The sequence below is a fragment of the Malikia granosa genome (assembly GCF_002980595.1).
Classification (GTDB): domain Bacteria; phylum Pseudomonadota; class Gammaproteobacteria; order Burkholderiales; family Burkholderiaceae_C; genus Malikia; species Malikia granosa.
Genome location: NZ_PVLQ01000021.1, coordinates 1 through 53,996 on the forward strand (window position 1 = coordinate 1; position 53,996 = coordinate 53,996).

The following is a 53,996-nucleotide window of genomic DNA, read 5'->3' on the forward strand; positions in this document are numbered from 1 at the left end:
ACGGCGCAGGTCAAGGCATTGACGTCGGACCAGCTGGGCACGCTGAACTCGGACGAGATCGTGGCGCTGACGACGGCACAGGTGGCGGCACTGACGACGGACCAGATCGTGGGCCTGGCGACGGCGCAGATGGGTGGGCTGACTACAGCGCAGGTCAAGGCGCTGACGACGGCCCAGATCCAGGCTCTGGAGACGGCCGATTTGGCAGCACTGTCGACCACGGCAATGGCCGCATTGACGACCGCTCAGATCTCCAGCATCACCTCGGCCCAGGTGGCAGGCCTGACGACTGCTGAAATCAGCGCCTTGTCCATGACGCAGGTGGCCGCTTTCAGTGGTGCGGCGATCGGTGCCATGTCCACCGCACAGGTCAACGCGCTGGCGGCGGTTTCGCCGATCATCCTTGACCTCAACGGCGACGGCGTCACTACGCTGTCGGTCGCTCAAGGCGTGAGCTTCGACCTGGCCGCGACCGGCACGGCGCGGCAGACCGGCTGGGTGGCGGCGACCGATGGCTTGCTGGTGCGCGACCTGAACCAGGACGGCGTCATCAACGATGGTCGCGAGCTGTTCGGCTCGGCAACCCAGGTCGATGGCCAGGCGGCCGGTGACGGTTTCAACGCGCTGAGGGCATTGGACAGCAACGCGGACGGGCGTCTGACGGCAGCTGATGCGGCGTTCGCCGAACTGGCGATCTGGAAGGATGCTGACCAGGATGGCGTGACCGACGCTGGCGAACTGTCCAGCCTGAGCGACAACGGCGTCGTGGCCTTGAACCTGTCGGCACAGTCTTCGACGGCCGTGGACAACGGCAACCTGTTGGGTCTGGTGTCGTCGTACGAATCGGCCGATGGCGGCACGCACGACATGGTGGACGTCTGGTTCCGCCAAGGCGATCCGGATGCGCTGCGTCACTCGGTGACCGAGTTGACCCAGTCGCTGGGCAGCTATCTGGAAATGGATGCTGTCGAGTCGGGCGTCACGGCTTCGCTGTCACCGGTGGCCCTGGCTAACCAGGCCAGTCCGGCCCTGGCCATGGCGGTTCAGCTGGAGTCCTACTACAGCCTGCAGGCTGCCACGGGCATCAACCCGGTGGCTCAAGGGGCGACCGCTGTCAACAGCCTGCTGTCGGGTGGCGTGAACAACTCGTCCGCCACGACGCTGCTGGCTGCCAGCGATGGCGCCAAGGCCAAGTAAGTCGGCCCCGGGTTCGCTGTGAGGCGGACCCGGTTGAAACCATGCTCCAAGCCTGTCGTATCCTTACGACACGCTTGGAGTTTTTTCATGGGCTTTCCGTTTGATGTCTGAACATGGTCTTATGAGCACCGAAGTGAGCAAGCTGTCCTTGACTGACCTGATGGCCCAGGCCGGCGTGCTGTCGCAGCAAGGACAGGTAGCAGCCGCCATCGCCCTGTACCGGACCTGGCTGGCGGCCCGCCCCGCCGACCCGCTGCGCTATGTCGCGCTGTTCAACCTGGGCGTGTTGCATGGCCTGTTGCAGCAGCCGCAGGAGGCCGAGCCCCTGTATCGCGAGGCCCTGCGCCTGCAGCCCGCGCTGATGCAGGCCCGGTTGAACCTGGGACATGCGCTGGAGAACCAGGGCCAACTCGACGCTGCCGTGGCGCAATGGCAGCAGGTGCTCGCTGAGCTGGCCGTGCTGCCGCAGCCCGACGTGACGCTGCAATTGCATGCGCTCAACAACCTGGCCCGCGCCCTTGAGTCCGCCAAGCGCTACGACGAGGCCGAGGCCTACATGGCGCGCAGCCTGCAGGTTGAGCCCGAGCAGTCGGCGGTGCTGCAGCATTACGTGCATATCCGACAGAAGCAGTGCAAATGGCCTGTGTACCAGCCGATCGGCGAGGTGACGGTGAATCGCCAGTTGCTGTCCACCTCGGCGCTGGCGATGCTGGCGGCCTACGATGATCCTGCGCTGCAACTGCTGGCCGCGCGCCAGTTCCTGCACGAGAAGGTGCAGGCACCGGCGCCGCGCAAGCCGCGCCGCGTGCGCCAACCGGGCGAGCGCATCCGCATCGGCTACCTGTCGGGTGACCTCTGCATGCACGCGGTCGGCCTGCTGACGGTCGAGCTGTTCGAGCTGCACGATCGCGAGAAGTTTGAGGTGTTCGGCTTCTGCTGGTCCAAGGATGACGGCTCGCCGCTGCGCGAGCGCATCATCAAGGCCTTCGACCACCATGTCCGCATCGGCCACCTGAGCGACGAGCAGGCCGCCCAGGTGATCGAGGCTTGCGGCATCGACATCCTGGTCGACCTGCAGGGGCTGACCTCGGGCGCGCGCCCGAACATCCTGATGCAGCGCCCGGCCGGCGCAGTGCAGATCAGCTACTTGGGTCTGCCCGGCACCTCGGCATTGCCGACGGTCGATTACATCGTCGCCGACGATTTCGTGTTCCCGCCCGAGCTCGAGCCGTTCATGACCGAGAAGCCGCTGCGCCTGCCGCGCTGCTACCAGGTCAGCGACCGAAAACGCGACGTGGGCCCGCCGCTGACCCGCGCCGCCTGCGGCCTGCCGGAAGACAGGTTCGTCTTTGCGGCCTTCAACAACAACTACAAGATCACGCCCGAGGTGTTCGCGACCTGGATGCGCATCCTGACCCAGGTGCCGGACAGCGTGCTGTGGCTGATGGCCGACAACCGTTGGTCGGAGCAGAACCTGCGTGACCAGGCCCAGTCCCATGGCGTCGACCCGGCACGCCTGATCTTCGCCGGCCGCGCATTCCCGGCCGAATACATGGCGCGGCTGGCCTTGCCCGACCTGTTCCTCGACACCTTGCCGTACAACGCCGGCACCACGGCCAACGACATCCTGTGGATGGGCACCCCGATCCTGACCTGTTCGGGCCGGACCTACATCTCGCGCATGTGCGGCAGCCTGCTGACGGCGGTGGGGCTGCCGGATCTGATCACCTTCAGCCTGGAGGCGTACGAGAGGAAGGCGGTGCAGCTAGGAAAGAATCCGAAGCGGGTTGCAAGTTACAAGCGCTATCTGGCCGAGCAGCGCCTTGGCAGCGACTTGTTCGACATGCAGCAGTTGACGCTTGAACTGGAACATGCCTTGAGCGATACCTTGCAGCGTCCATGAAGAAGGAGCGGAATTGAGCGATTATTTCATCCACCCTCTGGCTGATGTCAGCTCGGAACTGATTGGCGACGGCAGCAGGATCTGGCAGTATGTCGTGCTGCTGTCGAGGGCGACGATAGGCCGTGAGTGCAATATCTGCGCGCACTGCCTGATCGAGGGCGATGTGGTCATCGGCGACCGCGTGACCGTCAAGAGCGGTGTGCAGCTCTGGGACGGGTTGCGCGTCGGCAACGATGTTTTCATCGGACCCAATGCATCGTTTGCCAACGACAGGTTTCCGCGCAGTCGTCGCAAGCCAGAGAAATTTCTCCAGACCATTCTTGAGGATGGCGCCTCGATCGGTGCCGGGGCTGTCATTCTGCCCGGCATTACCATCGGGGCCAATGCCATGGTGGCAGCGGGTGCCGTCGTGACCCGGTCCGTGCCGCCGAATGCTGTCGTGGTCGGCAACCCGGCCAGGATCGTGGGCTATGTGGACGCTGAACAAGAAGCCTCCGGCTATCTGTCGGCCGACAGGCGGGAAACGGGGCTTGTCGAAACCCGGGTGGCCGGCGTCGGTCTGTATCAGATGCCGCGTGTTGCTGACATTCGCGGCAGTTTGACGGTCGGCGAGTTCGAGCGGACCATCCCTTTCGCGGTCAAACGGTATTTCATGGTTTTCGATGTTCCAAGCGCGGAAACCCGAGGCGAGCATGCGCACCGAGAATGCCACCAGTTCCTGATCTGTGTGCGCGGGAGTTGTTCTGTCGTTGCTGACGATGGCCACAATCGGCAGGAATTCCTGCTCGACAAGCCCGATGTCGGCATTCACTTGCCGCCCATGATCTGGGGCATCCAGTACAAGTACTCGGCGGATGCGGTGCTGCTGGTATTCGCCTCGCATTACTATGATGGTGCGGATTACATCCGTGATTATTCCGAGTTCAGGCGACTCGTGGGAGGTGGGGCATGATCCCATTTCTGGATCTGAAGGCTTCCTACACCGAACTGAAGTCTGAGATCGATGGTGCGGTCGCCCGGGTGCTGGATTCGGGTTGGTATATCGGTGGTGTTGAAGTCGATGGCTTCGAGTCTGATTACGCCGATTACTGCGGCGCAGCGCATTGTGTCGGTGTCGCCAATGGACTCGATGCCCTTTATCTGGCCCTGCGTGCCATGGAGGTCGGGCCGGGCGACGAAGTCATCGTTCCGAGCAATACCTACATCGCCACCTGGCTGGCTGTCAGCCACTGCGGTGCCACTCCCGTTCCTGTCGAGCCGGACGGTCGAACTTGCAACATCGATCCGGCCTTGATCGAGGCCGCCATTACCCCGCGCACCAAGGTCATTCTTCCCGTGCATTTGTACGGGCAGCCGGCCGACATGGACCCCATCCTGGCGCTGGCCAGAAAGCACGGACTGCTTGTGCTCGAAGATGGCGCCCAGGCTCATGGCGCGCGCTACAAGGGTCGCCGGCTGGGAGCGCATGGCGATGCCGTCGCGTGGAGCTTCTACCCCGGCAAGAACCTGGGGGCGATGGGAGACGGTGGCGCCGTGACGACCCATGACGAGCGGATCGCCGATCGCATCCGGGTGTTGCGCAACTACGGCTCGCGGGTGAAGTATGTCAACGAGGTCCAGGGCTACAACAGCCGTCTCGATCCGATCCAGGCCGCCATCTTGCGTGTCAAGCTCGCGCACCTGGATGACTGGAACGCCCGACGTGGCGCCATCGCGCGCTTGTACCAGGATGGCTTGGCTGCGACAGGCCTGACCTTGCCGCATGTGCCCGAATGGGCCGATCCGGTGTGGCATCTGTATGTGGTCCGGCACCGTGAACGCGACGCCTTGCAGCATCTTCTGACCCAGGCAGGCGTGGCGACGATGATCCACTATCCCATTCCGCCGCATCTGCAGTCGGCCTATGCCTCCCTTGGATTCGGCCGGGGCAGTTTCCCGGTTTCCGAAGCCCTGCACGATCAGGTTCTCAGCCTTCCGATCGGCCCCTCCCAGACTGCCGAGGCCACTGGGATCGTGATCGATGCCATCCGCAAGGCTGAAGATGCGCTGCGCGCTTGATGGATGAATCCCCGATGAGAATCTGTACCTTGATACCGGCATACAAGAGCAAGTATGTCGAGCCATTGCTGCTGGGACTGCAGTCGCAGACCGTGAAGCCCTACCGGATCATCTTCTCGGACGACAGCCCCGGAGGCATTTTTTCCGAGCGGCTGCTGTCGGACGAGCTGGAGCCGTTGCGCGCCGGTCTGGCCATCGAGGTCATGCCGGGCCCTCGCAATGGCGCATTCGAGAACTTCAAGCATCTGGTCAATGCCTGGAGCCGGGATTCGGAACTGTTTCACATCTTGCTCGACGACGATGTGGTCTTTCCCGAGTTCTACGAGCGCCATCTCGTGGCGCACCTGTCTGGCGACTTCTCCTGTTCGATTAGCCGGCGCTGGGAGAGCAATGAAGCGGGACAGCCGCTGCGTGGCCAGCCGGTACCGGCTGCCGTAGCCAATTCCATGAACCGTTTTCTGTCGCTGAATGCCGACGTGGCTTTCATGAGCACGGTGGCGGAGTGCAAGAACTGGTTCGGGGAGTTTTCCAATGTGGTGTTTCGTGGCGACTGCAGCGAAGTTGTCCTGAATCCGTCCATCGCGGGCGTTTCCTATGCCGGACTGTGGGATCTCGGAGCCTTCCTAGCGGCAAGCTTGCTCAGGCCGATCTGCCATATCCAGGACCATCTGGGGTATTTCAGGAAGGGGCCGGATCAGAATTCGGCGCAAACCTACAGCCCGATCATGAAGGCTGCCATGCTCGCTTACGTGGCACTTGCCGTCAGCGGTCGGCGCATCGGCAAGATCAGCGGCGAGCAGGCCACCCATTGCTTCGGAACGATCGCCAATGTCCTGAATTATTGGTATGCCACGCAAGATGATATGGTCGAATTTCGTAACAACCTGCCTAGGCTTGCACTCGACGCGCAAGGTGCCGAAGATGAGTTCCTGGCCTGCTGGCAGCAGTTTCTGGCCAAGAATGGCTACTGATGCAGGTGTCCGGTCTCATGCTTCAGAAAAGATTCGAGCTGTGTCGAAAAGCCGTTTCATCCTCCGAGCCTGGCCTGCTGGAGGGCCTGGTTCGAGGGCTGCTGATACATTACTTTTTCCATATATCGGACAAGGGACGGCTAGAAATATTTGATGCCGAACCCGACGCTCCCAGAACGATCAACGTGCTGACGCCGACGGTGTTCAGGGGCGCGGGCCGGATCCGGCTTGCTCCCCGGACGGTTTTTGGCGTGCCGCGCTCGCCTGGCAACCACTCGTGCAGCTATGTCGAAGCCAGGACAGCTGATTCGATGATGGAAATTGATGATAAAACTTTTGTCAACAACTCATCTGGTATTTTTTCTTTAAATTGGGAGCAAGTTTTTGGCTGGTGCCGGAAGTCTGTGAGCTTTCTGGCGATGGCTTCTGATTAGTGGTGATCGGCATGAATGTGTCATTTTGGAGTATTTTTTGTGCCATTCTTCTTTTGTGAAGCTACCGATTTATAGGTGTTTCATGAGGTTTGTTTGCGTTTGGTTATGAATTTGGATTTTTGAAAATGGTAAATAAAAAATATATTTCTATGACAGGGTTAAATGCGACCGAGAATTTGGGTTCTCAGATGTGGCATTTTTCGTCTCTTTATGCCATATCGCGCAGGACCGGACATCAGATATTCTTTTTTAAAGAGCTTTCTGATGTTGGTAAGGGGCTGCAGTTGCATAAAAATTTTTCAAATTTGCCGTTTAGCATCGTTTCAATAAATGATATTCCCGATGCTGAGAAGGTGCATGTTGTTTACCCAATACCATTCAATTTGGCTGTTGATTCAAATGTCTTTAGTTTGAGTGATCAGTTGAATTACAACTTTACAGGATTGTTTATTTCTTATAAATACTGGTACCCTATTAGGCAGGAGATTCGTCGGATGTATCAATTTGATCCTGCCACCTTGGCGAATGCCTATTCTTTAGTTTTTTCTGCGCGAAGACCTGGTCGTCAGATGGTGGCCGTTCATGTTCGGAGAGGGGATTATATAAATGGAATTCATGTTAATTTGACTATTGATTACTATAAGGCGGCATTTTCATTTTTTAATGATGATGAGGTGGATTATTTGATTTTTTCTGATGATATGAATTGGTGTCGGCGTGAATTTTCAGGAAAAAATAATGTTTTGTTTTTTGAGGGTGGTTCGCCAATTGTTGATATGTGCTCTATGTCGCTATGTGATCATAATATAATCGCCAATTCATCATTTAGTTTTTGGGGGGCTTTTCTTAATAAAAATCATGATAAAAGAGTGATTTGCCCTGCAAAAAATCTAAAAAACGATAACGCCATTCCTTTCGTTAATTATGCGTGGTATCCTGATGAATTTATTGGGTTGGATGCTGGGAATTTTTGATTTTTGTATTTGATGGGTTATTTATGTTTCTGTACTAGGTTGGGTTTTGTAGCCGTGGTTTTTTAGCAGCATATGCCTTCTTGCTTCATATAAATCTGATGCTATCATTTCTTTGCACATTTCCTTGGCCGTGATCTCTGGTGCCCAGCCAAGCTTTTCTTTGGCTTTGCGCGGATCGCCTAGCAGTGTTTCTACTTCGGTTGGCCGGAAGTAGCGCTGATCAATCTTGATGATGATCTGACCAGGTTTCAGTGCCGGAGCTTTGTCGCCTGTGATGCAGTCAATGATTGCAACTTCGTCCACGCCCTGACCTTCAAAGCGCAGTTGAATGCCGAGTTCTGCTGCCGACCACTCGATGAACTGACGCACGCTGTACTGAACGCCAGTAGCGATCACGAAATCCTCGGGCTTCTCCTGCTGCAGCATCATCCACTGCATGCGCACATAGTCTTTGGCGTGGCCCCAGTCGCGCAGCGCGTCCATATTGCCCATGTATAGGCATTCCTCCAAGCCTTGCGCGATGTTGGCTAGGCCGCGCGTGATCTTGCGCGTTACGAAAGTTTCGCCGCGGCGTGGGCTTTCATGATTGAACAGGATGCCATTACAGGCATAGATGCCATAGGCCTCGCGGTAGTTGACTGTAATCCAATAGGCATAGAGTTTGGCCACTGCATACGGGCTGCGCGGATAGAAAGGCGTGGTTTCCTTCTGTGGAATTTCCTGCACTAAGCCGTAGAGTTCGCTGGTGGAGGCTTGGTAGAAGCGGGTCTTCTTCTCCAAGCCTAGGATACGGATGGCTTCCAGAATGCGCAGCGTGCCGATAGCATCGACATTGGCCGTGTATTCCGGACTCTCGAAGCTCACCGCCACATGGCTCATGGCACCGAGGTTATAGATTTCGTCAGGTTGGGTTTCCTGGATAATGCGAACGAGGTTGCTGGTGTCTGACAAGTCGCCGTAGTGCAGTTTGAAACGGCTGTTTTCGATGTGCGGGTCCTGGTAAATGTGGTCGATGCGCTGGGTGTTGAATTGGCTGCCCCGGCGCTTGATACCATGCACGGTGTAGCCCTTTTCCAGAAGAAATTCCGCCAAGTAGGAGCCGTCCTGGCCTGTAATGCCAGTGATGAGCGCGACTTTGTTATTGATGGTCTGTGTCATGGTGTGGGCTACTACTGGTGAGTCGCATTTATTTGTAACGGATGTTGGTGCTGGCTAGAAAATCGGCATAAGTCAGTAACAAGCCTTTTTGCAGGCTAACCTTGGCATGCCAGCCTAGGTTGTGCAGGCGACTGCTGTCCATGAGTTTGCGGGGCGTACCGTCTGGCTTGCTGGTATCAAAGCTGATCTGACCCGTGTAACCTACGACTTGTGCGATCGTCTGTGCAACTTCGGCGATCGTGACATCGGACCCATAGCCGACATTGATGTGGCTCAACATTGGTTGCGTATGCTGCTCGTAGAGCGGCTTAGGCAAGGTCATGACATGGACGCATGCAGCAGCCATGTCGTCTACATAGAGGAACTCGCGTTTAGGCGTTCCTGTTCCCCAGATCGTGACGCTGGGAGCACTGCTGAGCTTGGCTTCATGGAAGCGGCGTATCAGCGCTGGGATCACATGAGAGTTCTCAGGATGGTAGTTGTCGTTCGGGCCATAGAGGTTGGTCGGCATGACACTGCGGTAGTCCACGCCATGGCTCGCGCCGTACTGACGGTTGTATGACTCGCACAACTTAATGCCAGCTATCTTAGCGATGGCGTAGGGTTCGTTGGTCGACTCCAGAGTTCCGGTAAGCAGGTCATCTTCGCGCATTGGTTGTGCTGCCAGTTTCGGATAAATGCAACTGGAGCCTAGAAATAACAGCTTTTTGACACCGCTGTGGAAGGCCGCATCTATTACATTGGCCTGGATCATCAGGTTGTTGTAGATGAAATTAGCTGGATAGGTATTGTTGGCCTGAATGCCACCGACCTTGGCTGCTGCGAGATAGACTTGATCGGGTTTTTCAGATTCGAAAAAAGTGCGCACGGCTGCTTGGTCGGTTAGGTCCAAATCAGCATGGTTGCGTGTGATCACTTTGTCGGTAGGATGTCCTGCCGTTTGCAACTGCCGCATGATGGCGGAGCCGACCATTCCAGAGTGACCTGCGATATAAATACTAGGGACGGACGGCATGGCTACTATTGGACTTTGATGTGCGAAATTTAGGCGATGCATTTATTTTCTGTCGATTTCCGACGTATTTTTGTGCGCATCTTGATGGTTATTCTGTTGGGTTGGGTTGGGTTGGGTTGGGAAAGCGGTGGTGTCTAAAATGGTTTTTAGCTCTGATGGGACTTGAGGAGTTTGGTTTGGTTTGATAATTGATTTGGTGTTTGGCTGATGTCAATTTTGGCCATATTTAAAATAATGACATTATTCTGTTTTAATGATTAATTGGCATTATTTTGTTTTATGTACCAATCATCAAACTGGGATATATTTTGATGTACCCTGATGTACCCGTTTTGGGTTAGTAGTTGAAATATTTTCTCTCTCATGGGGGTGTAGTTGTGTTCGCATGTAATTACTTTAAATGAGTATTGGGAAAAATCGAAATTACTGAGTATTTCGTATTCGCTTCCTTCTGTGTCTATGGAGAGGTAGTCTATTTCTCTGGGGGCATTGTATTTTTTAAGGAGATCAGTTAGGGAGATTGATTGTACATCGTATGTTTTTCCGTGATTTCGTGCCTCGCTATGTCCATCGCTGGAGCTATATTTGTTGATGGTTGAGAGTTCGGCGAAATTTACTTCGTTGAAGGATAGTGTTGAGGTTGAGTCTTTCCAGACGCAGTTATGCTCAATGTGGCAGTTTCTATTGTTTCTTAAATCTTCGTGCCAGCATTTCGCAGGCTCGGCTAGGATTCCATCCCATTCATAATCCTTTTCTAGTAGGTATGTGTTGCTTAAGTCAATTCCGTTGGTTGCGCCAAACTCAACAAAAAATCCTTTGCGTTTGTTGTTGAGTTGAAATAAGACGAATAGGTCTTGCCTTAGTTGGGATTTTGATTTTGAGAGAGTTTTTAGGTTTAGTTCGAAGAGGAATTTTGCATCACTTATATTTAGTCCTTGATCTTTGAAAACCAAGTCCTCAAGATTTTTTTGCAATTCTGGGTGTGATGTAGTTATGTGGTTAAATAGTTCCAAAATTGTGATTTTGTAATCTTTCATTGCGTGAAATTTCCTTTGGTTTGTGGATTAATTTTTGCACTTATGGTTTTTTTTGTGTGGCGGAAAAAATCTCAAAATATCATTGAAAATCTACCCATTTTCTTTGTGATTTTGCTGATTTTTTCATCACTGTAGACGGTCTGCACGATGGCTTGTAGATCAGCGGGCAGCACATCGACGAAGCGCGCGCTGTCCGACAAGTGTGCAACCGCCGTTCCAGCTTTTAGTTTTGTGCATCTCGAAGATTTTCAGAACTTTCTGTATCGTTTTGATGTGTTTACCTTTCTCGACCTAGACGGCGGTATAGATGTCGCGCTCGCGGTCTGTCTTATCCGGCTGCGGCACGGTGAAGATTGGCAGTGCTTGGGTCATTTTCGGTCAAGGCCATGCTGTTGCTGGCTCTGAATAGTTGATATTGGTCAGTTGTTCTGCAATGAAGTAGACGAATCCCTTGAAGATGCAGTCAGTTAATAGAATCATTGCTAGAGATCTGAGCTTGCCACAGCCTGCTGTCTCACTCGCTTGCCTCACGGCTCCCTCGCCGCCTCGCTCAGTCCCCGCATGATCGGGTACATCACGTAGGACATGACGGTGCGCTGGCCGACCACGATCTCGGCGCTCAGCGTCATGCCGGGAATCAGCGGCGCGTTGCGCGGCAGGTTGCGCAGTTCGTTCTGCTCCAGCCTGGTGCGTCCCAGGTAGTAGGGGGCGCCGGACTTGCCGGCTTGCTGGGTGAAGGCGTCGCGGCCGAGCTTGTCCAGCCTGCCCTTGATCAGGCCGTGCTTCTGGAACGGGAAGGCGTCGATCTTGAGTCGTACCGGGTCGTCGAGCTTGACGTAGCCGACATCCTGGGCCTCGATCTGGATCTCGGCTTCCAGCGTCTCGCCCAGCGGTACCAGTGTGACCAGCGGTTCGGCCTCGCGGATGATGGAGCCGGTCGAGCGTGCGGCGACCTCGAGCACCACGGCGTCGCTCGGCGCGACCAGCTCGATCAGGCGGCTGCGGCGCTCGGCCTTCTTGAGCTGTTCGGCTACCGCATCGCGCTCGCGCCGCACGGCGACCAGTTCCTCGGTGGTCTTCTGGCGCCATTCGCGGCTGAAGCTGGCCTTCTCGGCCTCGGCCTCGGCCAGCTGGCGCTTGAGCTCGGCGCTGCGGTTGCGCGCGTTGATCAGGTCGCGCTCGACCTCCTGGCGCCGCTCGCGGCTCTCGAGCAGCTTCATGTTGGACTGGAACTGCTGCTGCGTGAGCTTCTCGTTCATGCGCTCGATCTCGAGCAGCGACTTGACCCGTCCCTCCAGGCTCTGGATGTCGTGCTCGTTCGTCGCCATGGCGGCCTTGTTGCGCTCTATGCTTTCGTTGAGGCGCAGCAGCCTGGCCTGGTAGCTGGCGCGGCGTTCGTTCTGCAGCTGCGCCTGCAGCTGCTCGTCGCGGTTCAGGCCCTGCGGTGCGGCGGCCTTGCCGGCCAGTTCCTGCTCGACGCGTTGCACCTCGGCGTCCAGGCTTTTCAGCCGGTCCTGCGCCTGGGTCAGGTCGGCCGTGATGAAGGTCGGGTCGAGCACGGCCAGCACCTGGCCTTTCTGGACGACCTGGCCCGGCTGGACCTTGAGCGCGCTGATCTGCGCGGTCTCGAGCGGCTGCAGCACGATGTTGGGCTGTGCCGTGACCAGCTTGCCGCGCGCGGTGACGATCTGGTCGACCTCGAACCAGCTGGCCCAGGCGAGGATGGCCAGGACCAGCCCGACCAGCAGGTAGAGGGTGGCCGACAGGCCACCCGGCAGCGGCTTGCGTTCGAGCGCGTCCGCATCCGGCAGGAATTCGGTGCGCCAGAGGCCGGTCTTGCCGCGCGTTCTGGTGGGCGCGGCTGTCACAGATGGCTGGTTTGCTGGTTCCATAGGTCGGTATAGGGCTCGCAGCGGCCCAGCAGGGCGCCATGGGGGCCGGCGTCGGCCAGTCGGCCGCGCTCGAAGACGAAGATCTGGTCGGCATGGACCAGGGTGGACAGGCGGTGGCTGACGATGATGACCGTGCGGCCGGCCGCGATGCGACCGAGGTTGCGGATGAAGATGGCTTCGCTCTCGGGGTCGAGCGCGCTCGAGGCCTCGTCGAGGATCAGGATGCGCGGCGCCGGCAGCAGCGCGCGCGCGATTGCCAGCCGCTGGCGCTGGCCGCCCGACAGGTTGCCGGCGTTCTCTTCGAGCAGGGTGTCGTAGCCCTGCGGCAGGCGCTCGATGAACTCGTCGGCGCCGGCGGCCTGGGCCGCGGCCACGATCTGCTCGAAGCTGGCGTCGGGACGCGCCATCGCGATGTTCTCGCGCACGCTGCCGCGGAACATGAAGTTGTCCTGCAGCACCACGCCGATGCTGCGGCGCAGGTGTGCCAGGTCGATCTCGCGGATGTCGACGCCGTCGAAGCGCACCACGCCTTCCTGCACCGGATAGAGGCCCTGGATCAGTCGCGTGAAGGTGGTCTTGCCCGAGCCGCTGCGTCCGACCACGCCGACCACGGTGCCGGGCGCGATGTCGAGGTGGATGCGGTCGAGCGCGGTTGCTGTCGAGCCGGGGTAGCGGAAGGTGACGCCGTCGAGCGCGATCTGGCCCTTGAAGGCCGGGCGCAGGCCGCCCGAGGACCTGCGCTCGGGCGGGTGGTTCATGACCTCGCCGAGCATCTTGACCGACAGCGCGGTCTCCTGGTACTGGTGCACCAGGCCGACGATCTGCACCAGCGGGCCGACGACGCGGTTCGACATCATCTGGAACGCGATCAGCGCGCCGACGGTCAGCTCCAGGCTGAAGACATCGAGCGCGCCGATGGCGATCACGCTGACCATCATGAGCTTTTCCAGCAGCTGGGTGACGGTGGCGGCGGCGATCGACATGCGGCCGACGCCGAAATGCATCTGGATGCTGGTGGCCGAGTACTGGTCCCAGAGCTTGCGCTGCTTGGGCTCGATCGCCAGCGACTTGACGGTGCGCATGCCGTGGATGGTCTCGACCAGCATCGACTGGCGCGTGCCCTCGGCGTTGTAGAGCGCCTGCAGCCTTGTGTTGAAGGGCTTGATCAGCAGCACCACGATCAGCGCCATCAGGGCCGAGAAACCGAACACCACGGCCGCGAGCTTGCCGCTGTACGACACCAGCAGCGGGATGAACAGGATCAGGCCGATGGCGTCGAGCGCGGTGAAGAACAGCTGCCCGGTCAGGAAGCCGCGGATCGCCTGCACCTGCTGCATGTGGCGCACGATGACGCCGGCGGTGTGGCGCTCGAAATACTCGATCGGCAGCGACAGCAGCTTGCCGAAGGTGCGTCGCGCGAGCCGGATGTCGATCACGTTGGTCGCGTGCAGCAGCAGCGTCTGGCGCATGAAGCTGAAGCCGGCCTCGAACAGCAGCAGGCCGACGATGGCCACCGTCAGCACGGTCAGGGTCGAGTAGCTCTCGTGCACCAGCACCTTGTCGATGATCAGCTGCGAGAAGATCGGCATGCCCATGCCGAGCAGCTGCAGCATGATGGCGGTGATCGCGATGTCGCGGAAGGCCTTGCGCTGGCGCAGGATCTCGGGGATGAACCAGCGCAGTCCGAACGGCTGGTTCTCGTCGAGCAGCTTGTGCTGACGCTTGAGCAGCACCAGCGTGCCGGACCAGCTGGCCAGGAAGTCGGCCTGTTTGACCAGGCCGATCTGGCCGCTGCCGGCCAGCGGGTCGAGCACGGCCAGCCGGGTGCCTTGCTCGCCTGGCTGCACGCCGGCGACGATGACCGAGCTGCCGTCATGCCGGCGCGCCAGCAGCGGGAAGATGTCCTTGAGCTCGACCAACTCGGCCCAGCTGGAGTCGACCCGCTGCGCCTTGAAGCCCAGGTCGGTGGCCATGCGCAGCAGCAGCCGGTCGTCGGGTTCGCTGGCGTCGAGTGCGTATTCATGCACCAGCCGCTCGGGCAAGGCCTGGATGCCATGGTGCTGGGCGATCGCGGTCAGGCATTGGAGGGTGGAGTGGCGGTACTCAGGGGTCATGCCGAAATCTGGACTCGGGTTCTGTGTCGATTGCCGGTGGCGGGCGAGTGAGCAGCCGAAAAGGATTTCGGCAGGCTGGAGTGGGCTCGAATAAAATTGCACGTTCCCAAGAAGCGCTGCAGCGTCCGATTATCTGTGTTCCCGCCAAGGAGCAATCGCGACGTCAGGCTTGGGTCTTCCTGTCTTTAACGGCGCTTACCGGATTTTCATTAGCTTTCCAGGTGAGTGCAGTGCCCCATCTCAATTCTTCCGTGAACGAATCCCAGCTGGCCGCCGCTGCGGCTGCCCCACTTGTCCCGCCCATGCTGCTGTCCGGCCTCGAGCCGCTCGTGATCGGTGAGGGCAGCCTGTTCGTCAACATCGGCGAGCGCACCAACGTCACCGGATCGAAGGCCTTCGCGCGCATGATCCTCAACGGCCAGTACGAGGAAGCGCTGGTCGTCGCGCGCCAGCAGGTCGAGAACGGCGCCCAGATCGTCGACGTCAACATGGACGAGGCCATGCTCGACAGCCAGGCAGCGATGGTGCGCTTCCTGAACCTGATGGCGAGCGAGCCTGACATCGCGCGCGTGCCGGTGATGATCGACAGCTCCAAGTGGAGCGTGATCGAGGCCGGCCTGCGCTGCGTGCAGGGCAAGGGCGTGGTCAACTCGATCAGCATGAAGGAGGGCATCGAGGAGTTCAAGCGCCAGGCCAAGCTGATCCGGCGCTACGGCGCCGCCACCGTGGTGATGGCCTTCGACGAGAAGGGTCAGGCCGATACCTACGCGCGCAAGACCGAGATCTGCGAGCGCGCCTACCGCATCCTGGTCGACGAGGTCGGCTTCCCGCCCGAGGACATCATCTTCGACCCCAACATCTTCGCGATCGCCACCGGTATCGAGGAGCATGACAACTACGCGGTCGACTTCATCGAGGCGACGCGCTGGATCAAGCAGCACCTGCCCGGCGCCAAGGTCTCTGGCGGCGTGTCCAACGTGAGCTTCAGCTTCCGCGGCAACGAGCCGGTGCGCGAGGCGATCCACACCGTGTTCCTGTACCACGCGATCCAGGCCGGCATGGACATGGGCATCGTCAACGCCGGCATGATCGGCGTCTACGACGAGCTCGATCCCGAGCTGCGCGAGCGGGTCGAGGACGTGGTGCTGAACCGGCGCAAGGACGCGACCGAGCGCCTGCTCGAGATCGCCGAGAGCGTCAAGGGCGCGGCCAAGGACGACAGCGCCAAGTACGCCTGGCGCGCGCTGCCGGTGCGCGAGCGCCTGCAGCACGCGCTGGTGCATGGCCAGAACGAGTTCATCACCGAGGACACCGAGGAGATGTGGCAGGCCTTGAAGGCCGACGGCGGCCGCCCGCTGCATGTGATCGAGGGCCCGCTGATGGACGGCATGAACGTGGTCGGCGACCTGTTCGGCCAGGGCAAGATGTTCCTGCCCCAGGTGGTCAAGTCGGCGCGCGTCATGAAGCAGGCGGTGGCGCATCTCGTGCCCTATATCGAGGAAGAAAAGCTGCGCCTGCAGGCCGCCGGTGGCGACGTCAAGTCCAAGGGCAAGATCGTGATCGCGACCGTCAAGGGTGACGTGCACGACATCGGCAAGAACATCGTGACCGTGGTCCTGCAGTGCAACAACTTCGACGTCGTCAACATGGGCGTGATGGTGCCCTGCCACGAGATCCTGGCCAAGGCGAAGGAAGTCGGTGCCGACATCGTCGGCCTGTCGGGACTGATCACCCCCAGCCTGGAGGAGATGCAGTATGTCGCCGCCGAGATGGAGAAGGACCCGTATTTCCGCGAGCGTGGCATCCCGTTGCTGATCGGCGGCGCGACCTGCTCGCGCGTGCACACCGCGGTCAAGATCGCGCCCAACTACAGCGGCCCGGTGGTCTATGTGCCGGACGCCTCGCGCAGCGTGGCGGTGGCGCAGGGCCTGCTCGGCGATGGCCGTGACGCCTACCTGGCCGAGCTCGGCGCCGACTACGACAAGGTGCGCCAGCAGCACGCGAACAAGAAGCAGACCCCGCTGTGGCCGCTGGCCAAGGCGCGAGCCAACAAGACTCCGGTCGACTGGGACAACTACGCGCCGGTGGCGCCCAAGTTCACCGGCCGGCGCCTGTTCAAGAGCTTCGACCTGGCTGAGCTGGCCCGCTACATCGACTGGGGCCCGTTCTTCCAGACCTGGGACCTGGCCGGGCCTTATCCCGCCATCCTGGACGACGAGGTGGTCGGCGAGCAGGCCAGGCGCGTGTTCACCGATGCCCAGGCCATGCTGAAGAGGATCGTCGAGGGCCGCTGGTTGACGGCGAACGCGGTACTGGGCCTGTATCCGGCCAACAGCGTCGGCGACGACATCGAGCTCTACGCCGATGACGGCCGCAGCCAGGTCGCTCTGACCTGGCATGGCATGCGCCAGCAGACCGAGAAGCAGGAGATCGACGGTGTCATGCGCCCGAGCCGCTGCCTGTCCGACTTCGTCGCGCCCAAGGACAGCGGCGTGGCCGACTATGTCGGCCTGTTCGCTGTCACGGCCGGCATCGGGGCCGACAAGCGGGCCGAGGCCTTCGAGGCGGCGCAGGACGACTACAGCGCGATCATGCTGAAAGCCTTGGCCGACCGCCTGGCCGAGGCCTTCGCCGAATGCCTGCACCAGCGCGTGCGCACCGACCTCTGGGGCTATTGCCCGCACGAGGCGCTGCGCAACGACGAGCTGATCGCCGAGCAGTACCAGGGCATACGCCCGGCGCCCGGCTACCCGGCTTGCCCGGACCATTCGGTCAAGCGCGCCATGTTCGAGCTGCTGCAATGCGGCGACATCGGCATGGGCCTGACCGACAGCCTGGCGATGACGCCGGCGGCCAGCGTCAGCGGCTTCTACCTGGCGCACCCCGACAGCTGCTACTTCAACGTCGGCAAGATCGGCCATGATCAGCTCGCCGACCTGGCGCAGCGCCGCGGCATGCCGGAAGCCGAGCTCGAGCGGCTGCTGGCGCCCAACCTGTAAGCCATCGGCGGGCCGCTCCCGCTGCGACCAGACGGCCGGCCTTGTTCCGGCCGTCGGCGTTTCAGCCGCCGCCGACCAGCCCCCGGCGGTACTGCATCGCCTCGGCCAGGTGCGCGATCCCGATCCGCTCCGTGCCGGCCAGGTCGGCGATCGTGCGCGCGACGCGCAGTGCCCGGTGCGTGGCCCGGCCCGACCAGCCGAGCCGGCTGGCCGCCTTCTGCAGGAACTGGGTCGCGGCCTCGTCCAGCCCGGCATGCTGCGCCAGGGCGCTGCCTTCGAGCTGCTGGTTGAGTCGGCCCTGGCGGCGTTCGGCCCGCTCGCGCGCGGCCAGCACGCGCTCGCGCACCGGGGCGCTCGCTTCGCCCGGTGCCGCACCGAGCAGCTCCTGCGCCGGCAAGGCCGGTACCTCGACCTGCAGGTCGATGCGGTCGAGCAGCGGACCGCTGAGCTTGCCCTGGTAGCGCGCTACCTGGTCCGGCGTGCAGCGGCAGGCCTTCACGCCCGAGCCCAGGTAGCCGCAGGGGCAGGGATTCATCGCCGCCACCAGCTGGAAGCTGGCCGGGAACTCGGTCTGGCGCGCCGCGCGCGAGATCCGGATCAGGCCCGACTCGAGCGGCTCGCGCAAGGCCTCGAGCGCGCTGCGCGGAAATTCAGGCAGCTCATCGAGAAACAAAATGCCATGATGCGCCAGCGAGATCTCGCCCGGGCGCGGCGGCGAGCCGCCGCCGACCAGGGCGACCGCGCTGGCGCTGTGGTGCGGCGCGCAGGTCGGGCGCTGACCCCAGCGCTCGAAGACGAAGCGCCCCGCCAGCGAGGCCACCGCTGCGCTTTCCAGCGCCTCCTCGTCGCTCAGCGGCGGCAGCAGGCCGGCCAGGCGTTGCGCCAGCATCGACTTGCCCGAGCCTGGCGCGCCGACCAGCAGCAGGCTGTGGCCGCCCGCGGCGGCGATCTCGAGTGCGCGCCGCGCCACCGCCTGGCCCCTGACATCGGCCAGGTCGGGACCGGCGGTGTCGGGCTGCAGGCTCACGGCCTCGACCCGGAGCCAGCCCGCCTCATCGGCCGCGGCTTCGGCCAGCGCGCTGCCGGCGGGGGCGAACTGGCGTGCGACATCCAGCAGGTGACGCGCACGCCAGACCTGGGCGCCCCGGGCCAGTGCGGCTTCCTCGGCGCTCCCGGGCGGCAGCACCAGCCGGCTGGCGGCGCCCGCACCGGCCTGGCGCAAGGCCAGCCCCATCGCCAGGGCGCCGCGTATCGCGCGCAACTCACCGCCGAGCGAGAGCTCGCCCGCGAACTCATGCCCGGCCAGCCGGCTGGCGTCGAGCTGTCCGCTCGCGGCCAGGATGCCAAGCGCGATCGGCAGGTCGAAGCGGCCCGAGTCCTTGGGCAGGTCGGCCGGCGCCAGGTTGACCGTGATGCGCTTGTTGCCCGGGAATTCGAGGCCGGCATTCTGGATCGCCGAGCGCACCCGCTCGCGCGCTTCCTTGACCTCGGTGTCGGCCAGCCCGACCAGCGTGAAGCTGGGCAGGCCGTTGGCCAGATGCACCTCGACCTGCACCGGTCGCGCCTGCAGCCCCAGCAGGGTGCGGCTTTGCACCAAAGCAAGACTCATCTCGCGTTCCTCCCCGTCTTTGCGTCCTTGCCTGTGCGGCAAGACCTATGAATGCACCAAATTGGTGAATTCGGCTCGACAATCGTTTCATCTTAGCCGGCAGCAGGTCGACCAGGGTGTTTTTTCCCGGGGGGCACCGGTGGCAGGCCGGGCTGGCATGTTCCCTGCTTAGCTTGGGCATTGCAGCAACGCCAACAGAAAGGCTGATCATGAAACTGGTTTCCGCCATCATCAAACCCTTCAAGCTCGACGAGGTGCGCGAGGCGCTGTCCCAGATCGGCGTGCAGGGCATCACCGTGACCGAGGTCAAGGGCTTCGGGCGCCAGAAGGGTCATACCGAGCTCTATCGCGGCGCCGAGTACGTGGTCGACTTCCTGCCCAAGGTCAAGGTCGAGGCCGCGGTCTCCGATGACCTGGTCGACCAGGTCATCGAGGCGATCGAGGCTGCCGCCCGCACCGGCAAGATCGGCGACGGCAAGATCTTCGTCTTCCCGATCGAGCAGGTGGTGCGTATCCGTACCGGCGAGACGGGCGCCGAGGCGCTCTGATTCATTTTTCCCCCCAGGAGAGAACGATATGAACAAGAAGCTATTGAGCCTTGGACTCGCGCTGGCCACGACGGCCACGCTGGCACAGGACGGCGGTGCCGCCGCGACAGCAGTCGCCCAAGTGGCCGAAGCGGCGACAGCGGCAGCGCCTGCCGTCCCGGTGCCCGACAAGGGCGACACCGCCTGGATGATGGTCTCCACCCTGCTGGTGATCCTGATGACCGTGCCTGGCCTGGCGCTGTTCTACGGCGGCCTGGTGCGCAGCAAGAACATGCTCAGCATCCTGATGCAGGTCATGATGGTGTTCTCGCTCGCGGTCGTGCTGTGGTTCATCTACGGCTACAGCCTGGCCTTCACCGAGGGCAGCAGCTTCATCGGTGGCTTTGACCGCCTGTTCATGAATGGCATCTGGGACAACGCGACCGGTAGCTTCGCCAATGCCGCCACCTTCAGCAAGGGCGTGGTGATCCCGGAGATCGTGTTCGCCGCCTTCCAGGCCACCTTTGCCGGCATCACCTGTGCGCTGATCGTTGGCGCCTTCGCCGAGCGCATGAAGTTCTCGGCCGTGCTGCTGTTCACCGTGATCTGGTTCACCTTCAGCTACCTGCCGGTCGCGCACATGGTCTGGTTCTGGATGGGCCCGGATGCCTACAGCTCGGCCGCCGTGGTCGACGAGATGACCGGCAAGGCCGGACTGATCTGGCAGTGGGGCGCGCTCGACTTCGCGGGCGGCACCGTGGTGCACATCAACGCCGCCGTCGCTGGCCTGGTCGGTGCCTACATGGTTGGCAAGCGCATCGGCTACGGCCGCGAATCGATGGCACCGCACAGCCTGACCCTGACCATGGTCGGCGCCTCGCTGCTGTGGGCGGGCTGGTTCGGCTTCAACGCCGGCTCCGCGCTCGAAGCCAACGGCTTTGCCGGCCTGGCCTTCATCAACACCCTGGCTGCCACGGCTGCCGCCGTGCTGTCCTGGTCGCTGGGCGAGGCGCTGCACCGCGGCAAGGCCTCGATGCTGGGCGCTGCCTCGGGTGCCGTCGCCGGTCTGGTGGCCATCACCCCGGCCGCCGGCAACGTCGGTATCGGCGGCGCGCTGGTGATCGGCCTGCTGTCGGGCTTTGCCGGCCTGTGGGGCGTCAACGGCCTCAAGAAGCTGCTCGGCGCGGATGACTCGCTCGACGTCTTCGGCGTGCACGGTGTCTGCGGCATCCTCGGCGCGCTGCTGACCGGCGTCTTCAACAGCCCGGCCCTCGGCGGTCCCGGCTTCGTCGCCGACTGGTCCACCGCGACCATGGTGACCGCTGCCGACTACTCGATCGCCGCCCAGGTCTGGATCCAGGCCAAGGCCGTGCTGCTGACCATCCTCTGGTCGGGCGTGGTCTCGGTGGTTGCGTACAAGATCGTCGACCTGCTGATCGGCCTGCGCGTCAGCGAGGAAGCCGAGCGCGAAGGCCTGGACATCAGCAGCCACGGCGAAACCGCCTACAACCGCTGATCGCCACCCTCCCGGCATGACCGGACGGCCCGTCCAGCCCAGGCTGGCGGGCCGTTTTTTCGTCCATGCGCCAGGCCGGCGAGCGGTGCTGGCCTTTGTCACACCTTGTCTTTCTGGAACGGCTGGCGAGCGTTTCCCTGCGCGCTGCAACGGTGCCACAATGGGCTCAGGCGAGTTCAATAGCAAACAAGAGAGGAGAGGCGATCATGCTGTACCGTTTCAAGTCCAAGGCCAGCGGCGATGTCGTGATGCTGCAGCCCAACGGCAAGCAGTTGCTCGAGATCCTGGGCAAGGATCCCGCCGGGCCCGGCATCATCTTGCCCGAGCAGATGCCCGCTGCGATCCAGGCCCTGCGCGACGCCGTGTTCGAGGAGGAAGCCGAGCATCAGCGCGAGGTGCAGGAGGCGCTCGCGCGCGGCGAGGACACGCCTGATCCCAACCGCATCACGCTGCGCGTGCGCGTGACGCCCTTCATCGAGTTGCTTCAGCACAGCATCCGCGAGCACGCCGAGGTGGTCTGGGGCGTCTGAGTCCGCCCCAGGGCTGCCAAGACAAAGCCCCGGCGCAGGCCGGGGCTGTGCAGCAGACGTCACCACAGGCCGGCCGCTGGCCGGCTGCGGATCGATCCGCGATCAGTCCGCGTATTGACCGGCGGCGTCGATCACGGTCTTGAGCTTGTTGATCTGGTCGGCGACGAAGGCCTTGTGCTCGGCCGGCTCGATCCGCTTGTCGGTCGCGACGAGGGCTCCCAGCGCTTCCTGGCGCTTGATGAACTCGGGGTCCTTGAGCGCGACCTTGAGCGCATCGTTGATCTTCTTGGTCACCGCGGCCGGCGTGCCCTTGGGTGCGTAGAGGCCATGCCAGATCGTCAGGTTGAAGTTCTTCAGCCCCATCTCGGCCAGCGTCGGGTAATCCTTCAGCAGCTTGTGGTTGCTCAGCGGCTTGGCGGTCGTGACCGCGAAAGCCTTGACGCGGCCGGACTCGATCTGGCTGGTGGTGTTGGTGGTCTGGTCGCACATCACGTCGACCTGGCCGCCCATCAGCGCCGTCATCGCGGGGGCGGTGCCGCCGAAGGGGACGGTAGTCATCGCCGTGTTGAGCTTGAGCGCGTGCTGCCACATCAGGCCGCACAGGTGCGAGGCCGAGCCCAGGCCGGCATGGGCCAGGTTGAGCTTGCCGGCATTGGCCTTGATGTAGTTCTCGAAGTCGCGGTAGGTGGTAGCCGGCAGCTGCGGCTTGCCGATCAGCGTCATCGGCACGTCGTTCACGATGCCCAGGTACTCGAAGTCCTCCAGCGGCTTGTAGGCCAGCTTGCGGTACAACGCCGGCGCCGATGCCATGCCGATATGCGTCAGCAGCAGGGTGTAGCCGTCGGGGGCGGCGCGCGCCACCTTGGCGGTGCCGATCGTGCTGCCGGCGCCGGCCGCGTTCTCGATCACGATGGTCGCGCCCAGCGGCTTGCGCAGCGCATCGGCCAGGTCGCGCGCGACGCGGTCGGTCGGACCACCGGCGGCGAAGGGCACGACGATGCTGATGTTCTTGCTCGGGAAGCTCTGGGCCTGGGCACCCAGTGCGGCGCTCAGCGCCAGGATGGCGAGGGTGACGGGTTTCTTCATGCTTGTCTCCTTTGGTAGGGGTATCCAGGACGAATACGGTCCATCGTGCACGATTCGAAGCGCCTTGCCTGACAGCAGTCTTACTGGAGAGGGGTCCTGGCTGTGCGGCACTGGCCGGCGGTGCGAGAATCGTGGCCTTCCCTGCACATCACGGCCCCGGCCCGTTTCGCCATGTCCAAGACCCTGTCCCTGCCCAAGCGTCCGCAGTCCTCCGGCGCCGATCAGCCGAAGCCCTATGCCGCGCGCAAGCCGCGCCCAGCGCCTGCCGGACCCTCGAGCGAGCGCCAGGCACCGCAGTCGCGCGGCCCGCGGCCACAGGGCCCAGGGAGTGCTGGCGCTGCGCGTCCGGCTCAGGACCGCGCTGCAGGTGACCGTGATCGCGCGCCGCTGCCGGCGGCGGCGCGCCCGCCCAGACCTGCCGCCCGGTCCGACAGCCGCGATGCCAGTGAGCCGGTGCGTCTGAACAAGCGACTGTCCGACCTGGGCCTGTGCTCGCGCCGCGAGGGCGACGACTGGATCGAGCGTGGCTGGGTCAAGGTCAACGGCCAGACCGCGCAGATGGGCCAGCAGGTCACGGCGCTGGATCGGATCGAGGTCGCGCCGCAAGCCACGGCCCAGCAGGGCGCACGCGTGACCATCCTGCTGCACAAGCCGATCGGCTATGTCAGCGGCCTGCCCGAGGACGGTCACGAGAGCGCCGCCGTGCTGGTCCAGCCGCGCACGCGCTGGAAGGAGGACCGCACCCCGCGCCGCTTCGAGGCCGGTCATACGCGCGGGCTGGCGCCGGCGGGCCGGCTCGACATCGATTCGACCGGACTGCTGATCCTGACCCAGGACGGTCGCGTGGCCAAGGCGCTGATCGGCGAGGACTCCGAGGTCGAGAAGGAATACCTGGTGCGCGTGCATTGGGCGCCCAACGGCCCCAAGGGCGTCGGCGTCGTGATGCAGAACCCGCAGGCGGTATTTCCGCCCGAGCGGCTCGCGCTGTTGCGCCATGGCTTGAGCCTGGACGGCCAGCCCTTGCGGCCGGCCCAGGTTGAATGGCAAAATGAGGATCAACTGCGCTTCGTGCTCAAGGAGGGCAAGAAGCGCCAGATCCGCCGCATGTGCGAGCAGGTCGGTCTGCATGTGGTGGGCCTGAAGCGGATCCGCATCGGCCGTGTCCTGCTCGGCAACCTGCCCCTCGGTCAGTGGCGCTTCCTTGGTGAAAATGAGCGGTTCTAAATTCAAAGGCTGACATGCAGGTAAGCAGACAACAGAAGATGGGGCTTGCGGTGACGCTGGCCGCCTTGCTCGCGGGTTGCGGCGGCGGCGGGGGCTCGGTCCAGCAGACTGCTGACGGCTATCTGGTCGAGCGCGGCCTGGCACAGAAAGGGCCGCTGGCCCGCGGCTCGGTGGTCACGCTCAACGAACTCAGCGCCAATGCGCTGGCGCCCAACGGCAAGAGCTACACCTTCGAGACGAACGACGCCTACGGTACCTTTGTGCCGACCAGCAAGTTCAGCAGCCCTTATCTAGGGACGACGGCCGAAGGCTATTACTTCAACGAGGTCACCGGCAACAGCGAACAGTGGGTGGTGCTGCGGGGCTTGAGCAATCTCTCGGCTGGCGCGGACCGGGCCGTCAATGTCAACGTGCTCAGCGATGTCACGACCGAGCGCATCCGCCGGCTGGTCACCGGCAAGCCGCCGCTGGCCTTCAGCGCGGCGCGTGCCCAGGCGCAGCGCGAGCTGCTCAATGCCCTGGGCATTGCCAATGGCACCGAACTGCTTTCGGGTGGCGCGGCGGCACCGGCCAACTTCATGGAGCTCGACCTGAGCCAGGCGCGCCAGGCCGACCAGGCGCTGGCGGCGATTTCGGGCCTGGTGTCCCATGTCGGCAACCTGCGAAAAAACGAGGGCGGGGTCACGGCCTTCCTCAGCGAGCTGGGCGCCGATCTCGGCGATGATGGCCAGCTCAACAACTCGATCCAGCTCGGCCGCAGCGTGACCGAGCAGTTGCAGCAGGCCGCGCTGGCCGTCAACTTCGGCCAGGTCGCAACCCATCTGAACCAGTTCTACGGCAAGCAGCTGTACAGCCGGACCGACCTCGCGCAATGGGTCGACAGCTCGGGTGGCAGCGACCAGGTGATCGACCGCCACAAGTACCTGACCGAGAACGTCACGCTCGGCCAGGAAAGCCTGTCCCCGGCCTGGGTGGCCGGCGCCGATGATGCCGGCCAATGCCTCTCGGTCAGTGGCGGCGTGCTGTACAGGAACGGCATCCAGCAGGCAGGTGCCGTGCTGGCGGTCAAGGGCGACCAGTTCACGCTCGGCATCACGCCTGCGGCGCCCGGTAGCCGCACCGAATACCTCCAGCGCAGCGCAGCCGTCTCTGCCCAATGCACGGGGCAGACACCGGCCACGCGGCTGCTGCAGTACAAGGTGACGGTCGCGGCACAGGCAGCCATGTCGCTGCCCGCGGATTTCCTGGGTGCCAACCTGCCGGCCATCAACGACTACTCCTACACGCCGGTCTATGCCGATCTGGTCAAGCAGGCGCGTGCCTTTGGGCCGACCGACCGCCCCTGGGGTGGACCGACCGATGTCGTGCCCGTGGGCAGCGATGGCTGGCCGATGGGCGACTTCGGCGTTTTCCTGCTCGCCCTTCCGGGCGCCGAGGGGACCTACAAGCTGTCGTTCACCGGCAAGGCGGACGTGAGCCTGAGTGCGTCATACAACACCCGGATCGAGAACCTGCGCTATGACGCGGCGCTCAATCGCACCACCGCCGATGTGGTGCGCGGTCCCAATGCCGACAATCCCAGCGCCACGAACATGGTGCTGATCTTCAAGAACACCGGCGCTGGCATCAAGAACCTGAAGGTGGTGCGTCCGGGCTATGACGCGCTCAATCCGCCGCTGTTCACGAACGAGTTCATCGACCATATCGCACGCTTCAAGGTGTTGCGCTTCATGGATTGGTTGCGCACCAATAACAACCCCAGCACCAGCTGGGCGACACGCACGCCGCCCAACCGCCACTACATGCCGGCCACCGGGGTGCCTTGGGAGCATGTGATCGCGCTCGCGAACCAGACGCAGAAGGACATCTGGATCAACATCCCGGTCGCTGCCGATGACGACTATGTGCTGCAGCTGGCCAGGCTGCTGAAATCGACGCTGAACGGCAACAGCAAGATCTATGTCGAGTACAGCAACGAGCTCTGGAACTCGCAGTTCTACCAGTTCGGTACCAACCGCAATCTCGCCACCCAGGAGCTCTACGACAACCCGAGTTCAGTGCTGGCCTACGATGGCAAGACCCATGTCGATGTGATCGGCTTCCGGCGCATTGCCAAACGCGGCAAGGAAATCAGCGACATCTTCCGCAGCGTCTACGGCGATGCCGCGATGATGACCACGGTGCGTCCGGTGTTTGCCAGCCAGGTGGTGCAGACCTATCTGGCCCAGCTCGGCCTGAGCTTCATCGACGCCGTCTACGGCCCGCCGTCGCGCTATTTCTATGCCTTTGCCGGCGCGCCCTATTTCAATATGGGCAGCCTGCAGCAGGTCGACGGCCTGAGCGTTGATGCCGTGCTGCAAGCCCTGGGCGACTCGGTGACCGCGCTGCCCAGGCAGGCCTATCTCGAGAAGAACGTCGCCTTCGCCAGCTGGTACGGCCTGCCTTTCTTCGCCTACGAGGCTGGCTCTGATACCTTCGGTGCGGGCAGCCTCGCGGCCAAGAAGGCCGCCACCCTCGATCCGCGCATGCTCGATCTCTGCAAGCGCTACCTGAGCACCTGGTATGCCGGTGGCGGCCAGATGCTGCTGTGGTACACCGCGGGTGCCAGCAACTGGGATACCCAGTACGGCAGCTGGGGCCTGACCACCGACCTCGCGCTGACCGACACGCCCAAGATCCAGTGCATCGACCAGACCCGCAACGGCCTGCTGCCGCCGGCTCAGGCTCGCAACCAGGTACCGGGCAGCTTCGAGGCCCTGGCCTATGTGGAGAACTTCGCGCCCTACACCGAGCGCTCCAAGGACCAGATCCGCTACCTGCACCCGGAGAGCTATGTCGACTACCTGGTCTACGCTCCCCAGGCCGGCAGCTACAGCCTGGTCATCACGGCCGAAGCCGCGCGCAGCGGCAACCTGATCGACGTGATGGTGAACTCGAAGCTCGTGGCATCGGCCTTCGATCTGCGTGCCGGCGGCTTTGGCGTTCAGCTCGACAACCCGCCGATCGCGATCAATCTGTCGCAGGGCTTCAGCACCCTGCGCATCAAGACCAAGGTCGAAAACGGGGGCTTCGGCCTGACGAAATTCACGCTGCGTTGAAGCGAGTCCCGATCGTCGCCCGACATGGCGGCGATCGGGGGCTGCTGCCGGGGCTGGCGAGCTCCCGGTCCTGCCGCCGTCCAGGCCGATCGCCACCGGGCAGCGGAGCTCATCTCGTCCACCTGGCCCTGGCACTTGAAATCGCGGCGCTTGCCGCCATTTGGCATCCGGTGGTCGTCAGTCAGTCGCGCTTGCTGCCCGAGTGATTGATCCGCCTGCTACCGAATTCCACGTCGAGTTTTACTGCCTAGATCATGAGCAAACATACCCACGCTTTCCAGGCCGAAGTGGCCCAGCTGCTGCACCTCGTCACCCATTCGCTGTACTCGAACCAGGAAATCTTCCTGCGCGAGCTGATCTCCAACGCCTCGGATGCCTGCGACAAGCTGCGCTTCGAGGCCCTCGACGACGCCACGCTGTACGAGGATGCACCCAACCTCGAGGTGCGCGTGAGCTTCGACCAGGAAGCCAAGACCCTGACCATCAGCGACAACGGCATCGGCATGAGCGAGTCCGAGGCCATTGCGCACCTGGGCACCATCGCCAAGAGCGGCACCAAGGACTTCATGAGCCGCCTGTCGGGTGACCAGAAGAAGGATGCGCAGCTGATCGGCCAGTTCGGCGTCGGCTTCTACTCGGGCTTCATCGTCGCCGACAAGATCACGGTCGAGTCGCGCCGCGCCGGTCTGAAAGCCGAGGAGGGCGTGCGCTGGATCAGCGGCGGCACGGGCGACTTCGAGACCGAGACCATCACGCGCGCGCAGCGCGGCACCAGCGTGATCCTGCACCTGCGCGACGACGCGACCGAGTACCTGAACCGCTGGAAGCTCAAGACCATCATCTCGAAGTATTCCGACCACATCAGCCTGCCGATCCTGATGCGCAAGGAGGAGTGGGACGCCGAGAAGGGCGAGTCGGTGCTGCAGGACGAGTGGGAAGCCGTCAACTCGGCCAGCGCGCTCTGGACCCGTTCCAAGAAGGACATCAGCGACGAGCAGTACGCCGAGTTCTACAAGAACATCAGCTATGACAGCGAGGCGCCGCTGACCTGGAGCCACAACCGCGTCGAGGGCAGCACCGAATACACCCAGCTGCTCTACGTGCCGGCCAAGGCGCCGATGGACCTGTGGAACCGCGACAAGAAGGCCGGCGTCAAGCTCTACGTCAAGCGCGTCTTCATCATGGACGAGGCCGAGGCGCTGATGCCGACCTACCTGCGCTGGGTCAAGGGCGTGATCGACTCGGCCGACCTGCCGCTCAACGTCTCTAGAGAGCTGCTGCAGGAGAGCCGCGACGTCAAGGCGATCCGCGAGGGCAACACGCGCCGCGTGCTCGCCATGCTGGAAGACCTGGCCCGCAAGGATGTCCTGCCCACCGGCGAGGAATGGGACAAGCTGTCCGACGAGGACAAGGCCGAGGCGGAAAAGAACGCCGGCAAGTTCTCGAAGTTCTACGCCGAGTTCGGCGCCGTGCTGAAGGAAGGTCTGGGCGAGGACTTCGCCAACCAGGACAAGCTCGCCAAGCTGCTGCGCTTCGCCTCGACCCAGAGCGATGCGGTGGCGGTCAGCCTTGCCGACTACAAGGCGCGCATGAAGGAAGGCCAGGAAGCGATCTACTACATCACCGCCGACACCCTGGCCGCCGCCAAGAACAGCCCGCAGCTCGAGCTGTTCAAGAAGAAGGGCATCGAGGTGCTGCTGATGAGCGACCGCGTCGACGAGTGGGCGCTGTCCTTCCTGCACCAGTTCGACGGCACGCCGCTGCAGTCGGTCGCCAAGGGCGGCGTCGACCTGGGCAAGCTGCAGGACGAGGAGGAGAAGAAGGCTGCCGAGCAGGCCGCCGAGACCTTCAAGCCGGTGCTGGAAAAGCTCAAGGAAGCGCTGAAGGACAAGGCGCAGGACGTGCGCGTCACCACCCGTCTGGTCGATTCGCCGGCCTGCCTGGTGGCCGATGACCATGGCATGAGCACCCAGCTCGCGCGCATGCTCAAGCAGGCCGGCCAGCCGGTGCCGGACATGAAGCCCATCCTCGAGGTCAATGCCGACCATGCGCTGGTCAGGAAGCTGGATGCCTCGGCCCATTTCGATGACCTGGCGCATATCCTGTTCGACCAGGCGCTGCTGGCCGAGGGCGGCCTGCCGGAAGATCCGGCCGCCTATGTCAAGCGCGTCAACGCCTTGCTGGTCTGATCCAGCACGGCACTGACCAGGAGGGCTCCCGCGTGGAGCCCTTTTTGTCGCCGCCCGTCTGGCGCCGCTGGTTCGGGCGCGCTAGCATGAGGCCATGATCGCGATTCGCCCTGTCATCCTGTCTTCCTCGCTGTTGCTGGCCTTGGCGGGCTGCAGTTCGACGGGCGTCGGTGCCGGCATTTCGGTGCCCGTCTTGCCCGGTGTCTCGATCGGGGTCGGTGTCGGCAGCGGCAGCGTGCAGCTGGGAGTCGGCGCTGCGGCCGGCCCGGTCGGCGTGGGAGTCGGGGTCAACCAGGAAGGGCAGGTCTCTGGCAATGTGGGCGTCGGCACCAGCGTGCCGCTGGGCGACAGCGGGGCGCGCGCCGGCGTCGGCGTCGGGACCGGCGCCGTGCTCCACGACCCCAAGCGTCCGGCGCCCTCGCGCTGACCGCCATGGATGCCGGCCTGTCGCTGTGGGCGCGCTACTGGTCGCTGCCCGTGCTCGAGGTCAACCTGCTGCTGTTCGCCAACCTGTTTGGCGCGCTGCTGCTGGGCCTGCTGGTCGGCTACGAGCGCAGCTACCACAGCCGGGCCGCCGGCATGCGCACCTACGGCATCGTCTGCATGGCGTCCTGCGCGCTGACCGTGTTCGCGGGCTATCCCGGCGTCTGGTGGGGCCAGGCCGACACCGCCCATCTGCCGATCGATCCGACCCGCGTGGTGCAGGGCATCGTGACCGGGATCGGTTTTCTCGGTGCCGGTGTCATCATGCGCGACGGCATGAGCATCAGCGGCCTGACCACGGCGGCATCGATCTGGGCCACGGCGGCGATCGGCGTGCTGGTCGGCGTCGGCTTCTACCCGGCCGCCATCCTGCTGGCGCTGCTGTCGGCCTCGCTGATGATGTGGGGCGTCAAGGTCGAGGCACGGCTGCCGGCGCTGCCGGCCGTCGGCGTGACGCTGCGCTTCCGCGCCGGCCATGAGCCAGATGATTGCGCGATCAAGGCCTTGATGCGCGAATGGGGCTACCAGCTGGCCGAGGGTTCGCTGCACATCGCCTGCCAGCAGGACCAACTGAGCTGGCAGTTCGTGCTGGTCGCGCGGCATTCGAAGCCGCGCGTCACTTCGCTGTTCGACCTGTCGCGCCTGCTGCGCGGCATCGAGGGGGTGGAAGTCCTGCAGCTGGCGCACGCGCGCAACTGAGGCCGGGCGCTCCGGCGGTTCAGGCGACCAGCGGGGGCTGCTGCATCGCCTCGACCTGCTGCCACAGCATGGCCGCCTGCTCCTGCCAGTAGCTCGCGCTGCCGAACCAGGGGAAGTTGAGCGGGAAGATCGGATCGCTCCAGCGCCGCGCCAGCCAGGCGCTGTAGTGCAGCAGGCGCAGCGTGCGCAGCGGTTCGATCAGCGCGAGCTCGCGGCGGTCGAACTCGCGCAGCGTTTCGTAGCCGTCGAGCAGGGCGCCGAGCTGGCGCTGCTGCTGTTGTCGCTCGCCGCTCAGCAGCATCCAGAGATCCTGCACCGCCGGTCCGCTGCGGCTGTCGTCGAGATCGACGAAATGCGGGCCCTGGTCCGGCGTCCAGAGGATGTTGCCGGGATGGCAGTCGCCGTGCAGCCGCAGCGTCGCGATGCCATCCGGCGCTGCGCAGGCCGCCATCGCATCGCTTGCCAATCCCAGCGCGGCCTGTGCCGCCTCGCGCCAGCGGCCGGCGGACTCGGGCGGCAGCTGGCCTTGCTCGAGCAGCCAGGCCAGCGGTTCCTGGCCGAAGCTCTGCGCATCCAGCGCCGGGCGGGACGCGAACGGCCGCGCGGCGCCGACCAGGTGCAGCCTTGCCATCAGCCGGCCTATCCATTCGAGCACCTCGGGGTCGTCGAGCTCGGGCCGGCGTCCGCCGCGCGCCGGACTGACGCTGAACAGGAAGCCGGCATGGCGGTGCAAGGTCCGGCCCTGCAGCCGCAGCGGGGCGACCATCGGCACCTCGGCTTCGGCCAGTTCCAGGGCGAAACCATGTTCCTCGGCGATCTGCGCCTCGCTCCAGCGCCCAGGGCGATAGAACTTGAGCACCACCGCGCCGCCGTCCTCCAGCCGAGCCAGGTAGACCCGGTTCTCGTAGGAGTTCAGGCCTTGCAGCCGGCCGTCGCCGCGCAGGCCGGTGGCGTCGAGCGCATCGAGCACGACATCGGGCGTGAGGGCATCGTAGGGATGCAGGGCAGGGTCGTGGTCGGATCTGGACATGGTGCGATTGTCGCTGTGCCTGCTGCCTGTTCCCGCTGCCACAATCGGTCCTTCGTCCTTATCAAGCCCGTTTTTTCATGCAGCTGTCCGCGCGCGCCCAGTCCGTCGAACCCTTTCATGTCATGCAGGTGGCCAAGCAGGCCGCCGGGATCGAGCGCGGGCTCGGGCCTGGCGAGCCGCCGATGATCTACCTCAACATCGGCGAGCCGGACTTCGTTGCACCGCTGCCGGTGCAGGCCGCCGCACGTGCCGCGATCGAGGCCGGCCTGACCCAGTACACGCCCGCGCTCGGACTCGACGCGCTGCGCCAGCGACTCTCGGACTGGTACGCGCAGCGCTTCGGCGTGACGGTCGATGCCGCGCGCATCGTCATCACTGCCGGAGCTTCCGGTGCGCTGCAGCTTGCCGCCATGGCCTTTCTCGATGCCGGCGACGAGTGGCTGATGCCCGATCCCTCCTATCCCTGCAACCGCCAGATCCTGGCCGCCATCGGCGCCAGCGCCCGGCTGCTGCCGGCAGGAGCGCAGCAGCGCTACCAGCTCACGGCGGAGCAAGTCGAGCAGGCCTGGGGCCCGCGCACGCGCGGCGTGCTGCTGGCTTCGCCATCGAATCCGACCGGCACTTCGATCGACCCTGACGAACTGCGCCGCATCCACGCGGTCGTCAAGGCGCGCGGCGGCGTCACGGTCATCGACGAGATCTACCTCGGGCTCAGCCACGACCCGCGCTACGGCCAGACCGCGCTCGCGCTCGATGACGCCATCGTGAGCCTCAACAGCTTCTCGAAATACTTCGGCATGACGGGCTGGCGCCTGGGCTGGATGGTGCTGCCCGAGTTCGCCATTCCAGCGGTCGAGCGCCTGCAGCAGAACTTCTTCATCTGCGCCAGCACGGTTGCGCAGCATGCCGCGCTGGCCTGCTTCGAGCCCGAGGCCATCGCCGATTGCGAGCGTCGCCGTGCCGAGTTCGCCGCCCGGCGCGACTTCTTCCTGCCGGCGCTGCGCGAGCTCGGCTTCGACATTCCCGTCCAGCCCGATGGCGCCTTCTATGTCTGGGCCGATGCGAGTCCGCTGTTCGCGCGGCTCGGCGTGCGCGACAGCGGCGAGCTGGTCGAGCTGCTGATGCGCCGCGCCCATCTGGTCGTCACGCCGAGCCGCGACTTCTGCGCCGACGATCCCGGCACCCACCTGCGCTTCTCGACCGCGAGCTCGATGGCGCAGTTGCGCGAGGCGATCGAGCGCCTGCGTGCGCTGCTGGCCTGAGCGTCTATCATCCGCGCATGTCAGCCTCCATCAAGCCGAACCAGAAGCGCCAGCCGTCCAGGGCCGAGCGCGCGCCCGAAAAATCCATCCAGGAACAGTTGCCCGAACTGCGCCCCGGCCAGTCGATCGAGCTGCTCAAGGAGCTGCATATCCTGACGCGCGAGGGCAAGCTGAACCAGGACACGCGGCGCAAGCTCAAGCAGGTCAATCACCTGCTGCAGTTCATCGAGCCGCTGCTGCAGGAGGCGCTGGCCGCGCGCGGCGATGTCAGCCTGGTCGACCATGGCGCCGGCAAGTCCTACCTGGGCTTCATGCTCTACGACCTGTTCTTCGCCCAGCGCGAGGTCGGCTGGGTCTATGGCGTCGAGACCCGCGCCGAGCTGGTCGAGCGCTCCCGCGCGCTGGCCGAGCGGCTCGGCTTCGATCGCATGCGCTTCGTCGCGACCACGGTGCAGGAGGCCATGACCTCGGAGCAGATCCCGGCCCAGGTCGATGTCGTGACCGCGCTGCATGCCTGCGACACCGCGACCGACGACGCGATCGCCTTCGGCCTGGCGCGCCAGGCGCGCTGCATGGTGCTGGTGCCCTGCTGCCAGGCCGAGGTCGCCAGCGTGCTGCGCAAGCACAAGGCGCTGACCCTGTCGCGCACCCCCTTGAGCGAGATCTGGCGCCACCCGCTGCACACGCGCGAGTTCGGCAGCCAGATCACCAACGTGCTGCGCTGCCTTGAACTGGAGGCCCATGGCTACCAGGTCACCGTGACCGAGCTGGTCGGCTGGGAGCACTCGATGAAGAACGAGCTGATCCTGGCGCGCAAGGTCGGCAAGGGCAAGGCCAGCGCGCGCGAGCGGCTGCAGCAGGTGCTCGACGAGCTGGGACTGCAGGAGCTGCAGCAGCGCTTCGGCACCTGAATTCCCGTCAGTTGCCTGAAACCGGCGGCATGCTAAGCTGTTCTCATAATCAAAAGGAGATCCGCATGCCCGCCTTGCTGCCCGACGTCGATCCCGACGGCCTGCTCGAGTTTTCCGTCGTCTACAGCGACCGCTCGCTCAACCACATGTCGCGCCGCTTCCAGGGCGTGATGCAGGACATCTCGGCCACCCTGAAGCAGGTCTACCACGCGCGCTCGGTCGCGCTGGTTCCCGGCGGCGGCACCTACGGCATGGAGGCGGTCGCGCGCCAGTTTGCCACCGGCAGGAAGGCGCTGGTGATCCGCAACGGCTGGTTCAGCTACCGCTGGACGCAGATCTTCGATGCCGGCGCTATCCCGGCCGAGGCGCGCGTGCTGAAGGCGCGCCGCCTGTCCGACCAGCCGCAGTCGCCCTGGATTCCCTGCCCGGTCGACGAAGTGGTCGCGGTGATCCGCGAGTTCCGGCCCGACGTCGTGTTCGCACCGCATGTCGAGACCTCGGCCGGCATGATCCTGCCCGACGATTACTTGAAGGCGGTGGCCGACGCGGTGCACGAGGTCGGTGGCCTGTTCGTGCTCGACTGCATCGCGTCGGGCACGCTCTGGGTCGACATGCAGGCCTGCGGCGTCGACGTCCTGATCAGCGCGCCGCAGAAGGGCTGGAGCGGATCGCCGGCCTGCGCCATGGTGATGCTGGGCGAGCGCGCCCGCGCCGCCATCGATGGCACGACCAGCAGCAGCTTCGCGGCCGACCTGAAGAAATGGCTGCAGATCATGGAGACCTACGAGGCCGGCGGCCATGCCTACCACGCGACCATGCCGACCGACGCCTTGCTGCGGCTGCGCGACGTGATGCAGGAGACGCAGGCCTACGGCTTCGAGCGGGTGCGCGAGGAGCAGCTCGAGCTGGGACGCCAGGTGCGCGCGCTGCTCGAGCGTCGCGGCATCCGCAGCGTGGCGGCGGCCGGCTTCCAGGCGCCGGGCGTGGTGGTCAGCTACACCGACGACCCCGGCATCCAGAACGGCAGCAAGTTCCTCGCGCTCGGCCTGCAGACCGCCGCCGGCGTGCCGCTGCAGTGCGACGAGCCAGCCGGCTTCTCGACCTTCCGCATCGGTCTGTTCGGGCTCGACAAGCTGCACCAGCCCGGGCGCTGCGTCGCGCAGCTGGCCGAGGCCTTGGACCGCATCGGCATCACCGACCCGGTGGCCCCGTCCGCCTGAACCCGCCTGGGCCTGCGGGAGCGGTCCCGGGGCAAGATTGACAACCTGCCCGGCGCTGTCCAGAATGCCCAGCAGCGGGGCTTCCGACCCCGGTCGGGGGGCGGTATGAATGCAATGCCGGGCAGCCGAAGCTGCCTCTATGACGAAGCCGAACTCGAGGCCTTGCTCGATGCCATGGCCCTGCAGGCCGCCAGCTTGCTGCATGGCCGCAGCCGGGTCGCGCTGGTCGGCATCCTGCGCCGTGGCGCGCCGCTGGCCGACCGGCTGACCGAGCGTCTGGTGCGCGACCACGGACTGGCGCCGCCGCTGCGGCTCGACCTCAAGGTCAAGCGCTATGCCGATGACCTGACCCTGTTGCATCCCGAGACCCGTCTGACCGAGCAGCCCCAGCAGGCGGCGCTCGACCTGGCCGGCTGGACCCTGCTGCTGGTCGACGACGTGCTCTACACCGGGCATTCGCTGCTCAGGGTGCTGGACTACCTGGCGCGCAAGCAGCCGGCCGAGATCCGGGTCGCGGTGCTGGCCGACCGTTGCGCCGCCACCCTGCCGATCGCTGCCGATGTCATCGGCGCGCGGCTGCAGATCGCGCCGGCCGGCATCGTCGAATGCCATCTGCCGCCCTACGAGCCCGATTTCCGTATCGAATTGCTGCAGCCGCAGCGCGCCGGCTGAGTCTCGGCCCGGGAGTTGCCCATGATGTTCCAGGACCGACTCGATGCCGCGCGCCAGCTGGCCCATGCGCTGGAAGCCTACCGCGAGCGCCATCCGCTGGTGCTCGCGATCCCGCGCGGCGCCGTGCCGATGGCCAAGCTGATCGCGCAGGAGCTCGGCGGCGACTTCGATGTCGTGCTGGTGCGCAAGCTGCGCTCGCCCTATGCGGCCGAGGTCGCGGTCGGCTCGGTCGACGAGAACGGCTGGACCTATGTCGCGCCGCACGCGGCCGCGCTCGGCGCCGACCAGGACTACCTCGCGGCCGAGAAGCACGAGCAGCTGCTCACCCTCCAGTCGCGTCGCGCCCAGTACACGCCCATCCGCCCGCCGATCGACCCGGCGGGCCGGATCGTGATCGTGGTCGATGACGGGCTGGCGACCGGTGCCACCATGATCGCCGCGCTGCACGGCCTGCGGCACCGGCAGCCGGCCCGGCTGATCTGCGCGCTGCCGGTGGCGGCGCCCGACTCGCTCGAGCGCGTGCGTCCGCTGGCCGACGAGCTCATCTGCCTGTCGGCGCCCGAGGATTTCCAGGCCGTGGGCCAGTTCTACCGCCATTTCGACCAGGTCGATGACGAGCAGGTGATCGCGCTGCTCGGGGGCTGAGGCAACCGGCCCCCGGCCTGGAGCGCGCGTCTGGGCCTGGCCTCGGCAGCACCTCAGCCCGTCGGTCCCTGCCGCGCTCCCCGCAACTGCTCCTGCAGCCAGCCGGCTGCCAGTTGCGCCACCGCATCGAGCGCGCCGGCCTCCTCGAACAGGTGGCTGGCGCCCGGGATCACCGTCAGCTGGCACGGGCAGCGCAGCAGCGCCTCGGCCTGCCGGTTGAGCTCCAGCACCTCGGGGTCGTGGCCGCCGACGATCAGCAGCGTCGGGCAGCGCACGCGCGCCAGCATATCCGGCCCGGCCAGGTCGGGCCGGCCGCCGCGCGAGACCAGCGCGCGGATAGTCGGCCCGAGTTCGGCTGCTGCCTGCAGCGCCGCCGCCGCGCCGGTGCTGGCGCCGAAATAGGCCAGCGGCAGCGCCGCGGTCGGTGGCTGGGCCTGCAGCCAACGGGTCGCCGCGAGCAGCCGGCGCGCCAGCAGCGGAATGTCGAAGCGCTGGCTGTAGTCCAGGTCTTCCTCGGGGGTCAGCAGGTCGAGCAGCAGCGTGCCGAGCTGGTGCGCGTGCAGCACGCGCGCCACATGGTTGTTGCGCGGGCTGTGCCGGCTGCTGCCGCTGCCATGGGCGAACAGCACGATGCCCAAGGGGTCCGCGGGCAGCGCGAGCGCGCCCTCGATATGGACCTGGTCGACCGGGATGCAGGCCAGTCGCTCGGCGGCGCAGGGGTTCATGGCCATGGCGCAGCTCTCCTCGGGATGGACTCAGGGCCTGCCGGCCGGCCGGGCCGGTTTCTTGGCCGCAGCCGCTTCCGCGGCGCGGCGTTTCGGTGCCAGCCTGGCCAGCCGGGCCGCGACCAGGGCATTGGCCGATCCGGCCGCCATCCGGCCCTGGGCGTCGGGTGCGCCGGCCGGATGGCCGGTCAGCAGCTCCAGCGCCTGGTCGACGGTACTGACGGCCCAGATGCGGAACCGGCCCGCGCGGGCGGCCTCGACCACATCGGCGCGCAGCATCAGGTGGCAGACATTGGCCTGCGGGATCAGCACCCCTTGCTCGCCGCTGAGGCCGCGCGCCGCGCAGAGGTCGAAGAAGCCCTCGATCTTCTCGTTGACCCCGCCGATCGGCTGGACGATGCCGAGCTGGTTGACCGAGCCGGTCATGGCCAGCGACTGCCGGATCGGCAGGCTAGAGAGCGCCGACAGCAGCGCGCACAGTTCGGCCAGCGAGGCGCTGTCGCCCTCGACCCCGCCATAGGACTGCTCGAACACCAGGCTGGCTTTCAGCGAGAGCGGCTCGCGCGCACCGAAGCGCGCCGCCAGGAAGGCCGACAGGATCAGCACCCCCTTGGAATGGATCGGGCCGCCGAGCTTGACCTCGCGCTCGATGTCGATCACCTGGCCGTCGCCGGCGCGCACCGTCGCAGTGATGCGCATCGGATGGCCGAAGCTGCTGTCGTCGAGCGCCACCACTGCCAGCCCGTTGACCTGCCCGACCTGGCTGCCGCTGCTGTCGATCAGCAGCTGGCCGCGCAGCATGGCCTCCTGGTAGCGCAGCCGCAGCCGTTCGTTGCGCCGCCGCCTGGCCTGCAGCGCCGCCTCGACATGGCCGGCCTCGATCCATGCTGATGACGCCTGGCCGGCGAAATGCCCGGCCTCGCGCATCAGGTCGGCCAGCGGTCTTGTGCGCGCGGTCAGCCGTTCGGCGTCCTCGGCCAGCCGTGCCGAATGCTCGATCAGCCGCGCGACCGCGGCGGCCGACAGCGGGCGCAGCGCCTCGCGCCTGGCCAGGGTCGCGATCAAGCGCGCATACACCTGGATGTTGTCCGGGCTGCGGCGGATCTCGCTTTCGAGGTCGGCGTTGATCTTGAACAGCGCGCCGAACTCGGGGTCGTACTGGCACAGCAGGTAGTAGATCTGGCGCTCGCCGATCAGCACGATCTTGAGCTCGAGCGGCATCGGCTCGGGCTCGAGCTGGACCGTGCTGCTGAGCCCGATCAGGTCGTAGAGCGACTCGATCCGCACCCGGCCCGCCTTCAGGCAGCGCTTGAGCCCCTCCCAGGCATAGGGCTGGCTCAGCACCTTGAGCGCGTCGAGCACCAGGAAGCCGCCATTGGCGCGCTGCAGCGCGCCGCCGCGGATCAGCGTGAAGTTGCTCAGCAGCGTGCCCATGTGGGCCACATGCTCGACGCGACCGACCAGGTTCTGCAGCGTCGGATGGTCCTCGTAGATCACCGGGCGCGCGCCGTCGGCCGGGTGCTCGACCAGCAGGTTGACCAGGTAGCGCTGCACCGTGAGCGTGCTCGAATAGGTGGTGGTTTCGGTATCGCCCTCGGCGTGGGTCGACTCGCGCAGCGATTCGCCGCTGGCGACGATGTCGGCCAGCACCGCGTCGAGGAAGGCGCCGACCTCGGGCAGGTCGGCGTATTTCGGCCGCAGGTCGTCGATCAGGTGGGTCACGGTCACCTGCAGCGCCTCGCTGCCGGTCTGCTTGAGCCGGGCCTGCAGCTCGCGCCGCCAGCGCGGGAATTCGCCCATCAGCTTGTGCATGCGCTCGTGCAGCGCCTTGATCTCGGCAGCCAACTCGGCCTGGCGTTCGGGTGGCAGCTTCTCGAACTCGTCCTGCGTCAGCGTCGCCTCGTGGTCCTCCTTGAGCGGCACGAAGGCGAAGCCGTGCGGCGTCTTGAGCAGCGCGACGCCATGCTGCACCGATTCGTCCCCGAGCGCCTGCACCGCGGCGAGTTCGCGCTGCTTTTCCTCCTCCTGCATCGCCTCGATGCGGCTGCGGTATTCCTCGCTCTGGAATACCGCGCTGATCGCCGGCGTCAGCTCCTCGACGAAATGCTGCATGTCGTCGCGCAGCGCCGCACCCCTGCCGCAGGGCAGGCGCAGCAGGTCGGGTTTGCTCGAGTCGGTGAAGTTGTTGACATAGCACCAGTCCGATGGTGGCGGGCCGGTGCGGCGCTGGGCCTGGAGCAGCTGGTTGACGATGGCGTGGCGGCCGCTGCCGGACTCGCCGAGCAGGTAGATGTTGTAGCCGTCGTGCCGGATGTCGAGCCCGAGCTGCATCGCTTCCAGCGCGCGCTGGTGGATCAGCACGGTGTCGAGTTCGGCCAGCTCGGCGCTGCTCGCGATGCCCAGCGCAGCCGGATCGCAGCGACGGTAGAGGGCCTCGGGTGCCAGCGCTGCGGGCAGGAGCGGGGCGGAGATGCCGTGCGGGTTCATGCGAGCAGCCGCTCGGCGGCGGTCAGCGGGTAGCCCAGGGCCTGGGCCACGGCCGGATGCGTGACCTGGCCCTGGCAGCAATTGAGCCCGGCGCGCAGATGCGGGTCGGCGCGCAGCGCGCCTTGCCAGCCCAGCTCGGCCAGCATCAGCACATGGGGCAGGGTGGCATTGTTGAGCGCCAGCGTCGAGGTGCGCGCCACCGCGCCCGGCATGTTCGTCACCGCGTAGTGCAGCACCCCGTCGACCAGATAGCTCGGATCGGTATGCGTGGTCGGGCGCGAGGTCTCGAAGCAGCCGCCCTGGTCGATCGCGACATCGACCAGCACGCTGCCCGGCTTCATGCGCGCGACCAGGGCGCGGCTGACCAGCTTGGGCGCGGTGGCGCCGGGCACCAGCACGCTGCCGATCACGGCGTCGGCGGCCAGCAGCTCCTCCTCGATCGCGGCCTGGGTCGAATGTCGGGTCGTGATCCGGCTGCCCCAGCGCTGGTCGAGCTGGCGCAGCCGCTCCAGGCTGCGGTCCAGCACCGTGACATGGGCGCCCATGCCGGCGGCGATCTGCAGCGCCTGGCTGCCGACCACGCCGCCGCCCAGGATCACCAGCCGGGCCGCCGGCACGCCGGGCACGCCCGACAGCAGCACCCCCTGGCCGCCCTGCGACTTCTCGAGCAGGCGGGCCGCGACCTGGACCGACATCCGTCCCGCGACCTCGCTCATCGGCGCCAGCAGCGGCAGCCCGCCGCCCGGTCCGGTCACGGTCTCGTAGGCGATGCAGACGGCGCCCGAGGCCAGCAGGGCCTCGGTCTGGGCTCGGTCGGGCGCCAGGTGCAGGTAGGTGAACAGGATCTGGCCCCGGCGCAGCTGGGCGCATTCCTGCGCTTGCGGCTCCTTGACCTTGACCACCAGCTCGGCGCGCGCGAACAGCTCGGCCGCCGAGTCGACCAGCTCGGCGCCGGCGACGCGGTACTGGGCGTCTTCCATGCCGGCGCCGGCTCCCGCGCCGGCCTGCACCAGCACCCGGTGGCCAGCGGCCACCAGCTCGCGCACGCTGGCGGGCGTCAGGCCGACGCGGTGCTCGTGGTTCTTGATCTCCTTGGGGGTTCCGACGATCATTTCAGCCTCCCGGACTTGCCGATCCGCCCCCAGTCTCGCGGCTAGGGGGGCGAGCCGTCAAGGCCGCGCGCGGGGGGATCGCTAAAATCGGCCGATTTCGCATCCAGGGGAAAGCTCTTGTCCGACCGTCTCGCGGTGTTGCCGCAGTACCTGCTCCCGAAACGGGCCCTGACCCAGCTCGCCGGTGCCTTGGCGCGCCGTCCGCTCGGCGGCTTTACCCAGTCCAGCATCCGTCGCTTCGTCGCGCGCTACGGCGTCGACATGAGCGAGGCGGCCGAGCCCGACATCTCGCGCTACGCGACCTTCAACGACTTCTTCACGCGGGCGCTGAAGGAAGGCGCGCGCCCGCTGGCCGCAGCCGACTTCGTCTGCCCGGTCGACGGCGCGATCAGCCAGTTCGGTCGCATCGAGGGCGACCAGATCTTCCAGGCCAAGGGCCACCGCTATTCGACGACGGCACTGGTCGGCGGCGACGCCGAGCTGGCGGCGAAGTTCGACGGCGGCGAGTTCGCCACCCTCTACCTGAGCCCGCGCGACTACCACCGCATCCACATGCCCTGCTACGGGCGGCTGCAGCGCATGATCCATGTGCCGGGCGAGCTGTTCTCGGTCAACCCGACCACGGCGCGCGGCGTGCCGGGCCTGTTCGCGCGCAACGAGCGCGTGGTCTGCGTCTTCGAGGGCCGCTTCGGCCCCTTCGTGCTGGTGCTGGTGGGCGCGACCATCGTCGGCAGCATGGCCACGGTCTGGCATGGCCAGGTCAATCCGCCGCGTCCTGGCAAGATCCGCGAGTGGCGCTATGGCGACCTGCCGATTTCTCTGCAGGCCGGCGAGGAGATGGGCCGCTTCCTGCTCGGCTCCACCGTCGTGCTGCTGTTTCCCAGGGACCAGCTGAGCTTCGATCCGAGCTGGGCAGCGGGCGGTGCGGTGCGCATGGGCCAGGCCATGGGCCAGTTGCGTGCCCGCGCGAATCCGGCCGTTTCGCGCTGAGCGCCGGTCGCGTCAAATTCATGAACGCGGGGTGCCCCAGGGCCGGCCCCGCCAGGGAGACATCATGTGGGATGCCACTTCGGCGACATTGCCCAACGGGGTCAGCATGGCCCATGCCGCCCAGGCCTTGGCCGCCGCACTTGGCTGCGGCCTGCTGACCGGCATCGAGCGCGAGCGCAACAAGGGGCGCGGGCCCTCGCGCGCGCTGGCCGGCCTGCGCAGTTTCTCGCTTGCCTGCGTCATGGGCGCGGTCGCGATGCTGACCGGCGAGTCCACCCTGGTCGCGGTCGGCGTCATCTTCCTGGCGGCCCTGTGCGTGGTCGCGCGGGCGCGCGAGCGAACCGAAGATCCGGGCGTCACGACCGAGATCGCCCTGGTGCTGACCTATCTGATCGGCGTGCTCTGCATCCTGAGCCTGCCGCTGGCGGCAGCCGTCGCGGTCGGCCAGACCGGCATCCTGTTTGCGCGCGAGCGCCTGCATGCCTTCGCCAACAACTGGCTGCGCCCGGCCGAGGTGCGCGACGGCATCCTGCTGGCGGCGCTGGCGCTGATCGCGCTGCCCCTGATGCCCGACCGGCCGTTCTGGGGCCAGATGCTCAACCCGCACCTGATCACGCAGCTGCTGACGCTGCTGCTGTTCATCCAGGCGCTTGCCCACCTGAGCCGGCGCCTGCTCGATGCGCGCCAGGCCGTGGCCCTGTCGGCGATCGCCTCGGGCTTCGTCTCCAGCACGGCGACCGTCGCGAGCATGGGGATTGCCGTGCGCGAGGGCAGATCCGATGCCAGGCTGATGGCGGGTGCCGGGCTGCTGTCCTGCGTCGCCACCTTGCTGCAGGTCCTGCTGGTGGCCCTGGCGGTGCAGCCCGCCTGGTTGCGCCTGTTGATCCTGCCCGCGCTGGCAGGGGCGGTGGTCGCGCTGGCCTGGGGCTGGTGGCTGGTCCGGGGGGCGCCGACCGACGGTCCTGATGCCGCCGCCGCAACGAGCGACCGCGAGGCGGCCGCTGCCGCGCTGGATGCCGACCGCATGTTCAGCCTGCGCGATGCGGCCCTGGTGGCCGGCTTGCTGACCGGCGTCCAGGCCCTGGTCTACGGCCTGGGCCTCTGGCTCGGCCAGGGTGGTGCGCTCGCTGGCATCCTGCTGGCCGCGCTGGTCGACCTGCATTCCTCGCTGGCGGCCGTCTTTGCGCCGGCGCCGCCGGATGCTGCCGGCAAGGCCCTGGGCGCCGCGATGCTGGCGATCACGGTCCACGCCTTCAGCAAGTCGGCCACTGCCGGCTTTGCCGGCGGCTGGCGCTACCTGGCCTGGCTGGCGCCCGGGGTGTTCGGCCACACCGCCGTCGCCGTGGCATTGCTGGCCCTGAGCTTCTAGCCGGTCCGGCCTTCGGTCTTCAAGCTGCCGCGCGCGCCGGCACCGGCTCGCGCATGGTCACGAACTCCTCGGCGGCGGTCGGGTGGATGCCGAGCGTGGCATCGAACACCGCCTTGGTCGCTCCGGCCTTGAGCGCGACCGCGAAGCCCTGCACGATCTCGCCGGCCTCGGCGCCGACCATGTGCAGGCCCACCACCCGGTCGCTGGCGGCATCGACCAGCAGCTTCATCAGCGTGCGTTCCTGGCTGCCGCTCAGGGTGTGGCGCAGCGCGCGGAACTCGGAGCGGAACACCCGCACCTCGGCGTAGCGCTCGCGCGCCTGGGCCTCGGTCAGTCCCACCGTCGCGACATTGGGGTGGCAGAAGACGGCGGTCGGGATCAGCTCGTAGTCCATGCGGCGCGCCGGCTTGCCCGCCGCGGGGCCATAGAGATGATCGACCAATTGCATCGCCTCGCCCAGCGCGGCCGGGGTCAGCTGCACGCGCGAGGTCACGTCGCCCAGCGCATAGACCGAGGGCAGCTGGGTGCGGAAATCGGCATCGACCAGGATGCGGCCATCGGCACCTTGCTCGATGCCCAGTTCGGCCAGTCCCAGCCCCTCGACATTCGGCACCCGTCCGGTGGCGTAGAGCGCGACATCGACCACCAGTTGGTTGCCGTCCTCCAGCGTCACATGCAGGCCGTCGGCCTCGCGCGTGATCGCCAGCACCCCGGCTGCCAGCCGCAGGTCGACGCCGGTCTTGCGCATCTCGGCGGCGGTGAAATGGCGGATCTCGTCGTCGAAGCCGCGCAGGATCTGCTCGCCACGGTAGACCTGGGTCACGCGCGCGCCCAGGCCGTTGAAGATCGAGGCGAACTCGCAGGCGATGTAGCCGCCGCCGACCACCAGCAGCCGCTGCGGGAAGGGGTCGAGGTCGAAGGCCTGGTCGGAGCTGATCACATGCTCGCGGCCCTGGAAATGGGGCAGGTAGGGTTGGCCGCCGGTGGCGATCAGGATCCGCTCGGCGCTGTAGCCCTGATGTCCCGGGCTGCCGTCGGCGTTGAGCGTGGCGAGCTCGACCTCGTGCGGGCCAGTCAGCCTGGCATAGCCCTCGAGCAGTGTCACGCCGGAACCGCGCAGCAGGTTGGCATAGACGCCGTTGAGCCGGCTGATTTCCGTCGCCCGGCGCGACTTGAGCCGGCCCCAGTCCAGGCTGGGCGCCTCGCCCGCCCAGCCGAAGCCGCGCGACTCCTCGAAGCCCGCCGCGTAATCCGCCGCATAGCTGTAGAGCTTTTTCGGGATGCAGCCCAGGTTGACGCAGGTGCCGCCCAGGCCGTCCAGGCCCTGGGCCTCGGCCAGCGCCACGCGCACGCCGCGCTGCGCCGCCATCCGGGCCGCGCGCACGCCGCCGCTGCCGCCACCGATCACGAGCAGGTCGAAGTCGAATTGTTTCATGTTGGCCCTTTCTGTCTTGTCTGCGGTCGATTGTCATGCGCTTTGCCGCCGCCCGCTCTAGCCAGGATTTGGCCGCATGCCTATGATGGTTGTCATGTTTAATCAGATTACCGTTCGCGCGTTGTCGATGGCCCTGGCCGCCTCCTTTTCATTGCCGCTGCTGGCGCAGCAGGCCGAGCCGGCAGAGTCGAAGGCGCCGGTGCGCCATTACCTGATCGGCGCCGCCCTGTCGTCCGGGCAGAACCATGTCGGCTCCGACGGGCGCGAGCTTGGCCTGCAGCCCATCCTGGGTTTTTGGGCTGGCCGCTATCGGCTGTCGACCGGGCGCGCGAGTTCGCTTTGGAACGTCGGGCGCGAGACCGTCGTCGATCCCGGCCTGAGCACGACGCTGCTGAGCCATTCGGACTGGTCGCTCGGCGCCTCGCTGAACTGGGACAGCGGACGCAAGTCGGGCGACGACCCGTTGCTGGCCGGCGTGCCCGACCTGCACTCGACGCTGCGCGGCAAGCTGTCGGTCGGCTATGCCTTCGCACCGCGCTGGTCGCTCGGCCTGAGCAGCAGCCATGATCTGCTCGGGCGCGACGGGGGCGGGCGCTATTCGGCTTCCCTGGGCTACCGCCAGCCCCTGTCCGAGCGCTCCTACTGGGACGCCTCGTTCGCGGCGAACTGGGGCAACCGCGACTACATGCGCAGCCACTACGGCATTCCCGCCTCGGGTCAGCGCGCCGCCTACCAGTTGGACGGCGGCATCGAAGGCGTGAGCCTGGGCCTGGGCTACACGACGGCAATCAACCACAACTGGGTCAGCTATGCCGGCCTGAGCCTGTCGCGGCTGCTGGGCGACGCCGGCAGCAGTCCGGTGGTCGGATCACGCCAGGTCTGGGGTGCCAGCGTGGGCGTCGCCTACCGCTACTGAGCGCGCCGGCTCAGGCCAGCAACCGGGCCAGATAGCGCCCGGTGTGACTGGCCGGGTTCGCCGCCACCTGCTCGGGCGTGCCGGTCGCGACCACCTGGCCGCCGCCCGAGCCGCCCTCGGGCCCCATGTCGATCAGCCAGTCGGCGGTCTTGATCACGTCGAGGTTGTGCTCGATCACGACGATGGTGTTGCCGGCGTCGCGCAGCTGGTGCAAGACCTTCAGCAGCAGCTCGATGTCGCCGAAATGCAGGCCGGTCGTCGGCTCGTCGAGGATGTAGAGCGTGCGCCCGGTATCGCGCTTGGACAGCTCCTGCGCCAGCTTGACCCGCTGCGCCTCGCCGCCCGACAGCGTGGTCGCGCTCTGGCCCAGGCGCACATAGCTCAGTCCCACGTCGAGCAGGGTCTGCAGCTTGCGCTGCAGCGTCGGCACGGCCTGGAAGAAGCCGTAGGCCTGCTCGACCGTCAGCTCCAGGATCTGCGCGATGTTGAGCCCCTTGTACTGCACCTCCAGCGTCTCGCGGTTGTAGCGCTGGCCCTTGCAGATGTCGCAGGGCACGTAGACATCGGGCAGGAAATGCATCTCGACCTTGACCACGCCGTCGCCCTGGCAGGCCTCGCAGCGTCCGCCGCCGGCCGACGATGACACGTTGAACGAGAACCGTCCCGGCCCGTAGCCGCGCTCGCGCGCCGCCGGCACCTCGGCCATCAGCTCGCGGATGCCGGTGAAGAGTCCGGTGTAGGTCGCCGGGTTGCTGCGCGGCGTGCGTCCGATCGGGCTCTGGTCGACGTTGATGACCTTGTCGAAATGCTCGATGCCCTCGATCGCCTCGTGCGGTTCGGGTTCGTCGTGCGAGCGGTACAGATGCCGCGCCACCGCCGCGTACAGCGTGTCGTTGACCAGGGTCGACTTGCCCGATCCGCTCACCCCCGTGACGCAGGTCAGCAGGCCGACCGGGAAATCCACCGTCACGTCCCGCAGGCTGTGGCCGCTGGCCTTGACCACCCGCAGCGTCTGCAGGCCGCTGGCGCTGGGTGCCGGCTGGGCGCGCGGAGTCCAGGCCTGGGCCTTGGCGCCTTTCTTCGCCGCGGCGGGCGCCGCCGGAGCCTTTTCCGGTAGCCAGGGCGTGCGCCTGGCCGGCACTGCGATCTGGCGTGCGCCGGTCAGGTACTGGCCGGTCAGCGAGTCCGGGTTCGCCATCACCTCGGCGCAGCTGCCCTGCGCGACGACATGGCCGCCATGCACGCCCGCGCCCGGCCCCATGTCGATCACGTGGTCGGCGGCGCGGATCATGTCCTCGTCATGCTCGACCACCAGCACGCTGTTGCCGAGGTCGCGCAGGTGCTTCAGGGTCTCGATCAGCCGGTCGTTGTCGCGCTGGTGCAGGCCGATGCTGGGCTCGTCGAGCACATACATCACCCCGGTCAGCCCGGAGCCGATCTGCGACGCGAGCCGGATGCGCTGCGCCTCGCCGCCCGACAGGGTTTCGGCGCTGCGGTCCAGGCTCAGGTAGTTGAGTCCGACATCGTTGAGGAACTTGAGCCGCGCCGCGATCTCGCGCACCACCTTGTCGGCGATCTCGGCCTTGGCGCCTTGCAGCTGCAGGGTCTGGAAGTAGTGCAGCGATTCCCCCAGCGTCTGGCGGCCGATCTGGTGGATGCTGCGCTTGTTTCCGTCCTCGCCGAGCAGCACATGGCGCGCCTCCTGGCGCAGGCGCGCGCCCTGGCAGGCGGGGCAGGGCTGGGTGGCGCGGTAGCGCGCCAGTTCCTCGCGCACCGTGGCGCTGTCGGTCTCGCGCCAGCGGCGCTCGAAATTGCGCAGGATGCCCTCGAAGGGATGGCGCTTGACGATCTTGCGTCCGCCGTCCATGGCGTACTGGAAGGCGACCTCATCGCTGCCCGAGCCGTACAGCAGCACCTGCTGCACCGGCGCCGGCAGGTCCTCCCAGGGCGCTTCGGCATCGAAGCCGTAGTGGGCGGCCAGGCTCTCGACCAGCGCGAAATACTGGCCGTTGCGCCGGTCCCAGCCCTTGATCGCGCCGCTGGCCAGGCTCAGGCTCGGGAAGGCGACCACGCGCGCCGGATCGAAGACATCAGTCTGGCCCAGGCCGTCGCAGGCCGGGCAGGCGCCGACCGGCGAGTTGAACGAGAACAGCCGTGGCTCCATCTCGCCGAGCGCGTAGCTGCACAGCGGGCAGGCGAAGCGGGCGCTGAACAGGTGCTCGACGCCGCTGTCCATCTCGAGCGCGATCGCCTTGCCGTCGCTCAGGCGCAGCGCGGCCTCGAAGCTCTCGGCCAGCCGTTGCTGGGCATCCGGGCGGACCTTGAGCCGATCCAGCACCACGTCGAGGTTGTGCTTCTCGTGGCGTGCCAGCGCCGGCATGGCGTCCGCGTCGAGTATCTGGCCATCGAGCCGGAAGCGCACATAGCCCTGGGCCTGCAGCGCCGCCAGCTGGTCGGCGAATTCGCCCTTGCGCTCGCGCGCGATCGGCGCCAGCACCATCAGCTTGCTGTCCTCGGGCAGTTTCAGCACATGGTCGACCATCTGGCTCACCGTCTGCGCCTGTAGCGCCAGCCCATGCTCGGGGCAGTGCGGCGTGCCGGCGCGCGCGAACAGCAGCCGCAAATAATCGTGGATCTCGGTCACGGTGCCCACCGTCGAGCGCGGGTTGTGACTGGTCGCCTTCTGCTCGATGCTGATGGCCGGGCTCAGGCCCTCGATCAGGTCGACGTCGGGCTTGTCCATCAGCTGCAGGAACTGGCGCGCATAGGCCGACAGGCTCTCGACATAGCGGCGCTGGCCCTCGGCATAGAGGGTGTCGAAGGCCAGGCTGGACTTGCCGGAGCCCGACAGGCCGGTGATCACGACCAGCGCGTGCTTCGGGATGTCGAGGTCGACGTTCTTGAGGTTGTGGGTGCGCGCGCCGCGCACGCTCAGCATGGGGCGGCGCCAGGCGTCGCGCAGATAGGTGCCGCTGGGGGCGGATCCGGCGTCGGAGTGGGGGCTGGGCTGGGTATCGTTCACGAATCTGGGGGGCGGCAAGGCCCGGCACGGGCAACCCGCCATGATAGGCGCGCGCCGCGGCCCGAGTCCAGTCAGGGCTGTTGCCTGGCCGCACGGGAACCCCACGGTGGTTTGCTACACTAGCTCGCATCATGTTCATTCCTCGCAACGGCAGCATCGCTTGCCTGGCTCCCCGAGAGAGCCAGGGAGCCTGGCCTTGGCGCAAGCCATAAGTTCGCGTCACCCCCCGACCGCTCGGCACGCTGGCTGCCGCGCTCTCGCGCCCCGAACAGGGCACAGGCATGAATGAACGTCCCGCGCCGCGCGGGAACTGGGCTGCAGGAGGCTCAATCGTGATCACCGAAACCGAATTCCAGGACCTGGCCCGGCAAGGCTACAACCGCATCCCGCTGACCGCGGAAGCCTTTGCCGATCTCGAGACCCCGCTCTCGCTCTACCTCAAGCTCGCCGCCGTGCAGGATGGCGGCCGCAACAGCTTCCTGCTCGAGTCCGTCGTCGGCGGCGAACGCTTCGGCCGCTACAGCTTCATCGGCCTGCCGGCGCGCGTCGCGCTCAAGGCCAGCGGCTTCGGCGCGGATGCGAAGACCGAGGTGCTGCGCGACGGCATCGTGGTCGAGACCGCATCCGGCAACCCGCTCGACTTCATCGAGGCCTACCAGCGCCGCTTCAAGGTCGCGCTGCGTCCCGGCATGCCGCGCTTCTGCGGCGGCCTGGCCGGCTACTTCGGCTACGACACGGTGCGCCACATCGAGAAGAAGCTCGAGCGCAGCTGCCCGCCCGACGACATCGGCATGCCCGACATCCACCTGCTGCACTGCGAGGAGCTGGCGGTCATCGACAACCTGTCGGGCAAGCTGCACCTGATGGTCTATGCCGACCCGGCTGAACCCGATGCCTATGTCCGTGCCCAGGCCCGCCTGGCCGAGCTCAAGGCGCGCCTGAACGTGCCAGTCCAGGTGCCGCCGGTGCAGGTGCAGCCCCATGCGCCCGAGCTCCGCCCCTATGCCAAGCAAGACTTCCTGGCCGCGGTCGAACGCGCCCAGGGCCTGATCCGGGGCGGCGACTTCATGCAGATCGTGATGGGCCAGCGCATCAGCAAGCCCTACACCCAGAGCCCGCTGAGCCTGTACCGCGCCTTGCGCACGCTCAACCCCAGCCCCTATATGTACTACTACCACCTGGATGACGCCCAGGTGGTGGGTTCCTCGCCCGAGATCCTGGTGCGCCAGGAGCGCACCGCCGAAGGCACCAAGGTCACGATCCGCCCGCTCGCCGGCACTCGTCCGCGCGGCGCCACGATCGAGCTCGACCAGGCGGCCGAGCGTGACCTGCTGGCCGATCCCAAGGAGCGCGCCGAGCATGTGATGCTGATCGACCTGGCGCGCAACGACATCGGCCGCATCGCCGAGACCGGCAGCGTCAAGGTCACCGAGGCGTTCCAGACCGAGCGCTACAGCCATGTGATGCACATCGTCTCCAACGTCGAGGGCATCCTGAAGGCCGGCCTGTCGAACATGGACGTGCTCAAGGCCGCCTTCCCGGCCGGCACGCTGAGCGGCGCGCCCAAGGTGCACGCGATGGAGCTGATCGACCAGCTCGAGCTGTCCAAGCGCGGCGTCTACGGCGGCGCCTGCGGCTACCTGAGCTACGCCGGCGACATGGACGTCGCGATCGCGATCCGCACCGGCGTCGTCAAGGATGGCCTGCTGCATGTCGCGGCGGCCGCCGGCGTGGTGGCCGACTCGATACCCGAGCTCGAGTGGAAGGAAACCGAACACAAGGCCCGCGCCGTGCTGCGCGCGAGCGAACTGGTCGAGGAGGGCCTGCAATGAGCCGCATCAAGCTTCTGATGGTGGACAACTACGATTCGTTCACCTACAACATCGTGCAGTATTTCGGCGAACTCGGTGCCGAGGTCGAGGTCTACCGCAACGACGAGATCACGCTCGAGGGCATCGCCGCGCGCAATCCCGACCGGCTCGTGATCTCGCCCGGTCCCTGCTCGCCGGCCGAGGCCGGCATCTCGGTGGCGGCGATCCGGCATTTCGCCGGCCAGCTGCCGATCCTGGGCGTCTGCCTCGGTCACCAGAGCATAGGCGCTGCCTTCGGCGGCAAGATCGTGCGCGCCCAGGAACTGATGCACGGCAAGACCAGCGTCATCACCACCACCCAGGAAGGCGTTTTTGCCCACCTGCCCCAGCAGTTCACCGTCAACCGCTACCACTCGCTGGCGATCGAGCGCGCAAGCTGCCCCGAGGTCCTCAAGGTCACCGCCTGGACCGACGACGGCGAGATCATGGGCGTGCGGCATCGCGAACTCGCGATCCAGGGGGTGCAGTTCCACCCCGAATCGATCCTGACCGAGCACGGCCACGCCATGCTCAAGAACTTCCTCGACCAGGCCTGAAACCGGAGTCAGCCATGTCCATCACGCCCCAGCAAGCCCTGCAGCGCGTCATCGAGCACCGCGAGATCTTCCACGACGAGATGCTGCACCTGATGCGCCTGATCATGTCCGGCGAGCTGTCGCCGATCATGACTGCCGCGCTGATCGCCGGCCTGCGCACCAAGAAGGAAACCATCGGCGAGATCACCGCCGCGGCCCAGGTCATGCGCGAGTTCTCGGTCAAGGTCGAGGTCGCCGACCGCAGCCACCTGGTCGACATCGTCGGCACTGGCGGCGACGGCGCGCATACCTTCAACATCTCGACCTGCGCCATGTTCGTGATCGCGGCTGCCGGTGCCAAGGTCAGCAAGCATGGCGGGCGCAGCGTCAGCAGCAAGTCGGGCAGCGCCGACGCGATCGAGGCGCTCGGCATCCACCTCGACCTCAAGCCGGCGCAGATCGCGCAGTGCATCGAGCAGACCGGCATCGGCTTCATGTTCGCGCCGAACCACCACCCGGCAATGAAGAACGTCGCCCCGGTGCGGCGCGAGCTCGGCGTGCGCACCCTGTTCAACATCCTGGGCCCGCTGACCAACCCGGCTGGCGCGCCCAACATCCTGCTCGGCGTGTTCCATCCCGACCTGGTCGGCATCCTGGTGCGCGCGCTGCAGAGCCTGGGCGCCGAACATGCGCTGGTGGTCCATGGCAAGGACGGCCTCGACGAGATCAGCCTGGGTGCTGCCACCCTGGTCGGCGAGCTCAAGGACGGCGTGATCCGCGAGTACGAGATCCACCCCGAGGACTTCGGCTTCCAGATGATCGGCACCCGCGCGCTGCAGGTCGAGAATCCCGAGGATTCGCGCGCCATGCTGCTCGGCGTGCTCGAAGGCCAGGCTGGCCCGGCGCGCGACATCGTGCTGCTCAACGCCGGTGCTGCGCTCTACGCGGCCGACGTCGCGGCCAGCATCGCCGATGGCATCGCGCTGGCGCGCCAGGCCATCGACAGCGGCGCGGCCAAGGCCAAGCTCGACCAACTCGTCACCGTGGCCCATGCGCTGAGCGCGGCCTGAACCGAAAGCCTTCCATGAGCGACATCCTGAACCGAATAGTGGCGACCAAGCGCGAGGAGCTCGCGCTGGCGCTGAAAAAGACTCCGCTGGCCGTGATGCGCGAGGACGCCGAGAGCCGTCTGCTGACGCGCGACTTCGAGGGCGCCTTGCGTGCCAAGATCGCCGCCGGCCTGCCGGCCGTGATCGCCGAGGTCAAGAAGGCCAGCCCGTCCAAGGGCGTGATCCGCGCCGACTTCATCCCGGCCGACATCGCGCAGAGCTATGCCGAGTACGGCGCCGCCTGCCTGTCGGTGCTGACCGACCGCCAGTATTTCCAGGGCAGCTCCGACTACCTCAAGCAGGCGCGGGCGTCTTGCGACCTGCCGGTGCTGCGCAAGGACTTCATGGTCGACCCCTACCAGGTCTACGAAGCCCGCGCCATGGGCGCCGACTGCATCCTGCTGATCGCGGCCTGCCTGGAAGACGCGCAGATGGCCGAGCTGGAGGCCGTCGCGCACGGCCTCAACATGGCGGTGCTGGTCGAGGTCCATGACCGCGCCGAGCTGCAGCGCGCGCTGAAACTCAAGACGCCGCTGGTCGGTATCAACAACCGCGACCTGCGCACCTTCGAGGTCAGCCTCGACACCACGCTCGGCATGCTGGCCGACGTTCCGGCCGACCGTCTGCTGGTGACCGAGAGCGGCATCCTGAGCGGCGACGATGTCCGCAAGATGCGCGAGCATGGCGTCAACGCCTTCCTGGTCGGCGAGGCCTTCATGCGCGCCAAGGAACCGGGCGCGGCGCTGGCCGAGCTGTTCGGCCTGCCGACCTGAACGTGGGCCAGCCAGGCGCAACCCTTCCGCTCTGGGCGGAAGTCCCGTCCTCGCTGCCTGCCGCGGCCGATGCCGCCGCGCCGGGTCGGCTGCGTGCCTGGGCGCCCGAGTCCTGGCCTGTTGCCGCCGACTGGCAGTCCGTGCTGCAGCCGTTCTGGGCCAGCGCGACGGGGCAGAAGCTGGCTCGCTTCGTCCAGGCCCGGCTGCAGGCCGGCGCCGAGATCTATCCGGCACAACCGCTGCGCGCGCTCGAGCTGACGCCGCTGTCCGAAGTCAGCGTCGTGATCCTGGGGCAGGACCCCTACCATGGCCCCGGCCAGGCCGAGGGCCTGGCGTTCTCGGTGCCTGATGGCGTCAAGCTGCCGCCCTCGCTGCGCAACATCTTCCAGGAACTCGTGCGCGACCTGGGTGGCGAGCTGCCCGCCAGCGGCAGCCTGCAGGGCTGGGCCAGCCAGGGCGTGCTGCTGCTCAACACCAGCCTGACGGTGGAGCAGGGCGCCCCGGCCAGCCATGCCAGGCAGGGCTGGGAGACGCTGACCGATGCGCTGATCGCTGCCTGCAGCGCGCACGAGTCACCCAAGGTCTTCCTGCTTTGGGGTGCCCATGCCCAATCCAAGGCGGGACTGATCGATGGCCGCCGCCATCTGGTGCTGCAGGCCAACCATCCCTCGCCCCTGTCGGCGCGTCGTCCGCCGGTTCCTTTCATCGGCTGCGGCCACTTCGGGCAGGCCCTGCGCTGGCTCGAAAAAAATTCCCGAAAAAATTTGTACTGGTTGTAAGAAGCGCCGAAACTTGTGCATAATACAGGTCTTGACGGAGGGGTGCCCGAGTGGCTAAAGGGGGCAGACTGTAAATCTGTTGGCTTACGCCTACGCTGGTTCGAATCCAGCCTCCTCCACCAAATACTTGTTGACCGGCGACTGCGTGAAAACTCAGTCGCCGCGTTGCGGGAGTAGTTCAATGGTAGAACCCCAGCCTTCCAAGCTGATGACGCGGGTTCGATTCCCGTCTCCCGCTCCAATGATGTGTGCGGTATCGGTAGAGTGATTCTTGTAGTGATCGTTAGATCGCTATGCCCATGTGGCTCAGTGGTAGAGCACCCCCTTGGTAAGGGGGAGGTCGGCAGTTCGATCCTGCCCATGGGCACCATCATTCGGTGCGTTGTAATTTAGTCAATTTCCATATTCGGAGCTGAGCAATGGCAAAAGAGAAATTCGAA

At 65.7% G+C, this 53,996-nt stretch carries 41 protein-coding genes, 3 tRNA genes, 1 pseudogene and 1 riboswitch; of the genes and pseudogenes, 32 read left to right on the forward strand and 13 right to left on the reverse strand.

The window, feature by feature from the left end; genetic code table 11:
- From C6P64_RS06305 to C6P64_RS06330, 7 genes and pseudogenes are all read left to right on the forward strand, one after another.
- Nucleotides 1-1,197 (forward strand): annotated as a pseudogene (locus C6P64_RS06305) (heme utilization protein); the annotation flags it as partial.
- A 121-nt stretch (nucleotides 1,198-1,318) separates the two neighbouring features.
- Complete coding sequence (locus C6P64_RS06310; protein ID WP_245911645.1) at nucleotides 1,319-3,100, forward strand: O-linked N-acetylglucosamine transferase, SPINDLY family protein; 1,782 nt, start codon at nucleotides 1,319-1,321, stop codon at nucleotides 3,098-3,100.
- 13 nt (nucleotides 3,101-3,113) lie between these two features.
- A complete protein-coding gene (locus tag C6P64_RS06315) occupies nucleotides 3,114-4,052 on the forward strand; it encodes a WxcM-like domain-containing protein (RefSeq protein WP_105747748.1) in 939 nt (312 codons plus the stop codon).
- The gene (locus C6P64_RS06320) at nucleotides 4,049-5,158 is read left to right on the forward strand and encodes a DegT/DnrJ/EryC1/StrS family aminotransferase (RefSeq protein WP_105747749.1); all 1,110 of its coding nucleotides are present in this window, start codon (nucleotides 4,049-4,051) and stop codon (nucleotides 5,156-5,158) included. Before C6P64_RS06315 ends, C6P64_RS06320 begins: the two co-directional genes overlap by 4 nt.
- Before the next feature lie 14 nt (nucleotides 5,159-5,172).
- On the forward strand, nucleotides 5,173-6,129 hold the full coding sequence (locus C6P64_RS06325) for a glycosyltransferase family 2 protein (RefSeq protein ID WP_146115870.1): 957 nt from the start codon (nucleotides 5,173-5,175) through the stop codon (nucleotides 6,127-6,129).
- A complete protein-coding gene (locus C6P64_RS17895; protein ID WP_146115871.1) occupies nucleotides 6,129-6,563 on the forward strand; it encodes a hypothetical protein in 435 nt (144 codons plus the stop codon). The genes C6P64_RS06325 and C6P64_RS17895 overlap by 1 nt, the downstream gene beginning before the upstream one ends.
- An 89-nt stretch (nucleotides 6,564-6,652) precedes the next feature.
- Nucleotides 6,653-7,537, forward strand: a complete 885-nt coding sequence (locus C6P64_RS06330) for an alpha-1,2-fucosyltransferase (RefSeq protein WP_105747751.1) — start codon at nucleotides 6,653-6,655, stop codon at nucleotides 7,535-7,537.
- Nucleotides 7,538-7,558: 21 nt separating this feature from the next.
- Here the strand turns inward: C6P64_RS06330 and gmd are convergent, their stop codons facing one another.
- The 5 genes from gmd to C6P64_RS06355 all read right to left on the reverse strand — a co-directional run bounded on the left by gmd (nucleotide 7,559) and on the right by C6P64_RS06355 (nucleotide 14,753).
- A complete protein-coding gene (gmd, locus tag C6P64_RS06335) occupies nucleotides 7,559-8,695 on the reverse strand; it encodes a GDP-mannose 4,6-dehydratase (RefSeq protein WP_105747752.1) in 1,137 nt (378 codons plus the stop codon).
- Between the two features lie 28 nt (nucleotides 8,696-8,723).
- Nucleotides 8,724-9,710, reverse strand: coding sequence for a GDP-L-fucose synthase (fcl, locus tag C6P64_RS06340; RefSeq protein ID WP_105747753.1), 987 nt, complete (start codon nucleotides 9,708-9,710; stop codon nucleotides 8,724-8,726).
- Nucleotides 9,711-9,967: 257 nt separating this feature from the next.
- The gene (locus C6P64_RS06345; RefSeq protein ID WP_105747754.1) at nucleotides 9,968-10,747 is read right to left on the reverse strand and encodes an FkbM family methyltransferase; all 780 of its coding nucleotides are present in this window, start codon (nucleotides 10,745-10,747) and stop codon (nucleotides 9,968-9,970) included.
- Between the two features lie 527 nt (nucleotides 10,748-11,274).
- On the reverse strand, nucleotides 11,275-12,615 hold the full coding sequence (locus C6P64_RS06350) for an HlyD family type I secretion periplasmic adaptor subunit (RefSeq protein ID WP_245911646.1): 1,341 nt from the start codon (nucleotides 12,613-12,615) through the stop codon (nucleotides 11,275-11,277).
- Nucleotides 12,612-14,753, reverse strand: coding sequence for a peptidase domain-containing ABC transporter (locus C6P64_RS06355; protein WP_105747756.1), 2,142 nt, complete (start codon nucleotides 14,751-14,753; stop codon nucleotides 12,612-12,614). Before C6P64_RS06355 ends, C6P64_RS06350 begins: the two co-directional genes overlap by 4 nt.
- Before the next feature lie 102 nt (nucleotides 14,754-14,855).
- A riboswitch (S-adenosyl-L-homocysteine riboswitch) is annotated at nucleotides 14,856-14,957 on the forward strand.
- Between the two features lie 47 nt (nucleotides 14,958-15,004).
- Between C6P64_RS06355 and metH the strand changes: the two genes are divergently transcribed.
- Entirely contained in the window at nucleotides 15,005-17,752 is a 2,748-nt protein-coding gene (gene metH / locus C6P64_RS06360; RefSeq protein ID WP_281257947.1) for a methionine synthase, read from the forward strand.
- Nucleotides 17,753-17,813: 61 nt separating this feature from the next.
- Here the strand turns inward: metH and C6P64_RS06365 are convergent, their stop codons facing one another.
- Nucleotides 17,814-19,361 carry a YifB family Mg chelatase-like AAA ATPase gene (locus tag C6P64_RS06365; RefSeq protein ID WP_105747758.1) on the reverse strand — a complete coding sequence of 516 codons (1,548 nt, stop codon included), beginning with the start codon at nucleotides 19,359-19,361 and terminating at the stop codon, nucleotides 17,814-17,816.
- A 209-nt stretch (nucleotides 19,362-19,570) separates the two neighbouring features.
- Between C6P64_RS06365 and glnK the strand changes: the two genes are divergently transcribed.
- The 3 genes from glnK to C6P64_RS06380 all read left to right on the forward strand — a co-directional run bounded on the left by glnK (nucleotide 19,571) and on the right by C6P64_RS06380 (nucleotide 21,934).
- Nucleotides 19,571-19,909: a P-II family nitrogen regulator gene (gene glnK / locus C6P64_RS06370; protein WP_105747759.1), complete on the forward strand. Its 339-nt coding sequence runs from the start codon at nucleotides 19,571-19,573 to the stop codon at nucleotides 19,907-19,909.
- Nucleotides 19,910-19,937: 28 nt separating this feature from the next.
- A complete protein-coding gene (locus tag C6P64_RS06375; protein WP_105747760.1) occupies nucleotides 19,938-21,404 on the forward strand; it encodes an ammonium transporter in 1,467 nt (488 codons plus the stop codon).
- 206 nt (nucleotides 21,405-21,610) lie between these two features.
- Nucleotides 21,611-21,934 carry a DUF1840 domain-containing protein gene (locus C6P64_RS06380; protein WP_105747761.1) on the forward strand — a complete coding sequence of 108 codons (324 nt, stop codon included), beginning with the start codon at nucleotides 21,611-21,613 and terminating at the stop codon, nucleotides 21,932-21,934.
- A gap of 102 nt (nucleotides 21,935-22,036) precedes the next feature.
- On the opposite strand, the gene C6P64_RS06385 is transcribed toward C6P64_RS06380, so the two are convergent.
- Entirely contained in the window at nucleotides 22,037-23,020 is a 984-nt protein-coding gene (locus tag C6P64_RS06385; RefSeq protein ID WP_105747762.1) for a tripartite tricarboxylate transporter substrate-binding protein, read from the reverse strand.
- Between the two features lie 171 nt (nucleotides 23,021-23,191).
- Between C6P64_RS06385 and C6P64_RS06390 the strand changes: the two genes are divergently transcribed.
- From C6P64_RS06390 to C6P64_RS06410, 5 genes are all read left to right on the forward strand, one after another.
- Nucleotides 23,192-24,244: a pseudouridine synthase gene (locus tag C6P64_RS06390; RefSeq protein ID WP_105747763.1), complete on the forward strand. Its 1,053-nt coding sequence runs from the start codon at nucleotides 23,192-23,194 to the stop codon at nucleotides 24,242-24,244.
- 14 nt (nucleotides 24,245-24,258) lie between these two features.
- Entirely contained in the window at nucleotides 24,259-27,342 is a 3,084-nt protein-coding gene (locus tag C6P64_RS06395) for a hypothetical protein (protein WP_146115873.1), read from the forward strand.
- Between the two features lie 254 nt (nucleotides 27,343-27,596).
- Nucleotides 27,597-29,531: a molecular chaperone HtpG gene (gene htpG / locus C6P64_RS06400; RefSeq protein WP_105747765.1), complete on the forward strand. Its 1,935-nt coding sequence runs from the start codon at nucleotides 27,597-27,599 to the stop codon at nucleotides 29,529-29,531.
- Nucleotides 29,532-29,625: 94 nt separating this feature from the next.
- On the forward strand, nucleotides 29,626-29,958 hold the full coding sequence (locus C6P64_RS06405; RefSeq protein ID WP_105747766.1) for a hypothetical protein: 333 nt from the start codon (nucleotides 29,626-29,628) through the stop codon (nucleotides 29,956-29,958).
- Between the two features lie 5 nt (nucleotides 29,959-29,963).
- On the forward strand, nucleotides 29,964-30,713 hold the full coding sequence (locus tag C6P64_RS06410) for an MgtC/SapB family protein (RefSeq protein WP_105747767.1): 750 nt from the start codon (nucleotides 29,964-29,966) through the stop codon (nucleotides 30,711-30,713).
- A 19-nt stretch (nucleotides 30,714-30,732) separates the two neighbouring features.
- On the opposite strand, the gene C6P64_RS06415 is transcribed toward C6P64_RS06410, so the two are convergent.
- Nucleotides 30,733-31,743, reverse strand: coding sequence for a serine/threonine protein kinase (locus tag C6P64_RS06415; RefSeq protein WP_105747768.1), 1,011 nt, complete (start codon nucleotides 31,741-31,743; stop codon nucleotides 30,733-30,735).
- Nucleotides 31,744-31,820: 77 nt separating this feature from the next.
- On the opposite strand from C6P64_RS06415, the gene C6P64_RS06420 reads away from it, so the two are divergent.
- From C6P64_RS06420 to C6P64_RS06440, 5 genes are all read left to right on the forward strand, one after another.
- The gene (locus C6P64_RS06420) at nucleotides 31,821-33,005 is read left to right on the forward strand and encodes a pyridoxal phosphate-dependent aminotransferase (protein ID WP_105747769.1); all 1,185 of its coding nucleotides are present in this window, start codon (nucleotides 31,821-31,823) and stop codon (nucleotides 33,003-33,005) included.
- A gap of 17 nt (nucleotides 33,006-33,022) precedes the next feature.
- Nucleotides 33,023-33,916, forward strand: a complete 894-nt coding sequence (locus tag C6P64_RS06425; protein WP_105747770.1) for a class I SAM-dependent methyltransferase — start codon at nucleotides 33,023-33,025, stop codon at nucleotides 33,914-33,916.
- Between the two features lie 65 nt (nucleotides 33,917-33,981).
- On the forward strand, nucleotides 33,982-35,136 hold the full coding sequence (locus tag C6P64_RS06430; RefSeq protein ID WP_105747771.1) for an aminotransferase class V-fold PLP-dependent enzyme: 1,155 nt from the start codon (nucleotides 33,982-33,984) through the stop codon (nucleotides 35,134-35,136).
- Between the two features lie 105 nt (nucleotides 35,137-35,241).
- A complete protein-coding gene (locus C6P64_RS06435) occupies nucleotides 35,242-35,808 on the forward strand; it encodes a bifunctional pyr operon transcriptional regulator/uracil phosphoribosyltransferase PyrR (RefSeq protein WP_105747772.1) in 567 nt (188 codons plus the stop codon).
- A gap of 21 nt (nucleotides 35,809-35,829) precedes the next feature.
- The gene (locus tag C6P64_RS06440; protein ID WP_105747783.1) at nucleotides 35,830-36,453 is read left to right on the forward strand and encodes a phosphoribosyltransferase; all 624 of its coding nucleotides are present in this window, start codon (nucleotides 35,830-35,832) and stop codon (nucleotides 36,451-36,453) included.
- Between the two features lie 53 nt (nucleotides 36,454-36,506).
- On the opposite strand, the gene C6P64_RS06445 is transcribed toward C6P64_RS06440, so the two are convergent.
- Genes C6P64_RS06445 through ald form a run of 3 tightly spaced genes read right to left on the reverse strand, consistent with a single transcriptional unit; the run spans nucleotide 36,507 to nucleotide 40,777 of the window.
- Nucleotides 36,507-37,178, reverse strand: a complete 672-nt coding sequence (locus C6P64_RS06445; protein WP_105747784.1) for a dienelactone hydrolase family protein — start codon at nucleotides 37,176-37,178, stop codon at nucleotides 36,507-36,509.
- 30 nt (nucleotides 37,179-37,208) lie between these two features.
- Complete coding sequence (locus tag C6P64_RS06450; RefSeq protein WP_105747773.1) at nucleotides 37,209-39,665, reverse strand: ATP-binding protein; 2,457 nt, start codon at nucleotides 39,663-39,665, stop codon at nucleotides 37,209-37,211.
- Nucleotides 39,662-40,777, reverse strand: a complete 1,116-nt coding sequence (ald, locus tag C6P64_RS06455; RefSeq protein WP_105747774.1) for an alanine dehydrogenase — start codon at nucleotides 40,775-40,777, stop codon at nucleotides 39,662-39,664. Before ald ends, C6P64_RS06450 begins: the two co-directional genes overlap by 4 nt.
- A 117-nt stretch (nucleotides 40,778-40,894) precedes the next feature.
- Between ald and asd the strand changes: the two genes are divergently transcribed.
- Both asd and C6P64_RS06465 read left to right on the forward strand, forming a co-directional pair.
- Complete coding sequence (gene asd, locus C6P64_RS06460) at nucleotides 40,895-41,767, forward strand: archaetidylserine decarboxylase (RefSeq protein ID WP_105747775.1); 873 nt, start codon at nucleotides 40,895-40,897, stop codon at nucleotides 41,765-41,767.
- A gap of 64 nt (nucleotides 41,768-41,831) precedes the next feature.
- Nucleotides 41,832-43,136: an MgtC/SapB family protein gene (locus tag C6P64_RS06465; RefSeq protein WP_245911647.1), complete on the forward strand. Its 1,305-nt coding sequence runs from the start codon at nucleotides 41,832-41,834 to the stop codon at nucleotides 43,134-43,136.
- A gap of 19 nt (nucleotides 43,137-43,155) precedes the next feature.
- Here the strand turns inward: C6P64_RS06465 and gorA are convergent, their stop codons facing one another.
- Nucleotides 43,156-44,571 (reverse strand): glutathione-disulfide reductase, encoded by a 1,416-nt coding sequence (gene gorA, locus C6P64_RS06470; protein WP_105747777.1) that lies wholly within the window; start codon nucleotides 44,569-44,571, stop codon nucleotides 43,156-43,158.
- Nucleotides 44,572-44,665: 94 nt separating this feature from the next.
- Here gorA and C6P64_RS06475 point away from each other — a divergent pair, with 94 nt between their 5' ends.
- Nucleotides 44,666-45,487 (forward strand): MipA/OmpV family protein, encoded by an 822-nt coding sequence (locus tag C6P64_RS06475; protein ID WP_170073056.1) that lies wholly within the window; start codon nucleotides 44,666-44,668, stop codon nucleotides 45,485-45,487.
- Between the two features lie 10 nt (nucleotides 45,488-45,497).
- Here C6P64_RS06475 and uvrA read toward each other — a convergent pair whose 3' ends face one another.
- Nucleotides 45,498-48,425, reverse strand: coding sequence for an excinuclease ABC subunit UvrA (uvrA, locus tag C6P64_RS06480; protein ID WP_105747785.1), 2,928 nt, complete (start codon nucleotides 48,423-48,425; stop codon nucleotides 45,498-45,500).
- 416 nt (nucleotides 48,426-48,841) lie between these two features.
- On the opposite strand from uvrA, the gene C6P64_RS06485 reads away from it, so the two are divergent.
- From C6P64_RS06485 to C6P64_RS06520, 8 genes are all read left to right on the forward strand, one after another.
- Nucleotides 48,842-50,341 carry an anthranilate synthase component I family protein gene (locus C6P64_RS06485; RefSeq protein ID WP_105747779.1) on the forward strand — a complete coding sequence of 500 codons (1,500 nt, stop codon included), beginning with the start codon at nucleotides 48,842-48,844 and terminating at the stop codon, nucleotides 50,339-50,341.
- On the forward strand, nucleotides 50,338-50,916 hold the full coding sequence (locus C6P64_RS06490) for an aminodeoxychorismate/anthranilate synthase component II (RefSeq protein WP_105747780.1): 579 nt from the start codon (nucleotides 50,338-50,340) through the stop codon (nucleotides 50,914-50,916). The genes C6P64_RS06485 and C6P64_RS06490 overlap by 4 nt, the downstream gene beginning before the upstream one ends.
- A 14-nt stretch (nucleotides 50,917-50,930) precedes the next feature.
- On the forward strand, nucleotides 50,931-51,965 hold the full coding sequence (trpD, locus tag C6P64_RS06495) for an anthranilate phosphoribosyltransferase (protein ID WP_105747781.1): 1,035 nt from the start codon (nucleotides 50,931-50,933) through the stop codon (nucleotides 51,963-51,965).
- A gap of 14 nt (nucleotides 51,966-51,979) precedes the next feature.
- Nucleotides 51,980-52,777: an indole-3-glycerol phosphate synthase TrpC gene (gene trpC / locus C6P64_RS06500; RefSeq protein WP_105747782.1), complete on the forward strand. Its 798-nt coding sequence runs from the start codon at nucleotides 51,980-51,982 to the stop codon at nucleotides 52,775-52,777.
- 53 nt (nucleotides 52,778-52,830) lie between these two features.
- Nucleotides 52,831-53,556, forward strand: a complete 726-nt coding sequence (locus tag C6P64_RS06505) for a uracil-DNA glycosylase (RefSeq protein WP_105747786.1) — start codon at nucleotides 52,831-52,833, stop codon at nucleotides 53,554-53,556.
- A gap of 36 nt (nucleotides 53,557-53,592) precedes the next feature.
- A tRNA-Tyr gene (locus C6P64_RS06510) sits at nucleotides 53,593-53,678 on the forward strand.
- Nucleotides 53,679-53,723: 45 nt separating this feature from the next.
- Nucleotides 53,724-53,797, forward strand: a tRNA-Gly gene (locus tag C6P64_RS06515).
- Nucleotides 53,798-53,851: 54 nt separating this feature from the next.
- Nucleotides 53,852-53,926, forward strand: a tRNA-Thr gene (locus C6P64_RS06520).
- Nucleotides 53,927-53,996: the final 70 nt, after the last annotated feature.

Coding starts and splice junctions, on each gene's coding strand:
- C6P64_RS06310 (WP_245911645.1), top strand. CDS start 1,319: ATGAGCACCGAAGTGAGCAAGCTGTCCTTGACTGACCTGATGGCCCAG.
- trpC (WP_105747782.1), top strand. CDS start 51,980: ATGAGCGACATCCTGAACCGAATAGTGGCGACCAAGCGCGAGGAGCTC.
- htpG (WP_105747765.1), top strand. CDS start 27,597: ATGAGCAAACATACCCACGCTTTCCAGGCCGAAGTGGCCCAGCTGCTG.
- C6P64_RS06385 (WP_105747762.1), bottom strand. CDS start 23,020: ATGAAGAAACCCGTCACCCTCGCCATCCTGGCGCTGAGCGCCGCACTG.
- C6P64_RS06490 (WP_105747780.1), top strand. CDS start 50,338: ATGAGCCGCATCAAGCTTCTGATGGTGGACAACTACGATTCGTTCACC.
- glnK (WP_105747759.1), top strand. CDS start 19,571: ATGAAACTGGTTTCCGCCATCATCAAACCCTTCAAGCTCGACGAGGTG.
- C6P64_RS06345 (WP_105747754.1), bottom strand. CDS start 10,747: ATGAAAGATTACAAAATCACAATTTTGGAACTATTTAACCACATAACT.
- C6P64_RS06395 (WP_146115873.1), top strand. CDS start 24,259: ATGCAGGTAAGCAGACAACAGAAGATGGGGCTTGCGGTGACGCTGGCC.
- C6P64_RS06435 (WP_105747772.1), top strand. CDS start 35,242: ATGAATGCAATGCCGGGCAGCCGAAGCTGCCTCTATGACGAAGCCGAA.
- fcl (WP_105747753.1), bottom strand. CDS start 9,710: ATGCCGTCCGTCCCTAGTATTTATATCGCAGGTCACTCTGGAATGGTC.
- C6P64_RS06425 (WP_105747770.1), top strand. CDS start 33,023: ATGTCAGCCTCCATCAAGCCGAACCAGAAGCGCCAGCCGTCCAGGGCC.
- C6P64_RS06420 (WP_105747769.1), top strand. CDS start 31,821: ATGCAGCTGTCCGCGCGCGCCCAGTCCGTCGAACCCTTTCATGTCATG.
- C6P64_RS06405 (WP_105747766.1), top strand. CDS start 29,626: ATGATCGCGATTCGCCCTGTCATCCTGTCTTCCTCGCTGTTGCTGGCC.
- C6P64_RS06355 (WP_105747756.1), bottom strand. CDS start 14,753: ATGACCCCTGAGTACCGCCACTCCACCCTCCAATGCCTGACCGCGATC.
- C6P64_RS06380 (WP_105747761.1), top strand. CDS start 21,611: ATGCTGTACCGTTTCAAGTCCAAGGCCAGCGGCGATGTCGTGATGCTG.
- C6P64_RS06390 (WP_105747763.1), top strand. CDS start 23,192: ATGTCCAAGACCCTGTCCCTGCCCAAGCGTCCGCAGTCCTCCGGCGCC.
- C6P64_RS06415 (WP_105747768.1), bottom strand. CDS start 31,743: ATGTCCAGATCCGACCACGACCCTGCCCTGCATCCCTACGATGCCCTC.
- C6P64_RS06450 (WP_105747773.1), bottom strand. CDS start 39,665: ATGAACCCGCACGGCATCTCCGCCCCGCTCCTGCCCGCAGCGCTGGCA.
- ald (WP_105747774.1), bottom strand. CDS start 40,777: ATGATCGTCGGAACCCCCAAGGAGATCAAGAACCACGAGCACCGCGTC.
- C6P64_RS06325 (WP_146115870.1), top strand. CDS start 5,173: ATGAGAATCTGTACCTTGATACCGGCATACAAGAGCAAGTATGTCGAG.
- C6P64_RS17895 (WP_146115871.1), top strand. CDS start 6,129: ATGCAGGTGTCCGGTCTCATGCTTCAGAAAAGATTCGAGCTGTGTCGA.
- trpD (WP_105747781.1), top strand. CDS start 50,931: ATGTCCATCACGCCCCAGCAAGCCCTGCAGCGCGTCATCGAGCACCGC.
- C6P64_RS06440 (WP_105747783.1), top strand. CDS start 35,830: ATGATGTTCCAGGACCGACTCGATGCCGCGCGCCAGCTGGCCCATGCG.
- C6P64_RS06475 (WP_170073056.1), top strand. CDS start 44,666: ATGTTTAATCAGATTACCGTTCGCGCGTTGTCGATGGCCCTGGCCGCC.
- uvrA (WP_105747785.1), bottom strand. CDS start 48,425: ATGCTGAGCGTGCGCGGCGCGCGCACCCACAACCTCAAGAACGTCGAC.
- C6P64_RS06430 (WP_105747771.1), top strand. CDS start 33,982: ATGCCCGCCTTGCTGCCCGACGTCGATCCCGACGGCCTGCTCGAGTTT.
- C6P64_RS06365 (WP_105747758.1), bottom strand. CDS start 19,361: ATGAGTCTTGCTTTGGTGCAAAGCCGCACCCTGCTGGGGCTGCAGGCG.
- gmd (WP_105747752.1), bottom strand. CDS start 8,695: ATGACACAGACCATCAATAACAAAGTCGCGCTCATCACTGGCATTACA.
- gorA (WP_105747777.1), bottom strand. CDS start 44,571: ATGAAACAATTCGACTTCGACCTGCTCGTGATCGGTGGCGGCAGCGGC.
- C6P64_RS06465 (WP_245911647.1), top strand. CDS start 41,832: ATGTGGGATGCCACTTCGGCGACATTGCCCAACGGGGTCAGCATGGCC.
- C6P64_RS06375 (WP_105747760.1), top strand. CDS start 19,938: ATGAACAAGAAGCTATTGAGCCTTGGACTCGCGCTGGCCACGACGGCC.
- C6P64_RS06320 (WP_105747749.1), top strand. CDS start 4,049: ATGATCCCATTTCTGGATCTGAAGGCTTCCTACACCGAACTGAAGTCT.
- C6P64_RS06445 (WP_105747784.1), bottom strand. CDS start 37,178: ATGAACCCCTGCGCCGCCGAGCGACTGGCCTGCATCCCGGTCGACCAG.
- C6P64_RS06410 (WP_105747767.1), top strand. CDS start 29,964: ATGGATGCCGGCCTGTCGCTGTGGGCGCGCTACTGGTCGCTGCCCGTG.